Source organism: Hydrogenophaga sp. (genome assembly GCF_030656115.1).
Taxonomy (GTDB): Bacteria; Pseudomonadota; Gammaproteobacteria; order Burkholderiales; family Burkholderiaceae_C; genus Hydrogenophaga.
In genome coordinates, this window is record NZ_JAUSOO010000002.1 from 1 (window position 1) to 49,544 (window position 49,544).

The following is a 49,544-nucleotide window of genomic DNA, read 5'->3' on the forward strand; positions in this document are numbered from 1 at the left end:
ACGCGCCCGCCAACGTCTTTGCGCACTTTGCCCAGTTGGGTTTCAACCGCTTGATCAAACAAGCGGCGGTCTTGTCGGCTGTACCGGCTGTGGTGAACGGTGCTGACGCCGTTGACTTTGAACAACCAGTTGTCGGGTCGATTCGCGGTCTGATCCCACTGCTGTGCCAGTGCTTCCAGTGCCTTCAAAGTGGCGACAGCGTTTGTCACGGTATTGCGCACCACCAGCACGCGTGCGCCTTGCGCTGCGGCGTCTGCCGCCAACGTAGCAACGCGCACGGGGTCGTCCATGGCGTCGCAGGTCGTCCAATGAACCGTTTTGTGTTGCGGGTTGCCCGCAACCGGTTGCAACTGAATGCCAGCGGCATTGCGGGAACTCACAGCGGGATAAGGCACTGCGCAGGCCTGTAACAGCGTAGACACTTCAACTTGTTTTGAGCAGCCTATGTTGAGATAGCGCGTACGCGCTGTGGCACCCAGCGTGGCGGAGAGCAGCATGGCCTGACCGCCTGTTTTGAGGTGTGCTTGCAGCAACTTTTCGAGCAACACGGCCATGTAGGCATCAGACGCATGAATTTCGTCAACAACCAACAGGCTACGGGCCAGCAAGGCATGGCGCATGTGGGCGTGACGCAGCTTGAGCGCGCCGAGCAAGGCTTGGTCGATGGTGCCCACGGCGATGGTGGCCGCTAAAAACCGCTTGGGGTTTTCTGCCACCCAGCGTTGGTGGGCCTTGGCGTCAGCGGGATGGTCGGGCCACTGCACTTCAAAGTCGGGCAAGCGGATTTTGAGTTGATCGTCGGCAGCTTCGTCGCCCGGCAATGCACGCACCACAACAGGCGCATGGATCGGCCAGAGTTTCTTGACCATGTCAAAAACACGCTGGTACAGCTGCGAGGCCGCTACGCGTGTGGGCAGTGCAAAGTAAAGGCTGTCAACACGGCCCGCTTGGAACAGTTGGACAAAGCGCCAAAGTGCCGCCTCGGTTTTGCCACTGCCCGTTTCTGCCTCAAGAACCACGGTGTTTTCCAGCGCCAAATCTGCGGCAGCGGTTTGCATGTGGCGGGCAGTGGGTACACCAAATGCAACGCTGAAAGTGGGTGGCGCGGTGAGCAATTCCGTGCGCCACGGCATGGCGTCCAGGCCAATGGTTTGCACGGCATACGCTGCATTTTTAGGTGCAGTTTTCACGCGGTTTTCGCCCGGTGAGGTGTAAGGGAAAAACCCGTCGCGGGTGTCTGAGCCCAGCCAGTCGGCCAATTGAACCAACCCGGCGAACAGGTGTGCAAACGCGGGCTGGTCTGGCAATGGGCGGTGACAGGTGGCAAAAGCCAGCGGGTAACTGTGTTGCAGGCGCTCCCCCATGTGGGCCATGGTGGCTGCGGGGTCGTAAACCACGGTGCCGCTTGGGTTGCGAACCGGTTGCCAGATGCGCTCTGCGGCTTGCATGGCGGGGTCTTCACCCAGTGGTCGTCCGTGGTGGCTGATGCTGGCGTGTAGCAATTGGGTCACAGCCTCTTCGCCCCACATCACGATTTCTGCAATGGGCAGACCCGCTGCATAGTGCTCGCCGTTGTTGACACCGCCTGAAATCAAGGCCCACCCTTCCGGGCCATGGCCCGAGGGCGAGCGCGCCGTCCAGTAGGCCGGTGGACTGTCTGGAGCCTGCCAGCGCCGCGCCTGAAACCCCGCATTGGCTTTACCTACATCGTGCAGAAAGACCAGCACGGCCAGTCGCTGTAAATCGGTTGCGTCGAGTTCTCGACCTGCCGTTTTTTCCAAAGATCTGCGAATGGCGGCGCATTCGGCCAGTGCCAAAAAGCAGGCCGCCACATCGGTCATGTGATCGAGCAAAGGATGCATGCCCGTCAACTGACCCGCCTTGTCCCGCGACAGCTTTCCCCATGCGACATTCGACGCCAACAAATTCCTATCCGTCTGTGCCTGTGGTTCTGACAAGATTTTTCCCCCTGAAAACGTTGAGTTGTTCAACGCTGATTTGCTGGTTGGTGGAGTGTCAAACCATTCGATCTCAATTCATGCGACATCCCCCAAGCGTTTCAGGCCCTCCCGCATTTTTTTCACCACAGCCGCCCGCAGCGCTGGCGGCGCCAGCACCTCCACCTCCGGCGTGTGCCGCAGGATGTCCATCACCAGTTCGCGGTCGTCGCTGTAGGGAATTTGCAGCACCCAATGGCCTTGGGCGTCCCATTCGCCTTTCTGCTCGGGGTGCCACTGCTCGGCGGCCACCCAGCGGGCGCGCTCGGGTGTGAAGCGCAGGCTGGCCCATTGCACGGCCTTGCCACTGAAGATGCCGTAGCCGTTGCCCAGGGTCTGGTTCAGTTCTTCGGTGTCCACATTGATGGCGGGCTCGTCCAAAACCACGGGGTGGCGGATGGCGTCCAGGCTGAAGCTGCGCAGTTCGTTGCGCTTGTGGCACCACGCGTCCAGCAGCCAGTTGCTGCGGTAATACACCAGGCGCTGGGGTGACACGGTGCGTTCGCTGTGTTCACCTGTTCCGCGCGCCTGGTATTGCATGGCCAGGCGGCGGCGCTGGCTCAGCGCCAGGCCCACGGTCTCGAAACTTTGCGGTGGCACCTGGCGCTGCCCAAGGCCGATGACGCGGATGCGCTCGCTGAGTTGCCGCTCGGCGGCGCTGTCCAGACCCGATTGACGCAGTATTTTTTTCAGCCGTTGTTCCAGTGGCTGCAGGTGGCGCTGCATCAGGTCGCCGGGCTGAATTTCCCGCAGCAGGTGTTCCAGCGTGAGCAGCGCCAGCACCTCAGACGGTTTGAACCACAAACCGGCCAGCTCTTCGGGAGCGTCTTCCGCTTGGCCAGAAGCGCGCCAGTGGTAGCACTGGGCTTCTCTGTCCCAATGAATGGGGTGGTTCAGTCCATTGCGCAGCCAGGCCAGATCGCGCATGAGGGTGGCGCGTGATGCGCCGGTCTCGGCCTGCAATTCGGCCAGCGTGGTGCGCCTGCGCGTGCGCAGAAACGCGGCGAGGTGGTAAATCCGGTCGGTCTTGTTCATGCATCGTCCTCCCTGTGCGGTGGCGACCTGATGGCCGCTCTGGTTTGTCCGCGATGATGTGGTGATCTGCCTCGCTCCCTCAGTGCGCCTGGTCCCAGTTCGCCCCCACGCCCACCTCGGCCAGCAGCGGCACTTTGAGCGCGGCCACACCAGCCATGAGGCGCGGTATCTCGGTTTTCAGCCAGTCCACCTCCGCCTCCGGCACCTCAAACACCAGTTCGTCGTGCACCTGCATGATCATCTTGGTGCCCCTGCCCTGCTCGTCCAGCGCTTTTTGCACCGCCACCATGCTGAGTTTGATGAGGTCGGCGGCGGTGCCTTGCATGGGGGCGTTGATGGCGGCGCGCTCGGCGCCGCTGCGGCGCTGGCCGTTGGGGCTGTTGATTTCGGGCAGGTACAGGCGCCGGCCGAACACGGTTTCCACATAGCCCTGGGCTTTGGCTTGTTCTTTGGTGTCGTCCATGTACTGCTTGACGCCGGCGAAGCGGTCGAAATAGCGGGTGATGTAGTTTTTGGCGGCGGTGTTGTCGATGGCCAGGGCTTTGGCCAGGCCGAAGGCGCTCATGCCGTAGATGAGGCCGAAGTTGATGACCTTGGCGTAGCGGCGCTGCTCGCTGCTGACTTGGGCGGGCTCCAGGCCAAACACCTCGGCGGCGGTGGCACGGTGCACGTCGATGCCTTCGTGGAAGGCTTTGAGCAGGGCCGCGTCGCCGCTGATGTGGGCCATGATGCGCAGCTCGATTTGTGAATAGTCGGCGCTGGCAATGACGCTGCCGACGGGGGCCACGAAGGCTTCGCGCACTTTGCGGCCTTCGGGCGTGCGGATGGGGATGTTCTGCAGGTTGGGGTCGTTGCTGGACAGGCGCCCTGTGACGGCCACGGCCTGCGCGTAGTGGGTGTGCACGCGGCCGGTGCGCGGGTGGGCCAGTTGGGCGAGTTTGTCGGTGTAGGTGCCTTTGAGTTTGGACAGGCCCCGGTGCTCCAGAATTTTGGCGGGCAGCGGGTAGTCTTCGGCCAGCTTTTCCAGCACCTCTTCGTCGGTGCTGCGGGCGCCGGTGGCGGTTTTCTTGATGACGGGCAGACCGAGTTTGTCGAAGAAGATTTCGCCCAGTTGCTTCGGGCTGCTCAGGTTGAACGGTTGGCCCGCAATCTCATACGCCTCTTGCTCCAGCGCGTGGATGCGCGAGCCGATGTCGTGGCTTTGTTTGGCCAGCGTGGGCGCGTCGATCAGCACGCCGTTGCGTTCAATGCGGTACAGCGCTTCGCTGCTGGCAATTTCCAGCTCGTAAATGAAGCGCAGCTTGGCGTCGGCCTGCAGTTGCGGCCACAGCACGCGGTGCACGTCCAGCGTCTGGTCGCTGTCTTCGCACGAATATTCGGCGGCTTTGGGCACGTCCACCTGGGCAAACGGGATTTGGTGGGCGCCTTTGCCGCACAGGTCTTCGTAGGCAATGCCGCTGCGGCCCAGGTGGCGCTGGGCCAGGCTGGCCAGGCCGTGGGGCTTGTGCACTTCCAACACATAGCTTTGCAGCATGGTGTCGTGCGTGTAGCCCTGCACTTCAATGCCGTGGTTGGCGAAGACGTGGCGGTCGTATTTGATGTGTTGGCCGAGTTTGTGGTGGGCCGGGTTTTCCAGCCAGGGTTTGAGCTGGGCCAGCGCCTCGTCGAACGGCAGTTGCTCGGGCGCGTCGGGCCCGGCGTGGCGCAGCGGAATGTAGGCGGCCTGGCCGGGCACCACGCTGAAGCTGATGCCGACGATCTCGGCGCGCATGTCGTCGAGCGAGGTGGTTTCGGTGTCCACGGCCACCAGCTCGGCGGCTTGCAGGCGGGCCAGCCAGGCGTGGAAGGCTTCCCAGGTGAGGATGGTTTCGTACTGGACGGCGGGGGGTTGGGCGTTGTCCGCTGTGGGGGGTGGCGTGTCGTCGGGTTCTGAGAAGAGGTCGTGGGTGGGGGAGCCCCTCACCCCAGCCCTCTCCCCAGAGGGGCGAGGGAGTGAAGACCCCAGTTCGGCTGCGGGGCGAGGGGACGAAGACCCCAGCGACTGCGCCAGGCCTTTGAAGCCATAGGTTTCGTAAAAGGTTTTGAGCGGCGCGGTTTGCGGCTTGCCGAGGCGGATGGCGTCGAGCGCCGGCAGGTCGGGCACCCAGCCGTTCAGGTCGCAGTCGGTCTTGATGGTGAGCAATTGGCGGCCGGTGGGCAGCCAGTCCAGGGCTTTGCGCAGGTTCTCGCCCACGGCGCCCTTGACCTGGTCGGCCTGGGCCATGAGGGCGTCCACAGAGCCGTATTCCTGCAGCAGCTTGACGGCGGTCTTGGGGCCCACCTTGTGCACGCCGGGCACGTTGTCCACCGTGTCGCCCACCAGCATCTGGTAGTCCACCATGAGCCGCGCAGGCACGCCGAACTCGGCCTCCACACCGGCCAGGTCGCGCACCTTGCCGCTCATGGTGTCGATGATGGCGATGTGCTCGCTCACCAGCTGCGCCAGGTCTTTGTCGCCGCTGGAGATGACGACCTCGATGCCCTGCTGGGCGGCGATGACGGCCAGGGTGCCGATCACGTCGTCGGCTTCCACGCCAGGCACGTCCAGCACCGGCCAGCCCATGAGGCGAACCACCTCGTGGATGGGTGCGATCTGGCTGCGCAGGTCGTCCGGCATGGGGCTGCGCTGGGCCTTGTATTCGGGGTAGATGGCGTCGCGAAAGGTGGGGCCTTTGGCGTCGAACACACAGGCACCGTACACCGAGGGAAAGTCTTTCAGCAGCTTTTGCATCATGTTGATCATGATGCGGATGGCGCCGGTCTTGTACACCGTGCCGTCGGGCAGGGTGGTGCTCATGGATTCACCGCCGGCAAAGAAGGCGCGGTAGAGGTAGCTGGAGCCGTCGACCAGCAGCAAGGTGGGGCGGCGGGCGGCATCGGCCGCGGCGCTGGGCGGGGTGTGGGGCGTGGGTTCTTCGGACATGGCGCCATTGTGGGGGATGGCGGCGCTGGCGCCGGGCCGGCTTGCCTACAATTGGGCATGCACTTGACTTTGCGTCTGTTGACGTTTCCCACCCTGTGGCTGGCCCTGAATGCTGCGGCCCAGACACCCACCACACCGCCCGAGACGCCCGTCACACTGCCGATGGCGCCGCACCCCGAGCGCATCACGCACGAAGACGCGCTCTCGCGCATTGACGAGTTGCGTGTGGGTGGACAAACGCAGCGCATCGACGTGCAACCCAAAAACGGTGCACCCGCCTACCACATACAAACCGGCCAGGGGCAGCCCACCGGCCTGGACAGCGCGAGCCAGCCCGCCGGCAACGCCGGGCGCAGCAGCTGGCGCATCCTGAGTTTCTGAACCCCCTTCCGCTCTTTCACATGGCCGTTTACACCGAAGTCCCGTTCGACGAAGCCGCAGCCCTGCTGCGCACCCTGAACCTGGGCCAACTCACCCAGCTGCAGGGCATCAAGGGCGGTATTGAGAACACCAACTATTTCGTGACCAGCGAACGCGATGGCGTGGTGCTGGAGCACGTGCTCACGCTGTTTGAGCGCCTGGGCTTTGATCAACTGCCGTTTTACCTGCACCTGATGAAGCACCTGGCGGGCCAAGGCATTGCCGTGCCCAACCCGGCCGCCACCGCCAAGGGCGCCATCTTGCACCGCGTGCAGGGCAAACCGGCGGCGGTGGTGGACAAGCTGCGCGGCAAAAGCCAACTGCAGCCGGCCGCGAGCCACTGCCGCGCCGTGGGCGCCATGCTGGCCCGCATGCACCTGGCCGGGCGCGATTTCGCCATGAGCCAGCCCAACCTGCGCGGCCTGCCGTGGTGGAACGAGACGGTGCCGGTGGTGCTGCCGTTTTTGAGCGCAGCGCAGGCCGCGTTGATCCGCTCTGAGCTGGCTTTTCAGAACCATGTGGCGGCCAGCCCGGCGTATGCGGCCTTGCCGCGTGGGCCCATTCACGCCGACCTGTTTCGCGACAACGTGATGTTTGACGGCGAGGAGCTCACCGGCTTTTTTGACTTTTACTTTGCCGGCTGCGACAGCTTTTTGTTTGACATTGCCGTGTGCCTGAACGACTGGTGTGTGACACACAGCAGCGACGACACCGATGGCGCCCACCACGCCGAACGGGCGCAGGCGTTTCTGGCCGCTTACCAGGCGGTGCGCCCCTTGACGGCGGCCGAGCGCAGCCTGCTGGGCGCCATGCTGCGCGCGGGGGCGCTGCGCTTCTGGATCTCGCGGCTGTGGGACTTGCATCTGCCGCGCGAAGCCGCCATGCTGCAGGCACACGACCCGGCGCATTTTGAACGCGTGCTGCGCCACCGGGTGCGCCACGCCGAACACCTTTCAACGTCCCTGCTCGATGCGCCCTGCCCGGCGCACTGAGACGGCCTCAACCTGTGCACCCTCTTCCATGAAACTCCAAATCGTCCCCGCAAGTACCGGCCTGTCCTGGGTCAAGCTGGGGGTCAAAACCTTCTTCCGCCAGCCGCTGGCCATGTCGGGCCTGTTCTTCATGTTCATGGCGGTGGTGTCGTTGCTGTCGGTGGTGCCGTTCATTGGCACCGCCATTTCGCTGGGGCTGGTGCCCGCTGCAACACTGGGCCTGATGGCGGCGAGCCGCGAAGCGGTGGCGGGGCGGTTTCCCATGCCGGTGACGCTGCTCACGGCCTTTCGTTCGGGCGCAGACCGCACACGCCCCATGCTTGTCTTGGGCGGCCTGTACGCCGGTGCGCTGCTGCTGGTGCTGGGCCTGGCGGCTTTGCTGGGGCCTGCGGGCGGCACGCCGGTGGCGCTGACCGACGGCGAGGTCACGCCCGAGGCCATGCGCTCGGCCTTTATGAGCCAGGGTATGTGGGTGGCCATGCTGGCTTATGTGCCGGTGCTCATGGCCTTTTGGCACGCGCCGGCGCTGGTGCACTGGCACGGCGTGAGCCCGGGCAAAAGCCTGTTTTTCAGCGCCATGGCGTGCTGGCGCAACAAGGGCGCCATGCTGGTCTACACCCTGGGCTGGGTGGGCGTGTTCATGCTGATGGGGCTGGTGATGAGCTTGCTGGGCGCCATGTTGGGCGGAGCGAGCGCACTGAACCTGATCATGTACCCCATGGTGCTGTTCATGGCGTCGATGTTCCACACCTCGATTTACTTCACCTTTCGCGACAGTTTCGACACGGGCGAGCCGCCCGAACTGGCCGATGCCGCGGCCTGATCGCTTTGTTTGAATCTGCCTCTGGAGAATGCGCATGACCCAACACACCTTGCAAGGCCGCAGCGAAGACGAAGTGACGTGGTTTCAGCGCCGCGACACCCTCAAGGCCGCTGCCGCCTGGGTGGCCATGGGCGGCATGCCCATGGCCCTGGCCCAGCAGCGCAGCAACGTGGTGGAGTTCGTGGGCGACATTGCGCTGAACGGTCAGCGCATGGTGCCGCAACAGAACATTCAGACCGGCGACGAGATTGCCACCGGCCCCGCCTCGCGCCTGGTGTTCGTGGTGGGCAATGCCGCTTTTCATGTGCGACAAAACTCGCGCCTCACGGTGGAGCGCGGCGCAACGCTGAACACGGTGAGCCTGCTGCGCTTGCTGACGGGTGCGGTGGTCAGTGTGTTCGGGCGCGGCGCCAACCGCGCCATCGTCACGCCCACACTCACCGCCGGTATTCGCGGCACGGGGGTGTACACCGAAATCATGGACGACCAGGGTGGGCGCACCTACTTCTGCAATTGCTACGGCACGGTGGACGTGACGGCGGGCGGCGGCCAGCGGGCTTTGTCGGAGGCCAGTTACCACCAGTCGTTCTGGGGCGAGCCTGCGGCCCGCAACGGGCGCTTTCTGCGGCCTGCGAACGCCATCAACCACACCGACGAGGAACTCGAATTTCTCGCCCGCCTGATCGGCCAGCGCACCGCCTGGCAGATTGCCGGCAAACCCGGTGTGAAAGACGGCAAAGGCTACATGGAAGACCAGCCGGGGCGGCTGCACCCGGCGATGACGGTGCCGTTGCGCTGAGCCCGCCGGAATGACCGCGCAGGGCGTCGCGGAAACTTCATGCAGGCTTCATGCCTGTGTCACAGACGGTAGCGAGACTGGGTGTTTTCAACCCAGCCATGAGACCGTCCATGAACGCTCGAACCCCCGTTGACCTGCAAACCAGCCTGAAGATGGACGAAGACTCCAACCAGTCTTCCAACCCCAGTTTCGACGCCGTGCTGTCCGCACGCCTGAGCCGCCGTGGCCTGCTGCGAGGCAGCGTCGGCACCGTGGGCACCGCCATGCTGGGTGGCGTGGCCCTGACCGCCTGCGGTGGCGGTGACGACGCTGTCATCACACCCGTGACACCCACAGAAACCCTGCTGGGCTTTGATGCTGTGGCCAAGAGCTTGGCCGATGTGGTGGTGGTTCCCCCCGGTTACTCCACCAGCGTCCTCTACGCCCTGGGCGATCCGCTCACCGCCACCACCCCAGCCTATAAAAACGACGGCACCGACACCGACTTTGAGAACCGCGCGGGCGACCACCACGATGGCATGGAGTGGTTTGGTCTGGACACTGCGGGCAAGCCGTCGCTCACCTCCACCGACCGTGGCCTGCTGGCCATGAACCACGAAGCCACGACCGACGAAACCCGCAGCTCGTTCTTTCTGCACGCCGACGGCGGCACCACCACGCTGCCGCGTCCGGCCAGCGAAGTGGACAAGGAAACGGCCATCCACGGCATCTCGGTGGTTGAAGTGAAAAGCACCAGCGGCAAGTGGGCCACCGTACCCGCTTCGGCGTTCAACTTCCGCCTGACGTCTTTGAGCGAAAACATCCAGCTCACCGGCCCAGCACGCGGTAACTCCTTGATGGTGACCAAGTATTCCAACGACGGCACCAAGACCCGCGGCACGCTGAACAACTGCGGCACCGGCAAAACGCCCTGGGGCACCTTCCTGACCGGCGAAGAAAACTGGGCGGGCTACTTCACCCGCAGCGCCACCGACGACACGACCCGCGGTGGCGCCACCGCCAAGAGCGTGGTGGCCCTCAAGCGCTACGGCCGCAATGCAGGATCGGGTAGCCGCCACGGCTGGGAATCGGCTGGCACCGCCGACAAATACGCCCGCTGGGACATCAGCCAAGGCACGGGCGCGGCCACCGACGACTACCGCAACGAAATCAACACCTTCGGCTACATCGTCGAGATTGATGCCTACGACAAGACCAAGACCGCCCGCAAGCGCACCGCTCTGGGCCGCTTCGCCCACGAAAGCGCGGCCTTCGGGAAGCTCGTGGTCGGTCAGCCGCTGGCCGTCTACATGGGTGACGACTCGCGCGGCGAGTACATCTACAAGTTCGTGTCCACCAAAACCTGGGTGGCCGCCGATGCCAACCCGACCGACCGCATCACCACCGGCGACACCTACCTGGACGCTGGCAAGCTCTACGCCGCCAAGTTCAACAGCGACGGCACAGGCGACTGGATCGAACTGTCCATCAGCAACACGCTGATTGCCAACTTCGCGACCTACGACTTCGCCGACCAGGCCGATGTGTTGGTGAATGCCCGCCTGGCTGCCGACGCCGTGGGCGCCACCAAGATGGACCGCCCGGAATGGTGTTCCACCAACGTGGCCAATGGCGAGATCTACTTCACACTGACCAACAACAGCAACCGCGCGGTCAACTCCGCCACCATGCCCCCCGACAGCGCCAACCCGCGCGTGTACGCGGACATCAAGAACGGCACCAGCACGCAGAACGGCAACCCGAACGGCCATGTGCTGCGTGTGAAAGAAGGCACCGTGGGCAACGCCGCCACCGGCTTCAGCTGGGACGTGTACGTGTTCGGCGCCGAATCCAGCGCGGCACCGGGCACGGTCAACCTGTCCAGTCTGACCGACGACCAGGACTTCTCCAGCCCCGACGGCCTGGTGTTCAGCCCGGCCACCGGCATCATGTGGATCCAGACCGACGACGGCGCCTACACCGACGTCAGCAACTGCATGATGGTTGCGGCGCTGCCCGGCACCGTGGGCGACGGCGCCAAGAAAACACTGACCTACGCCGCCACCGCCGGCACGCTGACAGTGGACACCTATGTGGGCAAAGCCCCGGGTGCCGACAACCTCAAGCGCTTCCTGGTGGGCCCCAAGGCCTGCGAGATCACGGGACTGTGTGAGACGCCTGACGGCAAAGCGATGTTCATCAACGTCCAGCACCCGGGGGAAACCACGGCCCAGGCCGACATTGCCGACGCGACGAAATACACCAGCCAGTGGCCCAGCAACGCAGGCTACGGCGCAGGCAAGCGGCCACGCTCGGCCACCATCGTGATCACCAAAAACGACGGCGGCCGCATCGGTAGTTAAGGCCAGCGCACAGGCCCGCTGACAAAATCAGCGGGCCTGTCGCCGCAACAAAAATAAAAACCTTGAGACGGGCAGCATTTCGCTGACCCGTCTTTTTTGCCTTTGGGCTGTCACGAAAATTTCATGGCACAACCCGACACTGACCGGACCAGCAACCGCCATCGCAAAACCATGCACCACGACACCACGCGACTTGCCACCGACTTCAACGAAGAAGACTCCAACACCAGCAGCAACCCGGCCTTTGTGCAGGTGCTTGAAACCCGCCTGAACCGCCGCAGCCTGTTCAAGGGCGCGGGCATGGCCGGCGCTGCCCTGGGCGCCACCGCCCTCACCGGCTGCGCCACCACGGGCCAAGCGGGCAGCACGGTCCAGCAGTTGGGCTTCAAGCCGGTGGCCAAAACCACCGCCGACCGCGTCAGCGTGCCCGAGGGCTACACCGCGCAGGTGATTTACGCGCTGGGCGATCCGCTGACCGGTAACACACCTGCCTTCAAAAACGACGGCACCGACACCGAATGGGGCGCCCGCGCCGGTGACCACCACGACGGCATTGAATGGTTCGGCCTGGACGCCAGCGGCCAACCCTCGGACCGCTTTGCCTCGCGCGGTCTGCTGGCCATGAACCACGAAGCCACGACCGACGAAAAACGCGCCTCCTTTTTCATTCACGCCAACGGCGGCACCGCCACCCTGCCCCGCCCCGCGTCGGAGATCGACAAAGAACTGATGATTCACGGCATATCGGTGGTGGAGGTGCAAACCGATGGCAAGAAGTGGGCTTACAAACCCGCGTCTGCCTTCAACCGCCGCGTCACCACCATGACCGACGTGGCGCTGAGCGGCCCCGCCAAAGGCAGCGAACACCTGGTCACACGGTACAGCCCAGACGGCACCCGCGCCCGTGGCACGCTGAACAACTGCGGCACCGGGCGCACGCCCTGGGGCACCTTCGTGAGCGGCGAAGAAAACTGGTTTGGCTATTTCCACCGCGACGCCAAGGACGACGACACGCGCAAAAAAGACAAACAGGTGCAAGCCCTGAACCGCTACGGTCGCAAAGCCGGTGCCGCCAGCCGCCACGGCTGGGAATCGGGTGGCAGCGCCGACACCTACGCCCGCTGGAACAACAGCGCTCTGGGGGCCAGGGCCCAAGACGACTACCGCAACGAAATGAACACGTTCGGCTACATCGTGGAGCTGGACCCGTACAACACCGGCGCCCAACTGGTCAAGCGCACCGCGCTGGGCCGCATGGGCCATGAAAACGTGACCTTCGACCGCGTGGTCGCTGACCAGCCGGTGGTGGCTTACATGGGCGACGACGCGCGCGGCGAGTACATCTACAAGTTCGTTTCTAACGCGAAGTGGGACCCGAAAGACGCCCAAGGCGCCAACCGCCTGGCCGCGGGTGACAAGTACCTCGACAAGGGCACGCTGTTTGTGGCCCGCTTCAAGGAAGATGGCACGGGCGAATGGGTCGAGCTGTCGATGAAGAACCCGGTGATCGCCAACAGCTCGTACTTTGAATTCAAGAGCGACGCCGACGTGGCGATCTTCACCCGCCTGGCCGCCGACGCCGTGGCCGCCACCAAGATGGACCGCCCCGAGTGGGCCGGTGTGAACCCGAAAAACGGCGAGGTCTACATCACGCTGACCAACAACAGCAACCGCACCGTGGCCACCGCCGACAGCGCCAACCCGCGTGTGTACACCGACCTGAAGGGCAGCAAAGAGCAAAAGGGCAACGTCAACGGCCACATCGTGCGCCTCTCGCACAGCAAACCGACCGACGCCGCCTTCCGCTGGGACATCTACCTGTTCGCCTCCGAGGCGGGCGCTGACAAAGCCACCGTGAATTTGTCGAACCTGACCGACGAGAACGACCTGTCTTCGCCCGACGGCCTGGTGTTCAGCCCGGCCACCGGCGTGTGCTGGATCCAGACCGACGACGGCGCCTACACCGACAAGACCAACTGCATGCTGCTGGCGGCCCTGCCCGGCCAACGCGGTGACGGCAGCACGAAGACCTTGGCCTACGGTGACAAAACCGTCACCACCCATGTGGGCAAGCCGCCGTCCCCGGCCACCCTCAAGCGCTTCCTGGTGGGCCCACGCGGTGCCGAAATCACGGGCATCACCGAAACGCCGGACGGCCGTGCGATCTTTGTGAACGTGCAGCACGCGGGCGAAAACACCGCCATGGCCGATGTGAACAACCCGGCCAAGTTTGAAAGCCAATGGCCCGCCAACGCCGGCTACGGCGCCGGCCAGCGCCCACGCTCGGCCACCATCGTCATCACCAAAAACGACGGCGGCGTGATCGGCACCTGAACCCAGCCCAAGCCAGGACAACTCAGGACAACTCGGAGATGCCGGCCTTCGCAGGCTGGCTTCAAGCGGCCCTCGGGCCGCTTTTTTTCTTCACCGTTCTGTCAACGGCTTTACACACAAGGTCCGCAGCATAGGGTTCTTGTCCACAAAACCTCCTTGCGCCATGACCCTGCTGCACCGAACCTTTCCCTCGGCCCTGATCTCGTTGCTGATGGCGGCCACCCTGAGCGCCTGTGGCGGCTCCGACCCTGTGCCCGCCGCAGAACCCAGCTTTGCTGCGGTGAGCGTGACACTGGCCCACGTCAACGACCACCATTCTCAGTTGGATGCCTTCGCCAACACCGAATTGGTGCTGGGTGGCGTGGCCACACAAGTGGATCTGGGCGGTTTCCCCCGGGTCACCACCGCCTTTCAGCGCTACGCCAACCGCTCGGACGTGATCAAACTGCACGCGGGCGATGCCATCACCGGCTCGCTGTACTACACCTTGTTCAAAGGCGAAGCCGATGCCGCCATGATGAACAGCGTCTGCTTCGACGCCTTTGCCCTGGGCAACCACGAGTTTGACGATGGCGATGCGGGCCTGAAAAAGTTTCTGGACTTCCTGCGCAGCGGCAGCTGCCAGACGCCGGTGCTGGCCGCCAACGTGAAGCCGCAAGCCGGCACACCGCTGGCCAGCGGCTACCTGCAGCCCTACACCCTCAAAACCGTCAACGGCGTGAAGATCGCCGTCATCGGCATCGACATCAAGGGCAAGACCACCAACTCGTCGCGCCCGCTGAACACCACCGTGTTTGAAGACGAGGCCACCGCGGCCCAGCGCACCATCGACGAACTGAAGGCGCAGGGCATTCGCCACATCGTGCTGCTCACGCACCAGGGCTATGAGGCCGACAAGGCACTGGCAGCGCAACTGACCGACGTGGACGCCATCGTGGGCGGCGACTCGCATTCGCTCCTGGGCGACTTCACGGCCCTGGGCCTGAGCAGCTCGGGCGAATACCCCACCCGCGTCACCAACAAAGACGGCAAGCTCGTGTGCGTGGTGCAGGCCTGGGAATACAGCAAAGCCCTGGGCGAGCTGAACCTCAACTTCAACACCCAAGGCGAGGTGGACAGCTGCACGGGCCAGGCCTCGCTGCTGGTGGGCTCCAGCTTCAAACGCAAAGACGACAAAGGCACGTTTGTGGCGGTGGACGATGCCACCCGGCTGCAGATCATCCAGTCGCTGGCCAGCGTGCCCACGGTGCGGGTGGTGGAGCCCGAAACCGTGGCCGCGCTCACGCTGGCGGGCTTCTCCAGCCAGGTGACGGCCAAGAAGGCCGAAACCATTGGCACGGCAACCGAGGCCTTGTGCCTGGTGCGCGTGCCCGGTGAGAGCACCAACCGCTCGGCGGGCACGGCCGGCTGCGAAACCGCCAACACGCTGGCACGCGGCAGCGACGCCGCGCAGGTGGTGGCCGAGGCCTTTTTGGCCGGTAGCCTGGCAGCGGACGTGGCGATTCAGAACGCCGGTGGCGTGCGCATTCCCGTGCCCGCCGGCACGCTGAGCATGAACACGGCCTTCACCCTGCTGCCCTTCACCAACGTGCTGGTGGAGTTGCCCATGACGGGCCAGCAGATCGTGAATGTGCTGGAAGACGCGGTGTCCAACCACCTGGACAGCGCGCAATCCAATGGCTCGCACCCCTACGCCGCCGCGCTGCGCTGGGACCTGGACATGAGCAAGGCCAAAGGCAGCCGCTTCAGCAATGTGCAGGTGCGCAACCGCGCCACCGGCGTCTGGAGCGCCATTGAGCCCGCCCGCACCTACACCGTGGCCACCAACGACTTCATTGCCAGCGGCAAAGACGGCTACACCACCTTCGGCACCGTCTACGCCACCGGCAACTACGTCAACAACTACCTGCTCTACACCCAGACCTTTGTGGACTATGTGCTGGCGCAGGGCAGCATCAGCCGCCCGGCTGCGGCCAACTACGCGCACCAGAAGGTGACCACGGTCGGCGGCACGGTGCTGCCGTAAGGCGTATGCAGACGCTGGAACAACCCACCCCCACGGTTGCGCCTCTGTCGCGTTGGCAGCGGCTGGATCGGCGGTTGTTCGCCTGGCTGGGTGCGGGGCACCGCCCCCAGCCCATCGCACTGGCAGTGGCCAAAGCCGTGGCCCGCTGGAGCTGGGTACCGTTGGTGGGCCTGATGCTGAGCGTCGGGCAAAACAACGGTGCGGGGCTGTGGGTATTGGCGCAATGCCTGCTGGCGGCCGGCTTGGTACAGGTTGCCAGCAAACGCCTTTCACGGCGCATGGGGTTCGGTCGGCCCTTCATGGAAGGTTTGAGCCCAAACCACCTCCAGCACAGCCATCGCTCGGGGTTTCCCAGCACCCACGCCACCGTGATGGGAACCGTCTTCGGTTTCATGCTGCTGCACATGCCTTCCAGCCCTGCGTTGGCCGGCATGGCGGCCATCCTGGTGGCAACCGGCTGGGCACGCGTGTATGTGGGCGCGCATTTCCCGCTCGATGTGCTGGCGGGTCTGGCACTGGGATGCGTCTGCGGAACCTTTTTTGCAGCCGCCCTGTTGGTGTGAAGGCCTCCAGGAAACGGGGCCAGCGGGCCCGCCAGCGGGTGCAAGGGCGAACGTTGGCTTCGGGGTTGGATCAGCCCTTGAGCAACATCACACCCAGCGCCACGCTGAGGGCCGCCAGCAAACCCGGCTTCAAGCGCCCTTCCTTGAACCACAGGCTGCCAATGAGCACGGCAAACACCACCGAGCTTTCGCGCAGCGCGGCCACCACGGCAATGGGCGCTTGGGTCATGGCCCAGAGCACGATGCCGTAAGCGCCGGTGGAAATGCTGGCGCCCAGAAAACCCAGGGCCCAGTGCCGGCGGGCGTAGGCCAGCAGGGCGGCGGGGTTGCGGCGCAGCTGCAGGGTCAGCACCACCAGCGGGTCCAGCAGCACCAGGGTGAACACATAGGCCAGCGGGTTGCCCGATAGGCGCACGCCCTGCCCGTCCAACAAGGTGTAGGCCGCAATCAGCCCCGCGTTGAGCAAAGCGGCCCGGCCCGAGCGGTGGCGCACCAGCAGCGCCAGTGGCTGGCCACTGAACGCGGCGATGGTGAGCACGCCCGCCAAAATGGCGGCCACGCCCAGCCAGGCCCACGCAGACAGCGACTCGTTCAGCACAAACACCGACACCAAAGCCACCAGCAACGGCGCCAAACCGCGCATGGCCACATAGCCCACGGCAAGCTGTCCGCCGTCGTAAATGCGCATGAGCAGGGCAATGTAGGCCCAGTGCAACAGGGCCGATGCCGCAATAAAAGGCGCACTGTCCCCACTGGGCCAACCGGTGAAACACAGGCCCACGGCGGCCAGCGCGGCGGCGCAGGTGTGCATCAGGATGGTGTACTGGCGCTTGTCGGGCGCGCCGCGAATCAGCGCGTTCCAGCTGGCGTGCATCAGCGCGGCGGCCAGCACGGCCAGCACCACGCCGCTGCCCATGTTGCTGCCCGGCTCAAGCACCTGGGCCTTCTTGCAGGGCTTGGGCGATGCAGTCGAGCGCCCACCACAAATCGGCCTCTTCCACGTTCAGCGGCGGGGCCAGCACCAGCACCTGGCCTTGGCCCACCTTGAACGACAGCCCGGCGCTCAGGCAGCGGTACAGCACCGCCTCGGCCAGGTCGGCGTCGTGCAGTTCAATGCCGATCAGCAAACCGGCGCCGCGCACCTCTTTGACCGCGGGCAGGTCGGCGGTCAAGCTGCGCAAACGGTTCAGGACTTCTTGACCCAGGCGGCGGCTGCGCGCCAGCAGGTCTTCTTGCTCGATGACGTCCAGAACGGCCAGCGCAGCCGCGCAGGCCAGCGGGTTTTTTTCGTGGGTGTAGTGGCCCAGCGAGATGTGCTGGCCCAGGTTCAGGCCCTCACGGGCGATGAGTGCGGCCAGCGGCATGCTGCCTCCGCCCAGGCCTTTGCCGATGACGACCATGTCGGGCTCAATGCCGTAGCGCTCAATGGCAAACAGGTGGCCGGTGCGGCCCAGGGCAATCGGGATTTCGTCCAGGATCAGCAGCGCGCCGTGGCGGTCGCAGATCTGGCGCAGGCGGCGGTAGTAGTCCAACGGTGGCACCTGCACATCGGTGCAGCGCACGGTTTCCACAATCACCGCCGCCACGTCGCCTTCTTTTTTCAGCACGTAGTCGATGTAGTCCACACAGCGCAAGGCGCAGCGCCCGGCGCAGCCGAACACGCAGGCGCCGGGGTCGCAGGGCGGCACGTGTTCGCTGCCGGGCAACAGCGGCCCCATGCCCCGGCGAAACACCGCTTCGCCGCCGATGGAAATGGCGTCGAGCGAGGCGCCATGGAATGCGTCCCACATCGACACGGTTTTGAACCGGCCCGTGGCCAGCCGCGCCAGCTTGAGCGCCATGCCCATGGCCGCCGTGCCGCCGGGCGCCAACAGCAGGCGCGCGCCTTGCATATGGGCGGCCTGGCACAGGCGGCGCGCCAGCTCCACCGCCGGGCGGTTGGTGTAGCGGCGCGGGCAAAACGGCAGGGTGTCCAGCGTTTCCCGCATGGCGGCCAGCACCGCCGGGTGGCCGTAGCCAATCTGGTGCAGGCTGTTGCCGTGAAAGTCCAGAATGCGGCGCCCGGCGGTGTCGGTCAGCCAGGCACCTTGCGCGGCGTCCAGCGCGTTCAGGCAGGGGGTGGACATGGACTGGTGCAAAAACCAGCGCGCATCTTCGTCCAGCAGGGCCCGGGTGGCGGGGTCGATGTGCTGCGCCTGCCAGGCGGTGCGGCGGTCGCCCAGGTTGATGTCGCCCTCGCTGCGGTCCGGTTCAGCCTTCATGGGGTGCTCCGGCCCATTCGCCGCCCTGCAGCATGCGCTGGCGCCCGCCCCGGGCGTGGGCAAACAAGGCCTCGGCGGCGCCCGCGGCGTTGCGCGCCTCCAGCAGGTCGACGATGGCGCTGTGTTCTTCGGCGAAATGCGGAATGGCCATGGGGGCGAGCAGGTTGCGGCGGCGAAACAGCGCCAGCAACCGGGTCAGGCGGCGGTACTGGTCGATCAACACGGGGTTGCCCGTCATGCCCACGATGGCGTCGTGAAAGCCCAGGTTCAGTTCGTGGAACCGGTCCACGTCGCCGCTTTGCACCTCGCGCATGGCGGCGGTCATGTCGCGCAGGGTTTTGAGCTGTTCGGGCGTGATGCGCTCGGCCAGCAAGCGGCCAGCGGCGGCGTCCAGCCCGGCGCGCACGTCGTAGATGTCAGCGGCCTCGGACAAGGCGATTTTGCGCACCTGGGCGCCCCGGTTTTTTTCTTGCCGGATCAGGCCCGACTCCTCCAGCATGCGCAGCGCCTCGCGCAGCGGCCCGCGCGAAATGCCAAAGCGCTGCGCCAGCGAGGTCTCGTTGAGCTTGCTGCCGGGCGCCAGTTCACCTCCCAGGATCATCTCTTCCATGGACTCGACCACCAGACGGGTGAGCGATGTGCTCTGCAGCAGGGCCAGAGCGTTTTCAGGGGCGGATGGGAAGGTGGTGTTCATGTGCGGCTCGAATGGCGTGGATTCTAAAGAAATTTTTATATTGTCGATTGTCAACAATCTGACACATACCCGCCATAAGCTGGGCAGCGTTGTGCTGGCTGTGAACATTTTTTGCGTGGCGGCCCGCAACGTCCGGTTTGTTTGATCGTTCTTCCACGGAGCCCCCATGAAGCTGAAAACCCTGCTAAAAACCGCGCTGGTTGGCGCGATGGCCGCCTTGCTGACCCTGCCCGCCATGGCGCAAAAGACGCGTTTGTCCGTTTACACCGCACTGGAAAACGACCAGCTCGGCCCGTACAAACAAGCCTTTGAAGCGGCCCACCCCGATGTGGAAATTGCCTGGGTGCGCGACTCCACCGGCATCATCACCGCCCGCGTGCTGGCCGAAAAAGACAACCCACGCGCCGACGTGATCTGGGGCCTGGGTGCTTCCAGCGTGGCCTTGTTCGACACCATGGGTTTGCTGCACCCGTACCGCCCGAATGGCGTGGACCAGCTCAAGCCGGCCTTTCGCAGCAGCAAGACGCCCATGGCCTGGACCGGCATGGACGCCTGGCTGGCCGTGATGTGCTTCAACACGGTGGAAGGCGGCAAGAAAAACATGCCCAAGCCCACGTCGTGGGCCGACCTGACCAACCCGGTCTACAAAGACGCCATCGTCATGCCCAACCCGGCCTCGTCGGGCACGGGTTACCAGGCCGTTTACGCCTGGCTGCAGATCATGGGCGAGAAAGCCGGCTGGGAGTTCATGGACAAGCTGCACAACAACGTGGCCGTCTACACCCATTCCGGTTCGGCCCCTTGCGTGCAGGCCGCCAAGGGCGAGCGCGTGGTGGGCATTGGCTTTGACATGCGCGGCGCCAAGGAAAAGACCGCTGGCGCACCCATCGACATCATCCTGGCCAAAGAAGGCGCCCCCTGGGACATGGAAGCCACCGCCATCGTGCGGGGCACCAAGAACCTGGCCGCGGCCCAAAAGCTGGCCGACTTTGCGGTCAGCAAACCCGCCTACGAGATGTACGGCAAGTTCTACGCCATCGTCGGCTACCCCGGCATGAACCCCAGCCCGCCGAACTACCCACCGAGCGCCGACAGCGCCATGGTGAAGATCGACCTGGGCAAGATGGGCTCCGAGCGCGCCCGCATTCTGGCCGAGTGGACCAAGCGCTACGACGGCAAGTCGGCACCGAAGTAACAGTCGATCGGACCCTGCGCGCTTGGGGCGTGCGGGGTCGCCACCGGGGCGCTGCGCAGCGCCCCTTTCTTTGCGGAACTGTGCCGTGACCGAATTGAAAACACCGTATCTGGACGTGCGCGGCGTGGGCAAACGCTTTGGCGCTTTTTGGGCTTTGAAGGATGTTTCGCTGCGCATTGAAGCGGGCGAGTTCCTGTGCTTTCTGGGCCCGTCGGGCTGCGGCAAAACCACGCTGCTGCGCATCATTGCCGGGCTGGAGCAGCAAGACGGCGGGCAGATTTTGCAAAAAGGCCGCGACATCTCGGGCCTGCCCTCGTCGCAGCGCGACTTTGGCATCGTGTTCCAGTCGTATGCGTTGTTCCCGAACCTGAACGTGAAAGACAACGTGGGCTACGGCCTGAAGGGCAAAGGCCTGGCGCGCAGCGCGGTGGCCGAGCGTGTCAACGGCTTGCTGGAACTGGTGGGGCTGGCGCAGTCGGGCGCCCAATACCCGGCGCAGCTCTCGGGCGGCATGCAACAGCGCGTGGCCCTGGCGCGGGCGCTGGCCACCTCGCCCAGCTTGCTGCTGCTGGACGAACCCCTGAGCGCCCTGGATGCGCGGGTGCGGGCGCATTTGCGCACCGAGCTGCGCCAGTTGCACCAGCGCCTGGGGGTGACCACCATCATGGTGACGCACGACCAGGAAGAAGCCCTGAGCCTGGCCGACCGCATTGTGGTGATGAACCACGGCGTGATTGAGCAAGTGGGCACGCCACAAACCATTTACCAACAACCGTGCAGCGCTTTTGTGGCCGACTTTGTGGGCAAAACCAACCCCCTGCGCGCGCGCCTGAGCGGCCCCGGGCGCGCCAACTGGCACGGTCTGGAACTGGCTTGCGAGCACATGCCGCACATGGCCCACGACACGGATGTGACGCTGGCGGTGCGGCCCGAAGACATCGTGCTGCACCACGAAGCGGAGCACGGCAACGACAACAACAACGGCCACAACCAACACCCGCCGCAGGCCAGCAACCGGCTGGGCGCCACGGTGCAGCACCTGGAATTTCTCGGGCCGTTCTGCCGCATCAGCATGCACCTGCCGCAAAACGGCCAAACCCTGGTGGCCGATGTGCCCACCGCCCAAGCCCTGCAGATGGGCCTGGCCGCGCAGCGCCGCCTGACGATTGACCTGCCGGCACGCCACATCCGCGTGTACGGCGCCCACGCGCGGGCCAACTGATGCGCGCGCGCTGGCAGCGGCTGGACCGCGACGACCTGTGGATGCGCCTGGGCGTGCTGCTGCTGGCGCTGTGGCTGGCGGTCACGCTGGTGCTGCCGCTGGGCAGCTTGCTGATCAAAAGCTTTCGCGATGCCGACGGCGCCTGGGTGGGTCTGGCCAACTACGCCAGCTACTTCGCCACACCGTCGCTCACCGAGTCGTTGTGGAACAGCCTGTGGGTGTCCACGCTCATCACCGCGCTGGTGCTGCCGCTGGCCTATGTGTACGCCTACGCCCTCACGCGCAGCGCCATGCCGGGCAAATCCGTGTTCAAGGCGCTGGCCCTCATTCCCATTTTGGCGCCGTCGTTGTTGCCCGCCATCTCGCTCATCTACCTGTTTGGCAACCAGGGTTTGCTCAAAGACTGGTTGTTCGGCGCGTCCATTTACGGGCCGATTGGCATCGTCATCTCGCAGGTGTTTTATTGTTTTCCGCATGCGCTGATGATTTTGGTGGTGGCGCTGTCGATGGCCGATGCGCGGCACTACGAAGCCGCCCGCGTGTTGGGCGCGTCCCCGCTGCGCACCTTTTGGACCGTGACGCTGCCGGGCAGCAAATACGGCCTCATCAGCGCCGGTTTTGTGGTGTTCACCCTGGCCATTACGGACTTTGGCATTGCCAAGGTGATCGGCGGGCGCTTCAACGTGCTGGCCACCGACATCTTCAAACAGGTGATTGGCCAGCAAAACTTTGCCATGGGCGCGGTGGTGGGCTTTGTGCTGCTGCTGCCGGCGGTGCTGGCGTTTGGCGCCGACCGCTGGGTGCAGCACCGCCAAGTGGCCTTGCTCACCGCCCGCGCGGTGCCGCTGGTGCCGGTGCGCGACACCGCGCGCGACGCCAGTTTGTGGCTGTTTTGTGCCCTGTTGGCATTCGCCATGCTGGCCATGCTGGGCATGGCGGTGTGGGCCTCGCTGGTCACGCGCTGGCCCTACAACCTGACGCTGACGCTGGCGAACTACGCGTTTTCCAACTTCGACAGCGAAGGCTGGCAGGCCTACCGCAACTCCCTGAGCCTGGCGGCATGGACCGCCGTGCTGGGCACCGTCATTGTTTTCACGGGCGCCTATGTGATGGAGAAAACACGCGGCTTTGCCCTGGTGCGCAGTGCCACACAGCTCATGGCCATGCTGTCCATGGCGGTGCCGGGGCTGGTGCTGGGCCTGGCCTACATCTTTTTCTTCAACGCACCGGGCAACCCGCTGGGCTTTGTGTACGGCACGTTGGCCATTTTGGTCATCAACTCCATTGCCCACTTCTACACCGTGAGCCACATCACCGCCACCACGGCCCTGAAACAGCTGGACGCCGAATTTGAGGCGGTGTCGGCCTCGCTCAAGGTGTCGCTGGGTCGCATGTTTGCCCGCGTCACGGTGCCGGTGTGCATGCCGGCGGTGCTCGACATCAGCATCTACCTGTTTGTCAACGCCATGACCACGGTGTCGGCGGTGATCTTTTTGTACGGCTCCGACACCAAGCTGGCCGCCGTGTCCATCATCCACATGGACGAAGCCGGTTTCACCGCCGCCGCAGCCGCCATGGCGGTGGTGATTGTGGCCACGTCGGCGGGCGTGAAAGGGGTTCACAGCCTGTTGACCTGGCAGCTCAGCCGCCGCACCCAAGCCTGGCGCATGCGCTGAAGCCGCCTTGAACCGCTCATTCCATGCCCTTCAAGCCCCTTCAACCCACCGCAACCACCCAGCACACCATGCCGCTGATTGACCGAGACCCGCTGCTGCTCACCCCCGGCCCTTTGACCACCAGCCTGCGCACCAAGCAGGCCATGCTGCACGACCACGGCTCGTGGGACCCCGGCTTCAACGGCATCACCGCCAGCGTGTGCCGCCAACTGCTCGACATCGTGCACGGCGCCGACACGCATGTGTGCGTGCCCCTGCAAGGCAGCGGCACCTTTGCGGTGGAAGCCGCGCTGGGCACGCTGGTGCCGCACACCGGCAAGGTGCTGGTGCCCAACCACGGCGCGTATTGCGCGCGCATCTTGCGCATCCTGGGCGTGCTGGGCCGCGATGCGGTGGAGCTGCCCCTGGCCGAAGACCAGCCCATGGACCCCGCCGCCATCGAAGCCGCTTTGCAGGCCGACCCCGGCATCACCCACGTGGCGGTGGTGCACTGCGAAACCGGCACCGGCATCTTGAACCCGCTGGCCGAGATCGCCCAGGTGGTGGCGGCGCAGGGCCGCGCCTTGATCGTTGACGCCATGAGCTCGTTCGGCGCCCTGCCCATCGACGCCCGCGCCCTGCCCTTTGACGCGCTGATTGCCGCCTCGGGCAAGTGCCTGGAAGGGGTGCCCGGCATGGGCTTTGTGCTGGCGCGGCGCAGCGCCCTGGAGGCCAGCGCGGGCCAATGCCATTCGCTGGCCATGGACCTGCACGACCAGTGGGCCTACCTGCAAAAAACCACGCAATGGCGCTTCACACCGCCCACCCATGTGGTGGCCGCGCTGGCCGAAGCCTTGCAACAGTTTCAAGAAGAAGGCGGCCAAGCGGCACGCGGCGCCCGCTACGCCGCCAACGCCCAGCGCCTGGTGCAAGGCATGTCGGCCCTGGGCTTGCAGCCGTTTCTGGCCCCCGCGGTGCAAGCGCCCATCATCGTCACCTTTCATGCACCGCAGCACCCGGCCTGGCACTTTCAAACCTTCTACGAAGGCGTGCGCGAACGCGGTTTCATCCTGTACCCCGGCAAGCTGACCCAGGTGGAAACCTTCCGGGTGGGCTGCATCGGCGCCATCACCCCCCACGACATCGACCAGGTGGTCCACGCCGTGGGCGCCACCCTGCGCCAGATGGGCATCGTCAACCACGCTTGAAGGGGTGGCACCTCAACCCGCCGGGGAAAGCCCCCACCCAACCCTCCCCCAGAGGGGGAGGGCTTCAGACACGCCCAACAACAGGCACTGCGCCGAAGCCATGCCTTACTCCTTCCCCCTCTGGGGGAAGGTTGGGATGGGGGCCAGCGTGCCAACACAGCAGAAGACCCTTACCCAACCCTCCCCAAAAGGGGATGACCTCAAACACGCCCAACAACACCCCGGAGACCCCATGCAACACACCCTAGAAGCCGTCATTTTTGACTGGGCTGGCACCACCGTCGATTTCGGCTCGTTCGCTCCGACCCAGATTTTTGTCGACGCCTTCCAAACCGCCTACGGCTTTGCGCTGAGCCTGGACGAGGCGCGCGGTCCCATGGGCCTGGGCAAGTGGCAACACATCGAAGCCCTGGGCCGCGACCCCGCCATTGCGGCGCGCTGGCAAGCCCAGTTTGGCCGCCCCATGGGCCAAGCCGACGTGCGCCACATTTACGAGACCTTCATTCCGCTGCAAGTGGAGCGCGTGGGCGCACACAGCGCCCTCATTCCCGGCGCGCTGGACGTGGTGCAAAGCCTGCGCCAACAGGGTTTCAAAATTGGCTCCACCACCGGCTACCCCCGGCAGGTGATGGAACGGCTGATGGCCCTGGCCAGCGCACAGGGCTACACGCCCGACTGCACCGTCTGCGCCGACGACCTGCCCGCCGGCGCCCGCCCCGGCCCCTGGATGGCGCTGCACTGCGTGCAACAACTGCGTATTGGCGCCGTGTCGCACTGTGTCAAGGTGGACGACACCCTGCCCGGCATGGCCGAAGGCCTGAACGCGGGCATGTGGACCGTGGGCGTGGCGCTCTCGGGCAGCCCGGCGGGCTGGACGCTGGCGCAATACCAAGCCGCTGACGAAGCCAGCCGTGCCAACATGCGCAACCGCGTGAGCGCCGAGTTGCTCGCCGCCGGTGCGCACTACGTCATCGACACCGTGGCCGACCTGCCCGTGGTGTTGCAAGACATTGAGCAACGCCTGGCCCAAGGCCAACGCCCTTGAACCTTTTGCCCCCCGAGGCCCATGCCGCCTGGCGCCAAGCCGTGTGGCAGCAAGCCCACCAAGCGCCCACACAGCCCCGGCTGCCCTTGTGCGCCGGGCAAGACACCATTGGCTCGGTGGCGCCCGCCTTGCTGGAACGGCTGGCCGCGCACGGGGTGCCGCTGCACAGCCTGGGCCTGCACCACCGGCGCGGCGCGCAGGGCGAAACCTGGCACCTGAACGGCCCGCTCACGCCCGCGCTGGCGCAACTGGCGCTGGCCTTGCAAGCGGCTGGCCTGGTGCGCCACTGGCACGGCGAAGCCCTGGCGGTGCGGGACGCGGCGGGCAGCTGCATCGGCGCGGGGGAACGCGGCATTGCCCGCCTGCTGGGCATGCCCACCCAGGGCGTGCATCTGGTGGGCGTGGCGCCCAGCGCCAGCGACGGCGCAAGCACCTGGGTACAACAAAGGTCGGCCCACAAAGCCGAATTCCCTGCCCGCTGGGACACCCTGATGGGCGGCACCGTGGCCCTGGGCGAAACGCCCGAGTCTGCCTGGCAGCGCGAACTGTGGGAAGAAGCGGGCCTGCACACCACCGACCTGCACGCGCTGCAACACCATGGCCGCATCCGTGTGGCGCACCCGGTGACCCATGGCGACAACGACGACGGCCTGTCGTACAGCGTGGAACACCTGGACTGCTACCTGGCCCAACTGGCCCCGGGCACCACACCCAACAACCAGGACGGCGAGGTGCAGCGCTTTGAGCTGCTGCCACCGCACGCACTGGCCGAGCGCATGGCGCGCGGGTGTTTCACACCGGAGGCGGCTGGTGTGTTGTTGCGGGTTTCGGGTTGGGGATTTGATGAAAATGGAACCTGGTGATCCGGCCCCTTGAAGCGTCAACCGCCCGCTCTGAGCTTATCGAAGGACTTCAACAGGCGCAGCCCGAACGGGCCTCATGACGGCGCAACCCCTCACCCGCCCCCCATCTGCTGCCCCACCGCCACGCCACGCAAAAAGGCCACCAATTCAGCATCGGCGCCCCATTCGGCGGCCAGGGTGCTGGCGCGGGTCACGTCGCGTGTGGTGCCCAGCTGGGTTTGCCAGTGGCTGGCTTGTTGTGCCCAGCGCTGACGATCTTTTTTGGGCAACAGGGTGCGCAGGGCGTCGGTGCTGTAGCGCAGGCGCTTGGCCAGTATGCGGGCCCGGTGTTGGCTCTCCAGCGGCCCCAGGGTTTGGGTGGCGGTGCTCAGGCGCTGGTGCAGGCGGGCCAGGCGCCGCTGCGCCCAGTGTTGCAGGGCGAGCGCCTTTTTGGGGTGTTTGGCGTGCCGGGGTTCGTCCTGCGCGGCTGGCTCTGGCATGTTGCACAGCGCTTGCAGGGTGCTCAGCAAGGTGTGCCCAACAGCTGGGTTTTGCAGGGCCTGGCGCACGGTGTGGCGCTGGGTTTGGCTGGCTTGCGCCAAGGCTTGTTGCAAGGCTTCCCAGTGGGCCAGGCGGTGGGCCTGGTCTTCGGTGTAGGCGTGTTGCAGCGGGGGCAGTGTTTCGGTCAGGGCCACGTCCTGGTCGCGCAGTGCGCCCAGGGCACTCAGCAGGGGTTCAAGCGGTGCCCAGTCGGGCAGCGCATCGGGTGGCAACACCGGTTTGAACAGGCGAATCCCGCTTTTGAACCGGCGCCACGCCACACGCGCCTGGTGAACCACCTCGGGGTCGTCTGAGTGCGGCAGCTGCGCCAGATGGGTAGCGAAGGCGTGCAGCATGTGGCTGAGCACCCGCTGGGCCAGTTGGGGCAACGACGTGCCTGGGTCGGGCTTGGCAGTGGGTGCGGTTTGAGCGGTGTGGGCGCCCTGTGCCAGCGCGAGGCAGCGCTCGGCCAAGGTGGCCTGGCTGGGCAGCATGGGCACGGTCTTTGCCAGCTGAACGGCCATGCCGTGGAGCGCAGCCGGTGTGCCCGCCAGCAACACCCCTTCAAGCTGGCAGACGGGGCGACACAGGCCACCCACCAGCACATGCCTAGTTGTCAGCGCCAGTTCGACGTGCATGCCCTGGCGCTGGCGTACCGTCCAGCGGGTGGTTTGCAGGGGTGGGGTGCAGCCACTCTCGCGCGGCTGCCACTCAAGGGACTCGGGGCTGTCGAGGTCCAGTGCTTCTTCGCCGTGCTGCGTGGGCTTGCGCCGGCGCAGCAGCGGTGTTTGGCTCAGTTGCCTGAGCACATCCGCCGGGTCTGCACAGGGCAGCGCCAGTTGCAGTGCCACGCAGTGGGTACGGTGAATGGCATTTGGGGGATTCATGGCATTCCTTGACCAGGTTCAAACGGGACAGCATCTCTGCACACACCACACGGGTCGACATTGGCCGAGCCCCACCATTTCAACGGGCCGGCAAGGCGCGATGATGACAGCTGTCTTGACGAACGCACCAACACCGCTGCAGGCGGCGATTCCACCACCCGGCTTCAAACGGCTGTCACAAGCACTTCATACACTGCAACCATGAACCCTATTCCATCTTCCACCACGCTGCAGCAGGCGGCTGACGCACTGGATCAACTGGCCCATGCCGCGCTGGCCCGTGGCAGCGCCGGGCTCTCGCCCGTTTCCATGGCCCGGGCCTGGACCGACTGGGCGCTGAACCTGGCGGTGTCTCCGGGCACGCAGGCCCGCCTGTTCACCGAGGCACAAACCCTGGGCCTGGATTGGCTGAGCGGTTCGCTGCGTGCCGCATGGCCCACGCTGTTCACGGCCGACGCTGCCGCCCCAGCACCCCACAGCGCCGCGCACGATGCGCGCTTTGCCGACCCGGCCTGGAGCGCCTGGCCCTGGAACGCCATGGCCACCGCCAACCTGGCTTGCGAGCGCTGGTGGCAGAGCGCCAGCGCCTTGCGGGGCATGGAGCCGCACGCCCGCGAACAGCTGCTGTTTTTGACGCAACAAGGGCTGAACATGGTGTCGCCCAGCAACGCCCTGCTGTCGAATCCACAGGCGCTGCGCAAAGCCGCCGACACCCACGGCCAAAGCCTGGTGACGGGCCTGGGCCATGCGGTAGACGCGTGGCGCGAGCGCCATGGGCTGCCTCCCCTGCGCCCCGGTGCCGAGACACTGGCCCCGGGGCAAGGCTTGGCCACGACGCCAGGGCAGGTGGTCATGCGCAACGACTTGGTGGAGCTGATCCGGTACCAGCCGGCCACGGCGCAGGTGCTGGCCGAACCGGTGCTGATCATCCCGTCTTGCATCATGAAATACTACATCCTGGACCTGTCGCCGCACAACTCCATGGTGCGCTGGCTGGTGGCGCAGGGGCACACGGTGTACATCGTGTCGTGGCGCAACCCGGACGAAAACGATGCCCTGCTGACCCTGGACGACTATGTGCGCCTGGGCGTGCTGGATGCGCTGGCGCAGGTGCAGGCCGACACGCAGCAGCCGGTGCACCTGGCGGGCTATTGCCTGGGCGGCACCTTCACCGCCATCGCGGCTGCCGCGCTGGCGCACCAGGAAGCGGCCACCGATGCACCCGCCGCCCTGGCCAGCCTGACGCTGATGGCCGCCGAAACCGATTTTTCCGAACCCGGCGAAATGGGTGTGCTGATTGACGCCGCGCAAGTGGCCATGCTGGAGAGCATGACGGCTGAGCAGGGCTTTTTAACCGGACGGCAAATGGCCGGTTCGTTCCAGTTGCTGCACTCGCGCGAACTGGTGTGGCAGGAGCGCACCCGCTCGGTGCTGCTGGGCGAACCCACGTTCAGCAACGACCTGATGGCCTGGAACGCCGACGTGACGCGCCTGCCCGCCGTGATGCACAGCCAGTACCTGCGCAGCATGTACCTGGGCAACGATCTGGCGCTGGGGCGCTACAGCTTTGATGGACAGTTGGTGTCGCTGCACGACATTTCGGTGCCCGTGTTTGTGGTGGGCACGGTGAAAGACCATGTGTCGCCCTGGCGCTCGGTGTTCAAAATCCACCGTCTGGTGGACACCGACGTGACCTTTGTGCTGACCAACGGCGGGCACAACGCGGGCATCGTGTCCGAGCCCGGGCACGCCGGGCGGCATTACCAAATCCACACCACCGCACACGGCCAGCACCGGCCCCACCCCGACGACTGGGCACACAGCGCGCCGCGCCGCGAGGGCAGTTGGTGGGAAGCCTGGAGCGGCTGGCTGCAAACGCACAGTGCAGCCGAACCTGTGGCCGCGCAACCGCTGACCGAAACCGCTTGGGGCGCGGCCCCCGGACAGTACGTGATGCTGCGCCACGGCGACTGAACACCCCCCACACACCATGCACCACACCTTGTTGTTGACCCTGAACGCGGGCTCGTCGTCCGTGAAGTTTGCGGTGTACGCCGCCACCCCTGCGCTGCCACTGCTGGCCGTGGGGAAAATTGAAGGCTTGGGCGCACAGGCGCGGTTTTCGGTGCGGTCCACGGCGGATGTGGCGTCTGGTTTTGGCTTGGCGCCCGAGCCCGCGCTGAACAACCACGCCGAGGCGGTGCAGGCCATTTTGCGTTGGCAGCAGCACGCTTTTGCGGGTGCGCAGGTGCTGGCCGTGAGCCACCGGGTGGTGCACGGCGGCACTTCGCACGTGGCGCCGGTGCTGATTGACGACGCGCAGGTGGTCGCGCTGGAGCGCCTGGTGCCGCTGGCCCCGCTGCACCAGCCGCACAACCTGGCCGGCATTCGGGCGGCGCGGCTGGCGTTTCCGGGCGTGCCGCAAATCGCCTGCTTTGACACCGCGTTTCACCGCCACCATGGCTTTGTGGCCGACACCTTTGCGCTGCCGCGCCGCTATTACGACGAGGGCATTCGGCGCTATGGTTTTCATGGGCTGTCGTACGAATTCATCGCGCGGCGGCTGCACGCCGATCACCCGGCTCTGGCCGCAGGCCGGGTGATCGTGGCGCACCTGGGCAACGGCGCGTCGATGTGCGCCATGCGCAATGGCCGCTCGGTGGCCTCCACCATGGGCTTTACCGCGCTGGACGGCCTGCCCATGGGCACACGCTGCGGCCAGCTGGACCCCGGCGTGGTGCTCTACCTCATGACCGAAAAAGGCATGGACGCGGCAGCCATCAGCCACTTGCTGTACCAAGAGTCGGGGCTGAAGGGTTTGTCGGGTCTGTCGCACGATGTGCGCACGCTGCAAGCGTCGGACAACCCCGCCGCACACGAGGCGCTGGCCTATTTTGCCGACCGCTGCCGCCGCGAAATCGGCAGTCTGAGCGCCAGCTTGGGCGGGCTCGACGCGCTGGTGCTGACCGGCGGCATTGGCGAAAACGCCGCCGCCGTGCGCGCGGCCATCTTGGCCGACATGGGCTGGCTGGGCATTGAGCTGGACCCGCAAGCCAACCAGGACCACGCCACCGCCATCAGCACGCCCGCATCGCGCGTGTCGGTGCTGGTGTTCAAAACCAACGAAGAACGCATGCTGGCCGAGCACGCGGCCGAGCTGTTGATGCTGTGAGCCACCCTATTTTTGAAACCCCAGGAACCGCCATGTTTACCGACCCGAATTCCATCGACCCCCTGCCCAAAGTGTGGGACGAAAACACCCGCATTGGCGACATGCTCAAGGGCAAACGCGGCCTGGTGGTGGGTGTGGCCAATGGCGACAGCATCGCCTTTGGTTGCGCGGCCAAGCTGCGCGCCTTTGGCGCCGACATTGCTCTGACCTACCTGAACGAGAAAGCCAAGCCGCACGTGGCCCCGCTGGCGCAGCAAATTGACACCGCCCTGCTGCTGCCGCTGGATGTGTCGCAAGCCGGGCAAATGCAGGCGGTGTTTGAAGAGATTCGACAAACCTGGGGCTCGATCGACTTCGTGATCCATTCCATCGCCTTCGCCCCACGCGACGACCTGCACGGACGCATTGTGGACTGCTCGCAAACGGGCTTTTTGCAGGCCATGCAGGTGTCTTGCCATTCGTTCATTGAAATGGCGCACCACGCGGAGCCACTGATGAACCCCGGCGGCGCGCTGATCACCATGAGCTATTACGGCGCCGACAAGGTGGTGAACAACTACAACCTGATGGGGCCGGTGAAGGCGGCGCTGGAGTCGAGCGTGCGCTACCTGGCCAAAGAGCTGGGCGAGAAAGACATTCGGGTGTTCGCCGTGTCACCCGGCCCGCTGCGCACCCGCGCGGCCTCGGGCATTGCGCACTTTGACGAGCTGATCGACATGGCCGTGACCCGCGCCCCCGGCCGCCGGCTGGTGGACATTGCCGAAGTGGGCCGCGCCGTGGCGTTTTTGGTGGGCGGCGGCGCCTCGGGCATGACCGGCGATGTGGTGTACGTGGACGCGGGTTTGCACATCATGGCTTGAGGCAAGTGGGGGGGTTGAAGGTAAGTGAAGGTAAGAAGAGCGGGAGAGCCCCCACCCCAACCCTCCCCCAGAGGGGGAGGGAGCCAGAAAAACCCATGCCGCAGTGGTTTTTGGCCCCTTTCCAACAAGCGCATCCGGCCCCTCCGCTGGGCGCATCTGCCCCCTTCCACGGGTGCGCCTCTGGCCCCTTCCCCCTCTGGGGGAAGGTTGGGATGGGGGCTGTCGTGGCAATACGGTTGCGGCCCACATTTGCTTTTCTCTACCCCCTTCAAATCAACTTCTCGCGCACCTTCGCCGTGACCCACTCGCTCACCACCACCGTAACCAGAATCAAGATCAGCAGCGTGGTGACCTTGGGCCAGGCCAGCGAACCCAGGGCGGCTTCGAGCTTCACGCCAATGCCCCCCGCCCCCACCAGGCCCAACACGGTGGACTCGCGGATGTTGATGTCCCAGCGAAACACCGTGATACCGGCCAGCGTGGGTGCGACCTGCGGCGCCACACCCCAGGCCATGGTTTGCGCGGTGCTGGCGCCGGTGGCCTCAATGGCTTCGACCTGCGCGCCGTCAATCTCTTCAATGGCTTCGTACAGCAGCTTGCCAATGAAACCAATGGAGCGCAGCGCAATGGCCAAAATGCCAGCCAGCACGCCGGGGCCAAGGATGGCCACCAGCAACAAGGCCCAGATCAGCGAGTTGATGGAGCGCGAGGCCACGATGACGAACAGCGCCACCGGACGCACAAAACGCGTGCTGGGCGTGGTGTTGCGCGCCGCCAAAAAAGCCACCGGCACGGCCATGACCAAACCGATGAGCGTGCCCAGCGTGGCGATGTTGATGGTTTCCCACAGCGGCCACCACAACTCGGGCAAAAAGCCCCAAGCCGGGGGCAGCATGCGCGAGCCAATGTCTTGCACCTGCGCGGGCGCATCGAGCACAAAGGCCCAGATGGTGTCCTGCGTCATCACCTGAAAGGTCCAGGAGACGAAGGCCAGCGCCAGCACCCAGCTGCCGAACACCAGCCAGTCGGCGCGGCGGGAGCGTTTGCGCCACACGGGCAGGCTGTGGTGGTCGGTGTTCACTGGATGCGCTTTCTGAGCCAGCCCGAGCTGTACTCGGCCACCATGACGATGGCGATGATGACCAAAATAATGGCGGCGGCGGAATCGAATTCGTACCGGTCCATGGCGGTGTTGAGCGTGGCGCCAATGCCGCCCGCGCCCACAATGCCAATCACCGCCGACTCGCGGAAGTTGATGTCCAGCCGGTACAGCGACAGGCCCACCAGCCGCGGCATCACCTGCGAGAGCACCGCAAAGTCCAGCACCTGCAGGTAGCCCGCACCGGTGGCGCGCAGCGCCTCCAGTTGCGAGGCTTCAATTTCTTCGATGTCTTCGGCCATGAGCTTGGCCATGAAACCAATGGTGGCGAAGGTCAGCGTGAGGAAGCCGGCAAAGGGCCCAAAGCCAAACATGGCGACCAAAAAGATGGCGACGATGATTTCGTTGAGCGTGCGCGAGAGCGCCACAAAGCTGCGGCAAATCAGGTAGATCCAGGTCGGTGCCAGGTTACGCGCTGCACCCACCGCCACCGGTATGGACAGCAATACACCCAGCGCGGTGGATGTGACGGTCATGGTCAGGCTCTCTTGAAAGCCGATCACGATGTCGTCCCAGCGGCTGGTGAAGTCGGGGTTCAAAAAGCCCTGCACAAAAGCCCAGCCGCGCTCCAGCCCTTGCAGCACCCGGACCCAGTTCACATCGAGCGAGGCGGTGGCGAGCACCAGATACAGCGCGGCGCCAGTGTACAAAGCCCAGCGGGTGAATGGGCTGGCGATGAAGGGCGGGCGCTGCCATGTGCGCGGCGGTGCTGCCGCCGGGGTGGCCAGCGCGCTCATGCGGCCACCAGCGCCAGCTTGCGTTCGTCGGCCTCATCGGCGGCTTGCGCCGTGGCCTGCATGCGCTGGGTGATGGCGGTCCAGTCTTCGTCGCCGTAAATGCGGGTGAGCACCGCGTGGTTCACGTGGGCGGCGGGTCCGTCGTACACCACGCTGCCCGCGCGCAGGCCCACGATGCGCGGCAAAAATTCGGTCGCCAGCACCACGTCGTGGATGTTCACAATGGCCGCCAGCCCGCGTTCCTGGCACAGCTCCAAAATGAGCCGCATGATCTGGCGCGAGGTCTTGGGGTCCAGGCTGGCGGTGGGCTCGTCCACCAGCAGCAGCTTGGGGCTTTGCATCAGCGCCCGCGCAATGCCCACGCGCTGGCGCTGCCCGCCCGAGAGCGCGTCGGCGCGTTTGTTCTCCATGCCGCTCAGGCCCACGCGCTCCAGCAGCGAATACGCCTGCGCGATGTCATCGCCCTGAAAGCGGCGGAACCAACTGGCCCAGAAACCGGTGTAACCCAGTCGCCCTGAGAGCAGGTTTTCCATCACCGTCAGGCGCTCCACCAGCGCGTATTCCTGAAAAATCATGCCGATCTGGCGCCTGGCCTGGCGCAGACCCGACGCGCCCAGCGCGCCCAGGTCTTGGCCGTCCAGATCGATCTGCCCACTGCTGGGCTGCACCAGGCGGTTGACGCAGCGGATCAGGGTGGACTTGCCGGCCCCGGACGGACCGATCAGCCCCAACACCTCACCCGCCCCCACACGCAGACTCACGCCCTGGAGGGCCAGGTCGCCGGTGGGGTAGCGTTTGTCCAACTGACGCAACTCAAGCATGGTTCGGTTCCCTTATTTGCAGGCGTAGCTCACGCTCATGGCCTGGTCAATGTCGCGCACCACTTGCCAATGCTGCTTGTAGGTGATGGGCATGAACTTCTCTTGCGGTGGCTCGGCCTTGTTGAACTCGGCGGCCAGGGCGGTGCCTTCCCAGTTGTAGCTGAAGAAGGCCTGCTTGACCTTCTCGGCCAACTCGGGCTTGAGGTTGTAGACGTGGCCATAACCGGTGGTGGGAAAGGTCTGCGACTTGTAGATGACCTGGGTCTGCTCGGGCTTGACCACACCGCGCGCCTCCATGCGGACCTTCACCGAATTGGCGATGGCGGCTGCCGGGTAGTCTTTGTTGGCCACGCCCAAAATGGAGTTGTCGTGTTTGCCGCTGAAAACGGGCGTGTAGTCTTTGCCCGCTTCCATCTTGAACTGCTCGCGCAGCAGGGCCGACGGGGCTTTGTAGCCCGAGTTGGAGGTCTCGGACGTGAAGGCCAGGCGCTTGCCCTTGATGTCTTCGATCTTGTCGATGCCGCTGCCCGGGAACGTGATGATCTCCATCTCGTAGCCAAAACGGTTGTCTTTGGACGCCATCATGGTGAACGGCACAAAGCCCGCGCAGTTCACCGCCAGCGGGTTGGAGCCGGTGTTGAAACCCGCCACGTGCAGGCGGCCTGCGCGCATGGCTTCGAGCTGGGCTGCGTTGCTCTGCACCGGGAAGAACTGCACTTTTTTACCCGTGGTTTTGGCCAGGTGGTCCACAAAACCTTCCCAGACCTTGGCGTACACGGCGGGGTCTTCAACGGGCGTGTAGGCAAAGACCAGGGTGGCGGGGTCGATCCACTGCTTGGGGTCGGTGGGCGCATCGGCCACCAGATCGCCGTTGGCGTCTTTGAAGCGGGGGTCCATGGCGTGGGCTGTCAGGGCAATGTGACGAACTGCAAACATATGAACTCCGTTGCGGGGTTGAAAGGAAAAAATGACGTTAATCAACCCTTGTGACACCGGGGTGACAGGGTTTTGAAGGTCGAATGAAAAGGCGGGCACCCGCGCAGAGGCAGGTGCCCGCTCAGCAAGCCATCTGTTCGCCCATGAGACCGCTCTGCCTGCAGCCCGGTCCATTCACGCAGCAAGGCCCCACCAGCCCGCTGCATCCCTGGTTTAGCTTTTGCCGGTTTTTCCGTGGTGGGCCACCAGCTGCGCCAGCAAGGCCGAGGCGGCGCGAGACCTTGGGCCATCGGCCCGGCTCGTCAGCGCGATCGGCACGCGGGCGCCGAGCACGATACCGGCACCGGTGGCACCGGCGAGGTATTCGAGTTGCTTGGCCAGCATGTTGCCGCTCTCCAGGTCGGGCACCACCAAAATATCGGCCTGCCCGGCCACGGGCGACTCGATGTTTTTGATGAGCGCAGCTTCAGCGGAAATGGCGTTGTCAAAGGCCAGCGGCCCGTCCAGCAGGCCGCCCCGAATCTGGCCCCGGTCGGCCATCTTGCACAGGGCGGCGGCGTCCAGCGTGGACGGCATGTTGGAGCTGACGTTCTCCACCGCCGACAACACGGCCACCCGGGGCACGTCAACGCCCATCAGGCGCGCAAAGTCGATGGCGTTTTGCACGATGTCCACCTTCTCTTCCAGCGTGGGGCGGATGTTGAGCGCGGCATCGGTGATGAGCAAGGGCTTGCTGTAGAGCGGCACATCGAACCGGAACACATGCGACATGCGCCGCCCGGTGCGCAGCTCTTTGCGGGCCAGCACGGCCTGGATGAACTCGTTGGTGTGCAGACTGCCCTTCATCAGGCTTGCCACCTCGCCAGCGGCGGCCAGGGCGGCGGCGTGTTCGGCCGACGCGTGGCTGTGCGGCGTGTTGACCAGTTCCATGCCGTTCAAATCGAGGGCGAATTCTTCGGCCAGCGCCCGAATGCGGTTTTCAGGGCCCATGAGCACCGGCAGCAGCAGCCCGTAGCCTGCGGCTTCCACCGCGCCGCGCAGCGAGCCCTCGTCGCACGGGTGGGCCACGGCGCAGCGCACGGCGGGCATGTGGCGCACCATGGCCAGCAAGTCGTTGAAGCGGGCTTCGGGGTCAAACACCTGAATGGTGGGCACGCTGCCCCGGGGCATGCGCACCTTGTGGGCGGGGGCCAGCACGCGCGCCACGCCGCTGACCACGCATTCGCCTTTCTGGTTGAGCGCTTCGCAGGCCAGTTCCACCACTTTTTTCTGCGTGTCTTTGGCGATGACGGTGGCGCTCACGGTCAAGGTGTCGCCAATGCGAACCGGGCGCGAGAAGTGCAGGGCCTGGTCCAGATAAATGGTGCCGGTGCCGGGAAACTGGGTGCCCAGCAACGCAGAAATGAGGGCGCCGCTCCACATGCCGTGGCCAATGACGCCATGAAACAAGGTGTCGTTGGCGTATTCGGCGTTCAGGTGCGCGGGGTTGGTGTCGCCAGAAACCGCCGCAAAAGCCTGGATGTCGTGCGGGGTCAGGGTGCGCAGCAAGCGGGCGCTCTGGCCAATGTGCAGTTCGTCAAAGGTGTGGTTTTCGACAAAGTCGTTGCCCATGTTCATGGTGGCTTTCTCCGGGGTGGCTCTGGATCGTGGACTTATAAGGCGGTGGTGGCGGCGGGCTGCGCATGCTTGCCCGGCTTGTGTTGCGTGGCGTGGTTGGCGGACTGGCGCAGCGCAGCCAGCCGCGCCAGCAAATCCTCGTCGGCCACCGCCACCGTGGTCACTGGGCCTGCGTAGACCCGACCGTCGTTGCCGTCGAGCGTGATCACATCGCCCTCGGCGAACGCGTGTTCACCCAGTCGCACACTGCGGTGGGCCTCGTCGATCTGCAAGGCGCTGCAAGCCACCAGGCAGACGCGGTTCATCTGCCGCGCCACCACGGCGGCGTGCGAGGTGCGCGCGCCGCGCTGTGTCAGCAAACCGACGGCGGCATTCAACGCGGCGATGTCGGTGGTTTGGGTGTCTTGCCGCACCAACACCACCGCCACACCGGCGTCGGCGCGTTCCTGCACGCGCTGGGCGTCCAGCGCAATCTCGCCACTGACCACGCCATTGCAGGCCGACAACGCCTGTGCCACGGGCGTGGCGGGCGCCGCGCCGGGCTGGTCCGCGTGTTGCGCCACGAGCCGCTGGGTGGTGAGGTCGCTGTCTTGCAGCGCTTGGGTGCGCTCCAGCGCCTGCTCGGCGCTGATCAGGCCTTCGTCCAGCATGTCCAACGCGATGCGGGCTGCGGCCTGCGGCGTGCGCTGGCCCGAGCGGGTTTGCAGCATGTAGAGCGCGCCGTCCTCTACGGTGAATTCAAAGTCCTGCATGTCCTGGAATTCTTGCTCCAGCCGCAAGGCAATGGCCTGCAGCTCGTTCCAGGCGTCGGGAGCGGTCTGGGCCAGCACCTCGTGCCCATGCGCGTTGCGCTGGCCGGCCACCACGTCTTCGCCCTGGGCGTTGGCCAAAAAGTCCACCCAGATGGTGTTGTGGCCGCCGGTCGGGTCGCGCGTGAAGCCCACACCCGCGCCACAATGGCAGCCCGCGTTGCCGAACACCATGCGCTGAATGGTGACGGCGGTGCCCATGGCGTCGTCGATGCCGTGCATGCTGCGGTAGCTGGTGGCCTTGGGCAAGTGCCACGAGGCGAACACGGCATGCACCGCGCCGCTGAGTTGGGCGCGCACATCTTGCGGAAAGTCTTCGCCTGCGTTCTCGCGGTAAATGGCGAGGAAGCGCTTGCTCAGTTCGCGCAGCTCGCTGAAATCGAGCAAACGTTCGTCCTGGCCTTGTGTGGTGCGCTGGATTTCGTCCTCAAACAGAGCACCCGGCAAGCCGGCCACCACCTCGCCGTAGCTGGCGATCAGGCGGCGGTAGGCATCCCAGACCAGGCGTGGGTTGCCGGTCTGGCGCAGCAGGCCGGGCAGCGTGGCCTCGCACAGGCCCACGTTGAGCAGGGTTTCCATCATGCCGGGCATGGACACCGGCGCGCCCGAGCGCACCGAGACGATGAGGGGCTGGCGTGGATCACCAAACACCATGCCGGTGGCCGATTCCAGCGCCGGCAGACCCACGCTGAAGAGCGGCAGCATGCAGTCTTCGGGCGCACGGGTGAAGTGGGTGCCCACCACCAATGCAGCTGGCACCGGCAAGCCGATGGCGGCCATGCGCAGCAGGTTGTGGGCTTTGGAGCCCATGTTCTCGCGCGTGGGTTTGTGGTGCGGCGGCGTCTGGCCGCTGGCGACCAGGTAAAAGTGCTTGGGCCAGTGGTGCGTGGCGTTCATGCGGTCATTCCCGATTTGTTGAAAACCAGTTTGCGCAGCGCGTAACCCGCGCTGAGCAGGCTGTCGGTGGCTTTCTCGATGGTGGCGGCCAGTTCGGTGGCGAGTGAAAACAAGGCCGGTGTCGCATGCAGGGTTTGCACGATGCGTGCCCGGGCGCTGCGCAACAGGTCGTCGCAAATGCGCTCGGCGCGCAGCATGCGCCAGAGCGCCTGCAGGAAGGCTTCGCTGTCGGCGGGTTCGGTGTGTTCGCTCATGTGGCGCGCAATTTCGATCGCCTTGATCTGGTCCTGAATGGCGGCCAGCGTGGTGTCGGCCAGTTCGCCCAGCACCGCATTCACCGCTGCGGGCAACCCGGCCAGGGGCTGTGTCAGCGTCATGCTGTGGATGAAAGTGGCCTCTTCCAGTGCGTCGGCAATGTCGTCCATGTCGTCGAGCAGCTGCACCATGGGCAGCCAGCGCGGCTGGCGCTCGGCGCGTCGGCGCGCCTCCATGAGCAGGTGGTCGGCCTTGCGCTCCCAGTTTTTGGCACGCTGCACCGCGTCGGCCGTGGTGCTGGCGAACTCCAGCGCCTCGCTCAGTGCCAGGGCCAACGCGTGGCAGAAGGCCGCATGTTCGGCCAGCAAATCAAATTCAAAGGTGCGCCGCTGCAGCACGCGGGCCAGCAGCAAGCGGGCTTCGTCGGCAATCAGCGCCACCGGCTGTTGCTCACGCAGTTTCACGCTGGCCATGCGCAGCAGGTCTTGTAAAAAGGCTTGCGTGGCGGCCTCGCCCAGCACCTGGTCAAGCCGGTCGCCAATGCGAAACGCGTCGGCGTCCACCGCCTGCATGGCTTCGTAAATGAGCTGCTCACCACCGGCCAACAGCCAGGCCATGTGGCCCAGATCGTGGTCGGCTGCGTAACGCAGCACGGCCATGGCCACCGGTTTTCGCACAAATTCCTGCAACCGCTTGCGGGCGCGGTTCCAGTCGATCACAAACACAATGCGCGAGGCCACCGCTTCCAGCGCCATGTGCAAGGCCTCGTCATCGGCCGCCGTGAAGACCGCGTTGCCCACCTGGTACGGTTTGCCCTGGTTCAGCCCTGCCGTGGTGCGCGGGTCAAACACCGTCCATTCAAAGCCAGCGCCTTCCAGCATCTGCCGGAAGAAGCCAAACCGGGGCACATGCAGATCGGAATAGGTCAGGTGGATGCGGCGCCCTTCCACTTCGATCACCAACACATGCGCATCGTTGGTGCCAATATCGTTCTGAATCAACAGGCGACCGCCGTCGCGGGTCACAGCCGTGTCCAGGCCCGGATGGCTGAACTTGAGCACGGCGGTGCGCGCCAGCCCGCGCATGAAGGCGCGGATCAAGGGCCGGTCGCCGTCCTCGACCTGCCAGACGTGCGCACCGTCCACATCCTCCGTGGCCACCGCCACCGCCATGGTGTTGAGCTGTTTGTGCAAGTCCATCACCAGCAGGTGAAAGCTGTCGCTGCCATGGCGGTTGCCGTGCGTCAGGTCGCTGAGCGCCTGCGGGCTCAGCCCTTCTTCGTCGTTGAGTTCTTCGATTCTCTTGAGCCAGTGGTCGCGCCGCGCGGCGAGGGCCACGTTTTTGTGCTCGGCCACGTCGCACAGCGGGCGCGCCATGATGCTCAGGTCAGAGGCCAGCGCCGTCAGCCACTGCGCAAGCTCGGGCACGATCAATGTCTGGTCTTGCAGGTAGGCGGTGGTAGCCACGTCTTTGAGCCAGGAGGCATCGCGCAGGCCCAGGTGGGCAATTTCGCGCGACCAGTCGGGGGAAGTCGCTGCGGGATTGGCGGCACGCTGCGCCGCCGACTGCAGCACCGACAAGTACAGCTTGAGGCGGTCGTTGGCCTGCAGGGCCGCCTTGACCCAGGCGGGCAGCAGCAGCGTGGACTGGCCGAGCGAAGCCACCGCATTTTCTTTTTCCATACAACCTCCTTTGCAATCTGTTGGTTTTCAATCTTGCACAAGACTTGTGGCGACACAGTGACAAAACGGTCGCAACCGGTGTCGATCCAGCAGGCGATACGACCGACAGAGGCCGTTTTTCAGTCACAAAACTGCCACACAACCGTCATCACGCCACGCAGCGACCCCGTTATGCTTTGTCACAAATGACTGGGATGCGGTGCCTGAACTTCATCCCTCCTGCATCCACTGTTTTGAAAGCACGAGGTTGTCCATGAGAGCCCTTAAAAAAACCCGCAAACTGATTGAGCGCAACCCCGAAAAACCAGAGGCCAAGATCCTGTCGGCCTTGGTCGTGGCGTTGGAGTCAGAAGAACCGTTCAAACTCGCCGAGTTGTATCAACTGGACTACGACGATTTCAACCTGGCCCTGCAGTTGCTCAACGAATGGCGACTGGACCGTTACTACAGCAGCAAGGCGGTTTTGCTGGACATCTCGATGCAGCTGGGCCAGCTGCTGGAAGATCAAACTCAAACGGCACCGGTTGCCACCGACGTCGCCGCAAAACCCTAACGGGCCAACGAGCGGCGTGCGCGGGCGCCGCCACACCCGGCGCCGTTTCGCCACAACATCCTTCATAACGCCCAACGCACCAAGGGTTGGGCTGTCTTTACAGTTCCTCTTTCCTCATTCACTTGGCAGGCAGACCCAGCGCAGGCTCCTGACCCCTCAATAGCTGCAGCAGGTTCCGCCAACGGGCTTGGCCTGCAGACCGTTATCGCCGGCCTCTGGCGAGACTGGGTGTGCAAGAACGCACCACCCCACGGCGCCCAACACAGGTGCGACCCCGCAAATCCCTGAGAATTTTGTTGCCAATTTACAACAACAAGGGGAAATACGGCTTGTGTCACAAAGGTTTTATGGTCGTTGGATAAAATACACCTACCTGATTGCAATCGGCAACGGGCTCGGGTCAAAAACCCTTGCGACACACTTTTTTTGGAAACCCTCATGAAAAAATCCCTTATCGCTTTGGCCGTTCTGGCCGCTTCGGGTGCCGCACTGGCACAGTCGTCTGTGACCATCTATGGCCGTCTGGACGCATCCGTGGGTAGCGAAGACAAGATCGCCGCTGGCAGCGACACCAAATTGTTCTCGGGCGGTACCGTTGGCCTGACCACGCCGCGCCTGGGTTTCCTCGGCAGCGAAGACCTGGGCGGCGGCCTCAAGGCCACGTTCAAGCTGGAGCAGCGCATTGACATCGACACCGGCGCACTGCAGGCTCCTTCGTTCAAGGGCGAAAGCAGCGTCGGCTTGGCCGGTGGTTTTGGTGCCGTTCGCATGGGCCGCATGACCACGCCCTTCGACGACGCGCGCGCGCTGTCGAACAAATACAACGTGTTCGATTCCAACGGATTCACCCCCACCGCTGCCGTGTTCAAGACAGGCGGCGCTAACGCCGATTACAGCAGCCGCAACAACGGCATGATCCGCTACGACAGCCCCAACTTTGGCGGTGTGTACGGTACCGTGTCCCACGCTTTCGAGCAAACGGCAGGCGCCGACGACACCGTCACCAGCATGCTGCTGGGCTACAAGGCAGGCGGCCTGAACGTGGGTCTGGGCTACCAGGACGAGAAGACCAAGCAGCAGTACACCGCCCTGGTCGCTGCCTACGACTTCGGTTCGTTCGCTCTCTCCGGTGGCTACAACACCCGCAAGGCCGATGCCGCTGCCGGTGGCAAAGACAACGAGTACAACTTTGGCGTGGAAGTGCCCTTCGGCGCAGTCAAGCTGTCGGCTGGCTACGCTGGCGGTGAGACCAAGGTCAACGGTGTGAAGACGATCGAGTCGTCCGGCTTCGGTCTGGGTGCGAAATACGCCCTGTCCAAGCGCACCAGCCTGTACGGCGGCTACAGCAGCGTGAAAGCGGAAAACGCCGCTGGCGTGAAAACCACCGACACCCAAATCTTCGCTCTGGGCGTGCGCCACGACTTCTGATCTGCTGAGATGGCGCACGGGGTGTGCGCCTTGTGTTCTCCAAGGTTGCGCGGAGGTTCCAAGCCGATCAGAGACCGCGTGACTTTTTGATGCCGTGACCGGTTCGCCGGTCGCGGCTTTTTTGTCCGCGCAACAGAGTCAGACCCCGCGTTCAGTCGTCCACCGGTGTGAGTTTGGCCACGCTCAAGGCCAGCCACTTCACCCCGTGGCGTGAAAAGCTCACCTGAGCGCGGGCGTCGGCGCCAGCGCCCTCAATGGACAGCACCTTGCCTTCGCCAAACTTGTTGTGAAACACCTTTTGGCCGGCCTTCACGCCGGTCTGGCGGTCGGGCTCGGGCGCGTTGTGTCCCAGGCCCTTGGGGTCGCCGCGTTCGGCGAACCCGGGCGACCACGACGGCTGCAGCACGGGTGCCGCACCCAAACTGCGCTGCCCGTTGTGCCAGGCACCTGTGCCACCCGCCATACCCGCACCACCACCCGCCCCCCAACCCGCTTGCTGCGGTGTGAGCCACTTCAGGCACGCGGCGGGCAGCTCGTCAAAGAAACGGCTGGGCATGTTGTAGCGCGTCTGCCCGTGCAGCATGCGTGTTTGCGAATGGCTCAGGTACAGGCGCTTGCGCGCACGCGTGATGGCCACGTACATGAGGCGGCGCTCTTCTTCCAGCCCGTCGCGGTCGTTCATGGCGTTTTCGTGCGGAAACAGGCCCTCTTCCATGCCGGTGATGAACACGCAGTCAAACTCCAACCCCTTGGCGGCATGCACCGTCATGAGCTGCACCGCGTCTTGGCCGGCCTGGGCCTGGTTGTCGCCCGACTCCAGCGCGGCGTGCGTGAGGAAAGCGGCCAGCGGGCTCATGGTTTCGCCGGTGTCGGCGTCCGGGGCGAGCGGCTCGTCGAGCATTGGCAACGATGCGTCCAGCCCCTGGCTGGCCGGGCTTTGCGTGAGCGGCTGGCCTTGTGCATCCACCGTGCGCGCCACCGCGTCGCGGCCAAAGCCTTCAATGCCCACAAAGCTGTTGGCGGCGCTCACCAGCTCTTCCAGGTTCTCCACCCGGTCTTGGCCTTCGCGCTCGGCGCGGTAGTGTTCCAGCAGGCCGCTGTGCTGCAGCACCAGCTCCATGATTTCGCTCAGCGTCATGCCCGCGCTTTGCTCGCGCAGCACATCGAGCTTGGCCACAAAGCCGCCAATGGCCACACCGGCCCGGCCGGTGACGGCGCTCACCGCATCGTGTAGCGAGCAGCCCGAGGCACGCGCCACGTCTTGCAGCTGCTCGATGCTGCGCGCGCCGATGCCGCGCGGCGGGAAATTGACGACGCGCATGAAGCTGGTGTCGTCGTTGGGGTTCTCCAGCAGGCGCAAATAGGCCAGGGCGTGCTTGATCTCGGCGCGCTCGAAGAAGCGCAGGCCGCCGTACACGCGGTACGGCATGCCGGCGTTGAACAGTGCGGTTTCCACCACACGGCTTTGCGCGTTGCTGCGGTAGAGCACGGCCATTTCGGTTTTGGGCACGTCTTCGCGCGCGAGTTGCTTCATCTCGTCCACCATCCACTGCGCTTCGGCAAAGTCGCTGGTGGCTTCAAACACGCGCACCGGCTCGCCCGCGCCGGCGTCGGTGCGCAGGTTTTTCCCCAGGCGGTGGCTGTTGTGGCTGATGAGCTCGTTGGCGGAGTCCAGGATGTTGCTGCAGCTGCGGTAGTTCTGCTCCAGCTTGATCTGGTGACGCACCCGGAACTCGCGCACAAAGTCGGTCATGTTGCCCACCCGCGCACCACGAAACGCGTAGATGCTCTGGTCGTCGTCACCCACGGCAAACACCGCGTTGCCGGGGCCGCTCAAGCCCTCCACCGGCGGTGCGCTGAACATCTTGATCCACGCGTATTGCAGGCGGTTGGTGTCTTGAAACTCGTCAATCAGGATGTGGCGAAAGCGGCGCTGGTAGTGCTCGCGCACCTGGTCATTGTCGCGCAACACCTCGTAGCTGCGCAGCATGAGTTCACCAAAATCCACCACACCTTCGCGCTGGCACTGCTCTTCGTAGAGCGTGTACAGCTCCACTTTTTTGCGGGTTTCTTCGTCACGCAGCTTCACGTCAGCGGGACGCTTACCGTCCTCTTTGCAGCCGCTGATGAAGTGTTGAACCTGTTTGGGCGGAAAGCGCTCGTCGTCCACGTTGAACTGCTTGCACAGGCGCTTCACAGCGGAGAGCTGGTCTTGCGTGTCCAGAATCTGGAAGGTTTGCGGCAAATGGGCCAGCTTGTGGTGGGCGCGCAGGAAGCGGTTGCACAGGCCGTGAAAGGTGCCGATCCACATGCCGCGCACGTTGATGGGCAGCATGCTGCCCAGGCGGGTCATCATTTCCTTGGCGGCCTTGTTGGTGAAGGTCACCGCCAAAATGCCCCCGGGCGTGACCTGCCCGGTTTGCAACAGCCAGGCAATGCGGGTGGTGAGCACGCGGGTTTTGCCCGATCCGGCGCCCGCCAAAATGAGCGCGTGCTCGGCGGGCAGCGTGACAGCGGCACTTTGCTCGGTGTTCAGGCCCGCCAGCAGCGGGGACGGGGAAGCGGATGGTTCAAACAACATGCGGTCGATTGTAGAAAGGCCCGCCAGCGGGTGCACGCCATACGCCAAACCTTATAAAGCCCATACAGGCCCCGGTGTCCGCGCGCCCTGTTGAAAGGCGGGTGATGCGCCTAGAATCGGTCACCGGGCCCAAGATTCTTGCGCCCGGTTTCTTTTTGGCCGGATGGTTTCCCGCCAGATGGTCGACCGGACTGCAGGCCAAGCGCTCTCCCTGTTCACACACAACAGTTTTCTGGAGCCTGGTTTTTTTATGGAAATTTTTGACTACGACAACGTTCTGCTGCTGCCGCGCAAATGCCGCGTGGAGAGCCGTTCGGCGTGCGACGCTGGCGTGGAGCTGGGTGGGCGCAAGTTTCGCCTGCCGGTGGTGCCGGCCAACATGAAAACGGTGGTGGATGAAACCATCTGCCTCTGGATGGCCCAGAACGGTTACTTCTACGTGATGCACCGCTTCGACCTGGACAACGTGGCGTTCGTGCGCCACATGCATGCCCAGGGCGTTTACGCCTCCATCTCGCTGGGCGTGAAAGCGCCCGACCGCGCCACGGTGGACACGCTGGCCGCCGAGGGTCTGGTGCCCGAATACATCACCATCGACATTGCCCACGGCCATGCCGACAGCGTGCGCGACATGATCGGCTACATCAAGGCCCGGCTGCCCAGCAGCTTTGTGATTGCCGGCAACGTGGCCACGCCCGAAGCGGTGATTGACCTGGAAAACTGGGGCGCCGACGCCACCAAGGTGGGCGTCGGGCCGGGCAAGGTCTGCATCACCAAGCTCAAAACCGGTTTTGGCACCGGCGGCTGGCAGCTGTCAGCCTTGAAATGGTGCGCCCGCGTGGCCACCAAACCCATCATTGCCGACGGCGGCATCCGCAGCCACGGCGACATCGCCAAGAGCGTGCGCTTTGGCGCGTCCATGGTCATGATCGGCTCTCTGTTTGCCGGCCACGAAGAGTCGCCCGGCAAAACGGTGGAGGTGGATGGCCAGCTGTTCAAGGAATACTACGGCTCGGCCAGCGACTTCAACAAGGGCGAGTACAAGCACGTCGAAGGCAAGCGCATCCTGGAGCCCATCAAGGGCAAGCTGGCCAACACGCTGGTGGAGATGGAGCAAGACGTGCAAAGCTCCATCAGCTACTCGGGCGGCACCAAGCTAATGGATGTGCGCAAGGTCAACTATGTGATTTTGGGCGGCGACAACGCGGGTGAACATTTGTTGATGTAGGGGATGTTCCACCCCCGCGCCGGAAAAGCCTGGGCCTATTCCTTCAACAGTTGCAGCGCCAGCTGGTGCAACCGGTGCCCGGGCTGCACCAGCGCTTCCAGCACGCTGAAGTGGTTCAGGCCCGGCAGGGCTTCGCACACGGGCACCACGTCCTGGCCCCAGACCTGCTGGATCATCTGGTTCTGGCGCAAAAACTCGCTGCTCTCATCGCCGCCAGCCACGGTGTAGAGCAGGCCACGGCCTTGCTGCGCGGCTGGGGCGGGCAGCAAGGCCGGGCTGGCTTTCTTGACCTGCGCCGGTGTCAGCCGCAGCGAATCGGCCAGAAACGGGGTGTGACGCAGCGGCTCCAGGTCGTACAGGCCCGAGATGGACAGTGCGTTTTTCACCAGAGCAGGCGGCAAACCCGGCAGGTAAGCGGGCCATTGGCAGGCCAGCAGCATGGCGGCCAGGTGCCCTCCGGCCGAATGCCCCACCACCGTGATGCGGTGGGGATCACCGCCGCAGGTGGCGATGTGTCGGTACACCCAGGCCAGGGCTTTCACCATCTGCAAGGCGATGTCGGGAATGGTGACCGCCGGGCACAGCGCGTAGTTGGGCACCACCACGCAGGCGCCCTGCTTCACAAAAGCCGGGGCCAGGAAAGCATGTTCGGCCTTGTCCAGGCTGCGCCAGTAGCCACCATGAATGAACACCAGCACCGGCGCAGACGCCCCGCCCGGCTGGCTTTCGGCGGGAAAGATATCCAGCGTTTCGCCGCTGCCGTGTCCATAGGCCAGGTCCAGCCCGGCCCCGCTGGCTTGGCGGGCCACCGCCGAGTCGCGCACCCAGCGTTCAAAATGGCTGGCGTACTCGGGCACAAGGGCACGGTTGTTGTACTGGCTGTCCAGCCAGGCCGGGTCGGGGCGGTTGGGGGTTTTCATGCGTCGGCATTGTGTCACGCACCCCGGCACACGCCGCCTACAATTTTCGACACACCGCCCTCCCCGGTACCCCAATTCCTTGAGAACAACCCCAGTGAACACCTCGACCACACACCCAAACCCATCCCAACGACCCGCTCAAGTGGCCGTGCTCGGCATCGGCATGATGGGTTTTCCCATGGCGCGCCGTTTGTGCGAAGCGGGCTGCGCCGTGAGTGTGTGGAACCGATCCCAAACCAAGGCCGAACGCCTGCTGCCGTTCGGTGCCCGGGTGGCGGACACACCGGCCGACGCGGTGGCCCAAGTGGACACCGTCATCACGCTGCTGGAAAACGGTGCGGTGGTGGAAGACGTGCTGTTTGCCCAAGGTTCGGCGCAAGCCCTGCGCCCCGGCACGCTGGTGGTGGACATGTCGTCCATACAGCCACGCCAGGCGCGCGAGCACGCCGCGCGGCTGCAAGCGCAGGGAGTGCACCACCTGGATGCACCGGTGTCGGGCGGCACGGTGGGCGCTGAGGAGGGCACGCTGGCCATCATGGCGGGCGGGGCAATCGCCGACTTTGAGCGTGTACAGCCGCTGCTGGAACTGCTGGGGCGCCCCACCCACGTGGGCCCGCACGGTGCCGGTCAGCTCGCCAAACTGGCCAACCAGATGATTGTGGGCATCACCATAGGCGCGGTGGCCGAGGCGCTGTTGCTGTGCGAAAAAGGCGGTGCCGACATGGCCAAGGTCAAGCAAGCCATCAGCGGCGGCTTTGCCGACAGCCGCATCCTGCAGGTGCACGGCCAGCGCATGGTTGAACGCGACTTCACCAAACGCGCTGCCATCACGGTGCAGCTCAAGGACATGCGCAATGCGCTGGCCACAGCGGGGGAAATTGGCTTTGAAGCGCCCATCACCGGCCTGTTTGAACAGCTGTTTGCCCAGGCCACCGAACACGGACTCGGCGACCTGGACCACTCGGCGCTGTTTGTGGAGCTGGCGCAGCGCAACGGCATGCGCTGAAAAACAGCGTGTGAACGGCTGCGCAGGTGTCGACAGCGGGTGCGAGCAGACGCAAAAAAGCCGGACACAAGTTCCGGCTTTTTTGGATGGGCCCAAAGGCCCCTTCACATGCTTGCGCGCTTAACGTGGGCTGCGGCGTGCCACTGGGCGGGCGGGTGCGCCACCTTCGGTGCGGCGGGGAGCGAACTCACCACCGCGCATGGCGGTGCGCTCGGAGTTGCCACGGTCGCTGAAGCGGTCACCACCGCGGGTGTCGGGGCGGCCAAAGCCGGATGCACCCGCAGGCTTGGCACCAAAGCCACTGCGCGCTGCGGGCTTGTCACCAAAACCACGGCTGGCGGGGCGGCTTTCGCCCCGGTTGTCAAAGCGGTTTTCGGTGCGGGGGGCTTCGCGCTCGAAACGGTTGCCTTCAAAGCGCGGTGCATCGCCGCGGCCCTCGAAGCGGGGTGCATCACCACGTCCTTCGAAACGGGGGGCTTCGTTGCGACCTTCGAAGCGCGGTGCGTCACCACGGCCTTCGAAACGCGGGCCACGCGGTGCGGGTGCGCCACGGCGATCTGCAAAACGGTCGTTGCTGTTGCCACGGCCGGCTGGGCGGCCACCGGGTGCGCCACGGCCAAACGGCTCGGCGGACGGAGCGCGCTGGCGCGGCTCCATGCCAGGGATGGTTTCCACCGCAATGCGCTGGCGGGTGAAAGCTTCGATGTCGAAGATCTTGCGGCGGTCGCGCATTTCAGCAAACGTGATGGCTTGGCCATCGCGCCCAGCACGGCCGGTGCGGCCAATGCGGTGCGTGTAGTCTTCGGCTTTCATCGGCAGGCCGAAGTTGAACTCGTGGGTGATGGTGGGCACGTCAATGCCACGGGCCGCCACATCGGTGGCCACCAGAATTTGCACCTGGCCGTCGCGCAGCGCCATCAGGCGGCGGTTGCGAATGCCCTGGCTCAGCGCGCCGTGCAATGCCACAGCGGCACAGCCGGACTGCTGCAGGTCGGTCGCCAAGCCGTCGCATTCAATTTGCGTGATGCAAAACACAATGGC

Annotated in this window: 38 protein-coding genes; 21 read left to right on the top strand and 17 right to left on the bottom strand. The window is 65.0% G+C overall.

What is annotated here, in order from left to right; all coding sequences use genetic code 11:
- The 3 genes from Q7J58_RS00015 to polA all read right to left on the bottom strand — a co-directional run.
- A partial coding sequence (locus Q7J58_RS00015) for a CRISPR-associated endonuclease Cas3'' (protein WP_304821602.1) occupies positions 1–1,862 on the bottom strand: 1,862 nt, incomplete at its 3' end.
- Positions 1,863–2,036: 174 nt separating this feature from the next.
- The gene (locus Q7J58_RS00020) at positions 2,037–3,032 is read right to left on the bottom strand and encodes a WYL domain-containing protein (RefSeq protein WP_304821605.1); all 996 of its coding nucleotides are present in this window, start codon (positions 3,030–3,032) and stop codon (positions 2,037–2,039) included.
- A 79-nt stretch (positions 3,033–3,111) separates the two neighbouring features.
- Entirely contained in the window at positions 3,112–5,994 is a 2,883-nt protein-coding gene (polA, locus tag Q7J58_RS00025) for a DNA polymerase I (protein ID WP_304821608.1), read from the bottom strand.
- 57 nt (positions 5,995–6,051) lie between these two features.
- Between polA and Q7J58_RS00030 the strand changes: the two genes are divergently transcribed.
- The 8 genes from Q7J58_RS00030 (at position 6,052) to Q7J58_RS00065 (ending at position 16,293) form a co-directional block, all read left to right on the top strand.
- Positions 6,052–6,375, top strand: coding sequence for a hypothetical protein (locus Q7J58_RS00030; protein WP_304821611.1), 324 nt, complete (start codon positions 6,052–6,054; stop codon positions 6,373–6,375).
- Between the two features lie 20 nt (positions 6,376–6,395).
- Positions 6,396–7,406 (top strand): homoserine kinase, encoded by a 1,011-nt coding sequence (locus tag Q7J58_RS00035; RefSeq protein ID WP_304821613.1) that lies wholly within the window; start codon positions 6,396–6,398, stop codon positions 7,404–7,406.
- A 28-nt stretch (positions 7,407–7,434) separates the two neighbouring features.
- The gene (locus Q7J58_RS00040) at positions 7,435–8,229 is read left to right on the top strand and encodes a BPSS1780 family membrane protein (RefSeq protein ID WP_304821616.1); all 795 of its coding nucleotides are present in this window, start codon (positions 7,435–7,437) and stop codon (positions 8,227–8,229) included.
- Between the two features lie 34 nt (positions 8,230–8,263).
- Entirely contained in the window at positions 8,264–9,028 is a 765-nt protein-coding gene (locus Q7J58_RS00045; protein ID WP_304821620.1) for an iron dicitrate transport regulator FecR, read from the top strand.
- 110 nt (positions 9,029–9,138) lie between these two features.
- Complete coding sequence (locus tag Q7J58_RS00050) at positions 9,139–11,370, top strand: PhoX family phosphatase (protein WP_304821623.1); 2,232 nt, start codon at positions 9,139–9,141, stop codon at positions 11,368–11,370.
- A 171-nt stretch (positions 11,371–11,541) separates the two neighbouring features.
- Entirely contained in the window at positions 11,542–13,704 is a 2,163-nt protein-coding gene (locus Q7J58_RS00055; protein ID WP_304821625.1) for a PhoX family phosphatase, read from the top strand.
- 163 nt (positions 13,705–13,867) lie between these two features.
- Positions 13,868–15,730: a 5'-nucleotidase C-terminal domain-containing protein gene (locus Q7J58_RS00060; RefSeq protein ID WP_304821628.1), complete on the top strand. Its 1,863-nt coding sequence runs from the start codon at positions 13,868–13,870 to the stop codon at positions 15,728–15,730.
- Between the two features lie 5 nt (positions 15,731–15,735).
- Positions 15,736–16,293 (top strand): phosphatase PAP2 family protein, encoded by a 558-nt coding sequence (locus tag Q7J58_RS00065; RefSeq protein ID WP_304821631.1) that lies wholly within the window; start codon positions 15,736–15,738, stop codon positions 16,291–16,293.
- Between the two features lie 70 nt (positions 16,294–16,363).
- On the opposite strand, the gene Q7J58_RS00070 is transcribed toward Q7J58_RS00065, so the two are convergent.
- From Q7J58_RS00070 to Q7J58_RS00080, 3 genes are read right to left on the bottom strand one after another with little or no spacing between them, the layout of a single operon-like run.
- Complete coding sequence (locus Q7J58_RS00070) at positions 16,364–17,230, bottom strand: hypothetical protein (RefSeq protein ID WP_304821634.1); 867 nt, start codon at positions 17,228–17,230, stop codon at positions 16,364–16,366.
- Positions 17,223–18,554, bottom strand: coding sequence for an aspartate aminotransferase family protein (locus Q7J58_RS00075; protein WP_304821636.1), 1,332 nt, complete (start codon positions 18,552–18,554; stop codon positions 17,223–17,225). Before Q7J58_RS00075 ends, Q7J58_RS00070 begins: the two co-directional genes overlap by 8 nt.
- Positions 18,544–19,248: an FCD domain-containing protein gene (locus tag Q7J58_RS00080; RefSeq protein WP_304821639.1), complete on the bottom strand. Its 705-nt coding sequence runs from the start codon at positions 19,246–19,248 to the stop codon at positions 18,544–18,546. The genes Q7J58_RS00075 and Q7J58_RS00080 overlap by 11 nt, the downstream gene beginning before the upstream one ends.
- 166 nt (positions 19,249–19,414) lie before the next feature.
- Here Q7J58_RS00080 and Q7J58_RS00085 point away from each other — a divergent pair, with 166 nt between their 5' ends.
- The 6 genes from Q7J58_RS00085 (at position 19,415) to Q7J58_RS00110 (ending at position 26,436) form a co-directional block, all read left to right on the top strand.
- Positions 19,415–20,443: a putative 2-aminoethylphosphonate ABC transporter substrate-binding protein gene (locus tag Q7J58_RS00085; protein ID WP_304821642.1), complete on the top strand. Its 1,029-nt coding sequence runs from the start codon at positions 19,415–19,417 to the stop codon at positions 20,441–20,443.
- A 94-nt stretch (positions 20,444–20,537) separates the two neighbouring features.
- A complete protein-coding gene (locus Q7J58_RS00090) occupies positions 20,538–21,665 on the top strand; it encodes a putative 2-aminoethylphosphonate ABC transporter ATP-binding protein (RefSeq protein ID WP_304821701.1) in 1,128 nt (375 codons plus the stop codon).
- Entirely contained in the window at positions 21,665–23,341 is a 1,677-nt protein-coding gene (locus Q7J58_RS00095; protein WP_304821645.1) for a putative 2-aminoethylphosphonate ABC transporter permease subunit, read from the top strand. The genes Q7J58_RS00090 and Q7J58_RS00095 overlap by 1 nt, the downstream gene beginning before the upstream one ends.
- 68 nt (positions 23,342–23,409) lie before the next feature.
- Positions 23,410–24,528 (top strand): 2-aminoethylphosphonate--pyruvate transaminase, encoded by a 1,119-nt coding sequence (locus tag Q7J58_RS00100; protein ID WP_304821704.1) that lies wholly within the window; start codon positions 23,410–23,412, stop codon positions 24,526–24,528.
- A 232-nt stretch (positions 24,529–24,760) separates the two neighbouring features.
- Positions 24,761–25,573, top strand: coding sequence for a phosphonoacetaldehyde hydrolase (gene phnX, locus Q7J58_RS00105; protein WP_304821648.1), 813 nt, complete (start codon positions 24,761–24,763; stop codon positions 25,571–25,573).
- Positions 25,570–26,436: an NUDIX domain-containing protein gene (locus Q7J58_RS00110; RefSeq protein ID WP_304821651.1), complete on the top strand. Its 867-nt coding sequence runs from the start codon at positions 25,570–25,572 to the stop codon at positions 26,434–26,436. Before phnX ends, Q7J58_RS00110 begins: the two co-directional genes overlap by 4 nt.
- Before the next feature lie 92 nt (positions 26,437–26,528).
- On the opposite strand, the gene Q7J58_RS00115 is transcribed toward Q7J58_RS00110, so the two are convergent.
- The gene (locus Q7J58_RS00115; RefSeq protein WP_304821654.1) at positions 26,529–27,842 is read right to left on the bottom strand and encodes a CHAD domain-containing protein; all 1,314 of its coding nucleotides are present in this window, start codon (positions 27,840–27,842) and stop codon (positions 26,529–26,531) included.
- Positions 27,843–28,043: 201 nt separating this feature from the next.
- On the opposite strand from Q7J58_RS00115, the gene Q7J58_RS00120 reads away from it, so the two are divergent.
- From Q7J58_RS00120 to fabI, 3 genes are all read left to right on the top strand, one after another.
- The gene (locus tag Q7J58_RS00120) at positions 28,044–29,816 is read left to right on the top strand and encodes an alpha/beta fold hydrolase (RefSeq protein WP_304821657.1); all 1,773 of its coding nucleotides are present in this window, start codon (positions 28,044–28,046) and stop codon (positions 29,814–29,816) included.
- 16 nt (positions 29,817–29,832) lie between these two features.
- On the top strand, positions 29,833–31,014 hold the full coding sequence (locus Q7J58_RS00125; protein ID WP_304821660.1) for an acetate/propionate family kinase: 1,182 nt from the start codon (positions 29,833–29,835) through the stop codon (positions 31,012–31,014).
- Positions 31,015–31,115: 101 nt separating this feature from the next.
- On the top strand, positions 31,116–31,874 hold the full coding sequence (fabI, locus tag Q7J58_RS00130; protein WP_304821707.1) for an enoyl-ACP reductase FabI: 759 nt from the start codon (positions 31,116–31,118) through the stop codon (positions 31,872–31,874).
- Between the two features lie 268 nt (positions 31,875–32,142).
- Here the strand turns inward: fabI and phnE (Q7J58_RS00135) are convergent, their stop codons facing one another.
- The 7 genes from phnE (Q7J58_RS00135) to Q7J58_RS00165 form a co-directional block, all read right to left on the bottom strand.
- A complete protein-coding gene (gene phnE, locus Q7J58_RS00135; protein WP_304821662.1) occupies positions 32,143–32,955 on the bottom strand; it encodes a phosphonate ABC transporter, permease protein PhnE in 813 nt (270 codons plus the stop codon).
- Positions 32,952–33,770 (bottom strand): phosphonate ABC transporter, permease protein PhnE, encoded by an 819-nt coding sequence (gene phnE, locus Q7J58_RS00140; protein ID WP_304821664.1) that lies wholly within the window; start codon positions 33,768–33,770, stop codon positions 32,952–32,954. Before phnE (Q7J58_RS00140) ends, phnE (Q7J58_RS00135) begins: the two co-directional genes overlap by 4 nt.
- The gene (gene phnC / locus Q7J58_RS00145) at positions 33,767–34,591 is read right to left on the bottom strand and encodes a phosphonate ABC transporter ATP-binding protein (RefSeq protein WP_304821666.1); all 825 of its coding nucleotides are present in this window, start codon (positions 34,589–34,591) and stop codon (positions 33,767–33,769) included. Before phnC ends, phnE (Q7J58_RS00140) begins: the two co-directional genes overlap by 4 nt.
- A 12-nt stretch (positions 34,592–34,603) precedes the next feature.
- Entirely contained in the window at positions 34,604–35,527 is a 924-nt protein-coding gene (gene phnD, locus Q7J58_RS00150) for a phosphate/phosphite/phosphonate ABC transporter substrate-binding protein (protein WP_304821668.1), read from the bottom strand.
- A 213-nt stretch (positions 35,528–35,740) separates the two neighbouring features.
- Positions 35,741–37,144, bottom strand: coding sequence for a bifunctional enoyl-CoA hydratase/phosphate acetyltransferase (locus tag Q7J58_RS00155; RefSeq protein WP_304821671.1), 1,404 nt, complete (start codon positions 37,142–37,144; stop codon positions 35,741–35,743).
- Between the two features lie 35 nt (positions 37,145–37,179).
- A complete protein-coding gene (locus tag Q7J58_RS00160; RefSeq protein WP_304821674.1) occupies positions 37,180–38,850 on the bottom strand; it encodes a PEP/pyruvate-binding domain-containing protein in 1,671 nt (556 codons plus the stop codon).
- On the bottom strand, positions 38,847–40,787 hold the full coding sequence (locus tag Q7J58_RS00165; protein WP_304821678.1) for a phosphate transport regulator: 1,941 nt from the start codon (positions 40,785–40,787) through the stop codon (positions 38,847–38,849). Before Q7J58_RS00165 ends, Q7J58_RS00160 begins: the two co-directional genes overlap by 4 nt.
- 253 nt (positions 40,788–41,040) lie before the next feature.
- Here Q7J58_RS00165 and Q7J58_RS00170 point away from each other — a divergent pair, with 253 nt between their 5' ends.
- A complete protein-coding gene (locus tag Q7J58_RS00170) occupies positions 41,041–41,340 on the top strand; it encodes a hypothetical protein (protein ID WP_304821681.1) in 300 nt (99 codons plus the stop codon).
- Positions 41,341–41,778: 438 nt separating this feature from the next.
- Positions 41,779–42,768, top strand: coding sequence for a porin (locus tag Q7J58_RS00175; RefSeq protein WP_304821683.1), 990 nt, complete (start codon positions 41,779–41,781; stop codon positions 42,766–42,768).
- Positions 42,769–42,919: 151 nt separating this feature from the next.
- On the opposite strand, the gene Q7J58_RS00180 is transcribed toward Q7J58_RS00175, so the two are convergent.
- Positions 42,920–45,349, bottom strand: coding sequence for a UvrD-helicase domain-containing protein (locus Q7J58_RS00180; RefSeq protein WP_304821686.1), 2,430 nt, complete (start codon positions 45,347–45,349; stop codon positions 42,920–42,922).
- A 250-nt stretch (positions 45,350–45,599) separates the two neighbouring features.
- On the opposite strand from Q7J58_RS00180, the gene Q7J58_RS00185 reads away from it, so the two are divergent.
- A complete protein-coding gene (locus Q7J58_RS00185) occupies positions 45,600–46,577 on the top strand; it encodes a GMP reductase (RefSeq protein WP_304821689.1) in 978 nt (325 codons plus the stop codon).
- A 35-nt stretch (positions 46,578–46,612) separates the two neighbouring features.
- On the opposite strand, the gene Q7J58_RS00190 is transcribed toward Q7J58_RS00185, so the two are convergent.
- Entirely contained in the window at positions 46,613–47,497 is an 885-nt protein-coding gene (locus Q7J58_RS00190; protein ID WP_304821692.1) for an alpha/beta hydrolase, read from the bottom strand.
- Between the two features lie 94 nt (positions 47,498–47,591).
- Here Q7J58_RS00190 and Q7J58_RS00195 point away from each other — a divergent pair, with 94 nt between their 5' ends.
- Positions 47,592–48,503, top strand: a complete 912-nt coding sequence (locus tag Q7J58_RS00195) for an NAD(P)-dependent oxidoreductase (protein WP_304821695.1) — start codon at positions 47,592–47,594, stop codon at positions 48,501–48,503.
- A gap of 120 nt (positions 48,504–48,623) precedes the next feature.
- Here Q7J58_RS00195 and Q7J58_RS00200 read toward each other — a convergent pair.
- A partial coding sequence (locus Q7J58_RS00200) for a C-terminal helicase domain-containing protein (RefSeq protein WP_304821698.1) occupies positions 48,624–49,544 on the bottom strand: 921 nt, incomplete at its 5' end.

Excerpts from the sequence above, each read along its gene's own strand:
- Q7J58_RS00020 (WP_304821605.1), bottom strand. The coding sequence starts at position 3,032 with ATGAACAAGACCGACCGGATTTACCACCTCGCCGCGTTTCTGCGCACG.
- polA (WP_304821608.1), bottom strand. The coding sequence starts at position 5,994 with ATGTCCGAAGAACCCACGCCCCACACCCCGCCCAGCGCCGCGGCCGAT.
- Q7J58_RS00030 (WP_304821611.1), top strand. The coding sequence starts at position 6,052 with ATGCACTTGACTTTGCGTCTGTTGACGTTTCCCACCCTGTGGCTGGCC.
- Q7J58_RS00035 (WP_304821613.1), top strand. The coding sequence starts at position 6,396 with ATGGCCGTTTACACCGAAGTCCCGTTCGACGAAGCCGCAGCCCTGCTG.
- Q7J58_RS00040 (WP_304821616.1), top strand. The coding sequence starts at position 7,435 with ATGAAACTCCAAATCGTCCCCGCAAGTACCGGCCTGTCCTGGGTCAAG.
- Q7J58_RS00045 (WP_304821620.1), top strand. The coding sequence starts at position 8,264 with ATGACCCAACACACCTTGCAAGGCCGCAGCGAAGACGAAGTGACGTGG.
- Q7J58_RS00050 (WP_304821623.1), top strand. The coding sequence starts at position 9,139 with ATGAACGCTCGAACCCCCGTTGACCTGCAAACCAGCCTGAAGATGGAC.
- Q7J58_RS00055 (WP_304821625.1), top strand. The coding sequence starts at position 11,542 with ATGCACCACGACACCACGCGACTTGCCACCGACTTCAACGAAGAAGAC.
- Q7J58_RS00060 (WP_304821628.1), top strand. The coding sequence starts at position 13,868 with ATGACCCTGCTGCACCGAACCTTTCCCTCGGCCCTGATCTCGTTGCTG.
- Q7J58_RS00065 (WP_304821631.1), top strand. The coding sequence starts at position 15,736 with ATGCAGACGCTGGAACAACCCACCCCCACGGTTGCGCCTCTGTCGCGT.
- Q7J58_RS00075 (WP_304821636.1), bottom strand. The coding sequence starts at position 18,554 with ATGAAGGCTGAACCGGACCGCAGCGAGGGCGACATCAACCTGGGCGAC.
- Q7J58_RS00080 (WP_304821639.1), bottom strand. The coding sequence starts at position 19,248 with ATGAACACCACCTTCCCATCCGCCCCTGAAAACGCTCTGGCCCTGCTG.
- Q7J58_RS00085 (WP_304821642.1), top strand. The coding sequence starts at position 19,415 with ATGAAGCTGAAAACCCTGCTAAAAACCGCGCTGGTTGGCGCGATGGCC.
- Q7J58_RS00095 (WP_304821645.1), top strand. The coding sequence starts at position 21,665 with ATGCGCGCGCGCTGGCAGCGGCTGGACCGCGACGACCTGTGGATGCGC.
- Q7J58_RS00100 (WP_304821704.1), top strand. The coding sequence starts at position 23,410 with ATGCCGCTGATTGACCGAGACCCGCTGCTGCTCACCCCCGGCCCTTTG.
- phnX (WP_304821648.1), top strand. The coding sequence starts at position 24,761 with ATGCAACACACCCTAGAAGCCGTCATTTTTGACTGGGCTGGCACCACC.
- Q7J58_RS00115 (WP_304821654.1), bottom strand. The coding sequence starts at position 27,842 with ATGAATCCCCCAAATGCCATTCACCGTACCCACTGCGTGGCACTGCAA.
- Q7J58_RS00120 (WP_304821657.1), top strand. The coding sequence starts at position 28,044 with ATGAACCCTATTCCATCTTCCACCACGCTGCAGCAGGCGGCTGACGCA.
- Q7J58_RS00125 (WP_304821660.1), top strand. The coding sequence starts at position 29,833 with ATGCACCACACCTTGTTGTTGACCCTGAACGCGGGCTCGTCGTCCGTG.
- fabI (WP_304821707.1), top strand. The coding sequence starts at position 31,116 with ATGCTCAAGGGCAAACGCGGCCTGGTGGTGGGTGTGGCCAATGGCGAC.
- phnE (WP_304821664.1), bottom strand. The coding sequence starts at position 33,770 with ATGAGCGCGCTGGCCACCCCGGCGGCAGCACCGCCGCGCACATGGCAG.
- phnC (WP_304821666.1), bottom strand. The coding sequence starts at position 34,591 with ATGCTTGAGTTGCGTCAGTTGGACAAACGCTACCCCACCGGCGACCTG.
- phnD (WP_304821668.1), bottom strand. The coding sequence starts at position 35,527 with ATGTTTGCAGTTCGTCACATTGCCCTGACAGCCCACGCCATGGACCCC.
- Q7J58_RS00155 (WP_304821671.1), bottom strand. The coding sequence starts at position 37,144 with ATGAACATGGGCAACGACTTTGTCGAAAACCACACCTTTGACGAACTG.
- Q7J58_RS00160 (WP_304821674.1), bottom strand. The coding sequence starts at position 38,850 with ATGAACGCCACGCACCACTGGCCCAAGCACTTTTACCTGGTCGCCAGC.
- Q7J58_RS00165 (WP_304821678.1), bottom strand. The coding sequence starts at position 40,787 with ATGGAAAAAGAAAATGCGGTGGCTTCGCTCGGCCAGTCCACGCTGCTG.
- Q7J58_RS00170 (WP_304821681.1), top strand. The coding sequence starts at position 41,041 with ATGAGAGCCCTTAAAAAAACCCGCAAACTGATTGAGCGCAACCCCGAA.
- Q7J58_RS00175 (WP_304821683.1), top strand. The coding sequence starts at position 41,779 with ATGAAAAAATCCCTTATCGCTTTGGCCGTTCTGGCCGCTTCGGGTGCC.
- Q7J58_RS00180 (WP_304821686.1), bottom strand. The coding sequence starts at position 45,349 with ATGTTGTTTGAACCATCCGCTTCCCCGTCCCCGCTGCTGGCGGGCCTG.
- Q7J58_RS00185 (WP_304821689.1), top strand. The coding sequence starts at position 45,600 with ATGGAAATTTTTGACTACGACAACGTTCTGCTGCTGCCGCGCAAATGC.
- Q7J58_RS00190 (WP_304821692.1), bottom strand. The coding sequence starts at position 47,497 with ATGAAAACCCCCAACCGCCCCGACCCGGCCTGGCTGGACAGCCAGTAC.